The organism is Sphingorhabdus sp., from assembly GCF_040079335.1.
Taxonomy (GTDB): Bacteria; Pseudomonadota; Alphaproteobacteria; order Sphingomonadales; family Sphingomonadaceae; genus Sphingorhabdus_B.
Genome location: NZ_JBEBKL010000027.1, coordinates 1 through 40,523, shown reverse-complemented (window position 1 = coordinate 40,523; position 40,523 = coordinate 1). Strand labels below are relative to the sequence as shown.

At 57.5% G+C, this 40,523-nt stretch carries 49 protein-coding genes and 1 other RNA gene; 31 read left to right on the top strand and 19 right to left on the bottom strand.

What is annotated here, in order from left to right; all coding sequences use genetic code 11:
• The first annotated feature begins 319 nt into the window (after positions 1-319).
• The 13 genes from ABL922_RS09105 (at position 320) to ABL922_RS09045 (ending at position 11,596) form a co-directional block, all read left to right on the top strand.
• Positions 320-1,594 (top strand): acyl-CoA dehydrogenase family protein, encoded by a 1,275-nt coding sequence (locus ABL922_RS09105; protein ID WP_349023901.1) that lies wholly within the window; start codon positions 320-322, stop codon positions 1,592-1,594.
• Positions 1,594-2,379 carry a TIGR03084 family metal-binding protein gene (locus ABL922_RS09100; protein WP_349023900.1) on the top strand — a complete coding sequence of 262 codons (786 nt, stop codon included), beginning with the start codon at positions 1,594-1,596 and terminating at the stop codon, positions 2,377-2,379. The genes ABL922_RS09105 and ABL922_RS09100 overlap by 1 nt, the downstream gene beginning before the upstream one ends.
• Positions 2,380-2,443: 64 nt before the next feature.
• The gene (locus ABL922_RS09095) at positions 2,444-4,954 is read left to right on the top strand and encodes a transglycosylase domain-containing protein (RefSeq protein WP_349023899.1); all 2,511 of its coding nucleotides are present in this window, start codon (positions 2,444-2,446) and stop codon (positions 4,952-4,954) included.
• 116 nt (positions 4,955-5,070) lie between these two features.
• The gene (locus tag ABL922_RS09090) at positions 5,071-5,607 is read left to right on the top strand and encodes a hypothetical protein (RefSeq protein WP_349023898.1); all 537 of its coding nucleotides are present in this window, start codon (positions 5,071-5,073) and stop codon (positions 5,605-5,607) included.
• Positions 5,608-5,830: 223 nt separating this feature from the next.
• Entirely contained in the window at positions 5,831-6,577 is a 747-nt protein-coding gene (locus tag ABL922_RS09085; protein ID WP_349023897.1) for a hypothetical protein, read from the top strand.
• Between the two features lie 113 nt (positions 6,578-6,690).
• Positions 6,691-7,212 carry a hypothetical protein gene (locus tag ABL922_RS09080; RefSeq protein WP_349023896.1) on the top strand — a complete coding sequence of 174 codons (522 nt, stop codon included), beginning with the start codon at positions 6,691-6,693 and terminating at the stop codon, positions 7,210-7,212.
• Positions 7,213-7,287: 75 nt separating this feature from the next.
• Positions 7,288-7,644, top strand: a complete 357-nt coding sequence (locus ABL922_RS09075; protein WP_349023895.1) for a CrcB family protein — start codon at positions 7,288-7,290, stop codon at positions 7,642-7,644.
• The gene (locus ABL922_RS09070; RefSeq protein WP_349023894.1) at positions 7,641-8,795 is read left to right on the top strand and encodes an RluA family pseudouridine synthase; all 1,155 of its coding nucleotides are present in this window, start codon (positions 7,641-7,643) and stop codon (positions 8,793-8,795) included. The genes ABL922_RS09075 and ABL922_RS09070 overlap by 4 nt, the downstream gene beginning before the upstream one ends.
• The gene (locus ABL922_RS09065) at positions 8,795-9,412 is read left to right on the top strand and encodes an FMN-binding negative transcriptional regulator (protein ID WP_349023893.1); all 618 of its coding nucleotides are present in this window, start codon (positions 8,795-8,797) and stop codon (positions 9,410-9,412) included. Before ABL922_RS09070 ends, ABL922_RS09065 begins: the two co-directional genes overlap by 1 nt.
• Positions 9,400-10,074: an HAD-IA family hydrolase gene (locus ABL922_RS09060; protein ID WP_349023892.1), complete on the top strand. Its 675-nt coding sequence runs from the start codon at positions 9,400-9,402 to the stop codon at positions 10,072-10,074. The genes ABL922_RS09065 and ABL922_RS09060 overlap by 13 nt, the downstream gene beginning before the upstream one ends.
• The gene (locus ABL922_RS09055; RefSeq protein ID WP_349023891.1) at positions 10,071-10,307 is read left to right on the top strand and encodes a hypothetical protein; all 237 of its coding nucleotides are present in this window, start codon (positions 10,071-10,073) and stop codon (positions 10,305-10,307) included. The genes ABL922_RS09060 and ABL922_RS09055 overlap by 4 nt, the downstream gene beginning before the upstream one ends.
• 2 nt (positions 10,308-10,309) lie before the next feature.
• Positions 10,310-11,005, top strand: coding sequence for an ATP12 family protein (locus tag ABL922_RS09050; protein WP_349023890.1), 696 nt, complete (start codon positions 10,310-10,312; stop codon positions 11,003-11,005).
• A 54-nt stretch (positions 11,006-11,059) separates the two neighbouring features.
• The gene (locus ABL922_RS09045; protein ID WP_349023889.1) at positions 11,060-11,596 is read left to right on the top strand and encodes a hypothetical protein; all 537 of its coding nucleotides are present in this window, start codon (positions 11,060-11,062) and stop codon (positions 11,594-11,596) included.
• Here ABL922_RS09045 and gmk read toward each other — a convergent pair.
• Complete coding sequence (gene gmk / locus ABL922_RS09040) at positions 11,593-12,234, bottom strand: guanylate kinase (RefSeq protein WP_349023888.1); 642 nt, start codon at positions 12,232-12,234, stop codon at positions 11,593-11,595. The two genes, ABL922_RS09045 and gmk, sit on opposite strands and share 4 nt — an antisense overlap.
• 56 nt (positions 12,235-12,290) lie before the next feature.
• Here gmk and ABL922_RS09035 point away from each other — a divergent pair, with 56 nt between their 5' ends.
• Both ABL922_RS09035 and ABL922_RS09030 read left to right on the top strand, forming a co-directional pair.
• Positions 12,291-12,911 (top strand): DUF2585 domain-containing protein, encoded by a 621-nt coding sequence (locus ABL922_RS09035; protein WP_349023887.1) that lies wholly within the window; start codon positions 12,291-12,293, stop codon positions 12,909-12,911.
• A gap of 1 nt (position 12,912) precedes the next feature.
• Positions 12,913-13,113 (top strand): KOW motif-containing protein, encoded by a 201-nt coding sequence (locus ABL922_RS09030; RefSeq protein ID WP_349023886.1) that lies wholly within the window; start codon positions 12,913-12,915, stop codon positions 13,111-13,113.
• Here the strand turns inward: ABL922_RS09030 and ABL922_RS09025 are convergent.
• From ABL922_RS09025 to ABL922_RS09015, 3 genes are read right to left on the bottom strand one after another with little or no spacing between them, the layout of a single operon-like run.
• Complete coding sequence (locus ABL922_RS09025) at positions 13,110-13,307, bottom strand: hypothetical protein (protein WP_349023885.1); 198 nt, start codon at positions 13,305-13,307, stop codon at positions 13,110-13,112. The two genes, ABL922_RS09030 and ABL922_RS09025, sit on opposite strands and share 4 nt — an antisense overlap.
• 37 nt (positions 13,308-13,344) lie before the next feature.
• A complete protein-coding gene (gene fumC / locus ABL922_RS09020; protein WP_349023884.1) occupies positions 13,345-14,733 on the bottom strand; it encodes a class II fumarate hydratase in 1,389 nt (462 codons plus the stop codon).
• Entirely contained in the window at positions 14,730-15,203 is a 474-nt protein-coding gene (locus tag ABL922_RS09015; protein ID WP_349023883.1) for a ClpXP protease specificity-enhancing factor SspB, read from the bottom strand. The genes fumC and ABL922_RS09015 overlap by 4 nt, the downstream gene beginning before the upstream one ends.
• Before the next feature lie 103 nt (positions 15,204-15,306).
• On the opposite strand from ABL922_RS09015, the gene hisB reads away from it, so the two are divergent.
• From hisB to hisF, 4 genes are all read left to right on the top strand, one after another.
• Complete coding sequence (gene hisB / locus ABL922_RS09010) at positions 15,307-15,900, top strand: imidazoleglycerol-phosphate dehydratase HisB (RefSeq protein WP_349023882.1); 594 nt, start codon at positions 15,307-15,309, stop codon at positions 15,898-15,900.
• Positions 15,893-16,510 carry an imidazole glycerol phosphate synthase subunit HisH gene (gene hisH / locus ABL922_RS09005; protein WP_349023881.1) on the top strand — a complete coding sequence of 206 codons (618 nt, stop codon included), beginning with the start codon at positions 15,893-15,895 and terminating at the stop codon, positions 16,508-16,510. Before hisB ends, hisH begins: the two co-directional genes overlap by 8 nt.
• The gene (gene hisA / locus ABL922_RS09000; RefSeq protein WP_349023880.1) at positions 16,507-17,235 is read left to right on the top strand and encodes a 1-(5-phosphoribosyl)-5-[(5-phosphoribosylamino)methylideneamino]imidazole-4-carboxamide isomerase; all 729 of its coding nucleotides are present in this window, start codon (positions 16,507-16,509) and stop codon (positions 17,233-17,235) included. The genes hisH and hisA overlap by 4 nt, the downstream gene beginning before the upstream one ends.
• A 217-nt stretch (positions 17,236-17,452) precedes the next feature.
• Positions 17,453-18,220, top strand: a complete 768-nt coding sequence (gene hisF / locus ABL922_RS08995) for an imidazole glycerol phosphate synthase subunit HisF (protein WP_349023879.1) — start codon at positions 17,453-17,455, stop codon at positions 18,218-18,220.
• Here hisF and ABL922_RS08990 read toward each other — a convergent pair whose 3' ends face one another.
• From ABL922_RS08990 to ABL922_RS08965, 6 genes are read right to left on the bottom strand one after another with little or no spacing between them, the layout of a single operon-like run.
• The gene (locus ABL922_RS08990; RefSeq protein ID WP_349023878.1) at positions 18,221-18,856 is read right to left on the bottom strand and encodes a DUF1109 domain-containing protein; all 636 of its coding nucleotides are present in this window, start codon (positions 18,854-18,856) and stop codon (positions 18,221-18,223) included.
• A gap of 4 nt (positions 18,857-18,860) precedes the next feature.
• Entirely contained in the window at positions 18,861-19,349 is a 489-nt protein-coding gene (locus ABL922_RS08985; protein WP_349023877.1) for a sigma-70 family RNA polymerase sigma factor, read from the bottom strand.
• Positions 19,350-19,384: 35 nt separating this feature from the next.
• Positions 19,385-19,849, bottom strand: a complete 465-nt coding sequence (locus tag ABL922_RS08980; protein WP_349023876.1) for a DoxX family protein — start codon at positions 19,847-19,849, stop codon at positions 19,385-19,387.
• 3 nt (positions 19,850-19,852) lie between these two features.
• Positions 19,853-20,602: a putative DNA-binding domain-containing protein gene (locus ABL922_RS08975; protein WP_349023875.1), complete on the bottom strand. Its 750-nt coding sequence runs from the start codon at positions 20,600-20,602 to the stop codon at positions 19,853-19,855.
• Positions 20,586-21,467 carry a DUF692 domain-containing protein gene (locus tag ABL922_RS08970; RefSeq protein ID WP_349023874.1) on the bottom strand — a complete coding sequence of 294 codons (882 nt, stop codon included), beginning with the start codon at positions 21,465-21,467 and terminating at the stop codon, positions 20,586-20,588. Before ABL922_RS08970 ends, ABL922_RS08975 begins: the two co-directional genes overlap by 17 nt.
• Positions 21,468-21,488: 21 nt before the next feature.
• Positions 21,489-21,779 (bottom strand): DUF2282 domain-containing protein, encoded by a 291-nt coding sequence (locus ABL922_RS08965; protein WP_349023873.1) that lies wholly within the window; start codon positions 21,777-21,779, stop codon positions 21,489-21,491.
• Positions 21,780-22,052: 273 nt separating this feature from the next.
• Here ABL922_RS08965 and groES point away from each other — a divergent pair, with 273 nt between their 5' ends.
• The 4 genes from groES to ABL922_RS08945 all read left to right on the top strand — a co-directional run bounded on the left by groES (position 22,053) and on the right by ABL922_RS08945 (position 25,329).
• On the top strand, positions 22,053-22,340 hold the full coding sequence (gene groES, locus ABL922_RS08960; protein WP_115549222.1) for a co-chaperone GroES: 288 nt from the start codon (positions 22,053-22,055) through the stop codon (positions 22,338-22,340).
• A 101-nt stretch (positions 22,341-22,441) separates the two neighbouring features.
• On the top strand, positions 22,442-24,091 hold the full coding sequence (gene groL, locus ABL922_RS08955; protein ID WP_349023872.1) for a chaperonin GroEL: 1,650 nt from the start codon (positions 22,442-22,444) through the stop codon (positions 24,089-24,091).
• A gap of 100 nt (positions 24,092-24,191) precedes the next feature.
• On the top strand, positions 24,192-24,776 hold the full coding sequence (locus ABL922_RS08950) for a rhomboid family intramembrane serine protease (RefSeq protein WP_349023871.1): 585 nt from the start codon (positions 24,192-24,194) through the stop codon (positions 24,774-24,776).
• A 4-nt stretch (positions 24,777-24,780) separates the two neighbouring features.
• Complete coding sequence (locus ABL922_RS08945; protein WP_349023870.1) at positions 24,781-25,329, top strand: rRNA large subunit pseudouridine synthase E; 549 nt, start codon at positions 24,781-24,783, stop codon at positions 25,327-25,329.
• A gap of 3 nt (positions 25,330-25,332) precedes the next feature.
• Here the strand turns inward: ABL922_RS08945 and phoB are convergent, their stop codons facing one another.
• The 7 genes from phoB to ABL922_RS08910 all read right to left on the bottom strand — a co-directional run bounded on the left by phoB (position 25,333) and on the right by ABL922_RS08910 (position 31,872).
• Positions 25,333-26,016 carry a phosphate regulon transcriptional regulator PhoB gene (gene phoB, locus ABL922_RS08940; protein WP_349023869.1) on the bottom strand — a complete coding sequence of 228 codons (684 nt, stop codon included), beginning with the start codon at positions 26,014-26,016 and terminating at the stop codon, positions 25,333-25,335.
• Positions 26,013-26,708 carry a phosphate signaling complex protein PhoU gene (gene phoU, locus ABL922_RS08935; RefSeq protein WP_349023868.1) on the bottom strand — a complete coding sequence of 232 codons (696 nt, stop codon included), beginning with the start codon at positions 26,706-26,708 and terminating at the stop codon, positions 26,013-26,015. Before phoU ends, phoB begins: the two co-directional genes overlap by 4 nt.
• Positions 26,709-26,717: 9 nt before the next feature.
• Complete coding sequence (pstB, locus tag ABL922_RS08930) at positions 26,718-27,488, bottom strand: phosphate ABC transporter ATP-binding protein PstB (protein ID WP_349023867.1); 771 nt, start codon at positions 27,486-27,488, stop codon at positions 26,718-26,720.
• Positions 27,489-27,492: 4 nt separating this feature from the next.
• The gene (pstA, locus tag ABL922_RS08925) at positions 27,493-28,374 is read right to left on the bottom strand and encodes a phosphate ABC transporter permease PstA (RefSeq protein WP_349023866.1); all 882 of its coding nucleotides are present in this window, start codon (positions 28,372-28,374) and stop codon (positions 27,493-27,495) included.
• Positions 28,367-29,749, bottom strand: coding sequence for a phosphate ABC transporter permease subunit PstC (gene pstC, locus ABL922_RS08920; RefSeq protein WP_349023865.1), 1,383 nt, complete (start codon positions 29,747-29,749; stop codon positions 28,367-28,369). The genes pstA and pstC overlap by 8 nt, the downstream gene beginning before the upstream one ends.
• 18 nt (positions 29,750-29,767) lie before the next feature.
• On the bottom strand, positions 29,768-30,817 hold the full coding sequence (locus ABL922_RS08915; protein WP_349023864.1) for a substrate-binding domain-containing protein: 1,050 nt from the start codon (positions 30,815-30,817) through the stop codon (positions 29,768-29,770).
• A 65-nt stretch (positions 30,818-30,882) separates the two neighbouring features.
• The gene (locus ABL922_RS08910) at positions 30,883-31,872 is read right to left on the bottom strand and encodes an ATP-binding protein (RefSeq protein WP_349023863.1); all 990 of its coding nucleotides are present in this window, start codon (positions 31,870-31,872) and stop codon (positions 30,883-30,885) included.
• A 194-nt stretch (positions 31,873-32,066) separates the two neighbouring features.
• Here ABL922_RS08910 and ABL922_RS08905 point away from each other — a divergent pair, with 194 nt between their 5' ends.
• On the top strand, positions 32,067-32,711 hold the full coding sequence (locus ABL922_RS08905) for a DUF47 family protein (RefSeq protein ID WP_349023862.1): 645 nt from the start codon (positions 32,067-32,069) through the stop codon (positions 32,709-32,711).
• A gap of 14 nt (positions 32,712-32,725) precedes the next feature.
• The gene (locus ABL922_RS08900; RefSeq protein WP_349023861.1) at positions 32,726-33,736 is read left to right on the top strand and encodes an inorganic phosphate transporter; all 1,011 of its coding nucleotides are present in this window, start codon (positions 32,726-32,728) and stop codon (positions 33,734-33,736) included.
• Between the two features lie 6 nt (positions 33,737-33,742).
• On the opposite strand, the gene ABL922_RS08895 is transcribed toward ABL922_RS08900, so the two are convergent.
• Positions 33,743-34,087, bottom strand: coding sequence for a PilZ domain-containing protein (locus tag ABL922_RS08895; RefSeq protein WP_349023860.1), 345 nt, complete (start codon positions 34,085-34,087; stop codon positions 33,743-33,745).
• Positions 34,088-34,251: 164 nt separating this feature from the next.
• Between ABL922_RS08895 and ffs the strand changes: the two genes are divergently transcribed.
• An RNA gene (gene ffs, locus ABL922_RS08890) (signal recognition particle sRNA small type) lies at positions 34,252-34,346 on the top strand.
• 6 nt (positions 34,347-34,352) lie between these two features.
• On the opposite strand, the gene ABL922_RS08885 is transcribed toward ffs, so the two are convergent.
• Complete coding sequence (locus ABL922_RS08885) at positions 34,353-35,786, bottom strand: carotenoid oxygenase family protein (RefSeq protein ID WP_349023859.1); 1,434 nt, start codon at positions 35,784-35,786, stop codon at positions 34,353-34,355.
• Between the two features lie 52 nt (positions 35,787-35,838).
• On the opposite strand from ABL922_RS08885, the gene ABL922_RS08880 reads away from it, so the two are divergent.
• The 5 genes from ABL922_RS08880 to ABL922_RS08860 all read left to right on the top strand — a co-directional run bounded on the left by ABL922_RS08880 (position 35,839) and on the right by ABL922_RS08860 (position 40,399).
• Positions 35,839-36,453 (top strand): TetR/AcrR family transcriptional regulator, encoded by a 615-nt coding sequence (locus ABL922_RS08880; protein WP_349023858.1) that lies wholly within the window; start codon positions 35,839-35,841, stop codon positions 36,451-36,453.
• 90 nt (positions 36,454-36,543) lie between these two features.
• Complete coding sequence (gene ribB, locus ABL922_RS08875) at positions 36,544-37,809, top strand: 3,4-dihydroxy-2-butanone-4-phosphate synthase (protein WP_349023857.1); 1,266 nt, start codon at positions 36,544-36,546, stop codon at positions 37,807-37,809.
• 25 nt (positions 37,810-37,834) lie between these two features.
• Positions 37,835-38,332, top strand: a complete 498-nt coding sequence (locus ABL922_RS08870) for a hypothetical protein (protein ID WP_349023856.1) — start codon at positions 37,835-37,837, stop codon at positions 38,330-38,332.
• A gap of 2 nt (positions 38,333-38,334) precedes the next feature.
• Positions 38,335-38,754: a 6,7-dimethyl-8-ribityllumazine synthase gene (ribH, locus tag ABL922_RS08865; RefSeq protein ID WP_349023855.1), complete on the top strand. Its 420-nt coding sequence runs from the start codon at positions 38,335-38,337 to the stop codon at positions 38,752-38,754.
• 46 nt (positions 38,755-38,800) lie between these two features.
• On the top strand, positions 38,801-40,399 hold the full coding sequence (locus ABL922_RS08860; protein ID WP_349023854.1) for a carboxyl transferase domain-containing protein: 1,599 nt from the start codon (positions 38,801-38,803) through the stop codon (positions 40,397-40,399).
• Positions 40,400-40,523 lie beyond the last annotated feature (124 nt).

The following is a 40,523-nucleotide window of genomic DNA, read 5'->3' as shown; positions in this document are numbered from 1 at the left end:
GAACCCGGTATGGACTCGACCATCAATCCGTTGGAAACGCTCGTAAAAAATTCCTCCAATTCGTTCGTTTCAGTCTTGACCCCTGCCTTCGGAGGGCAGCGCTCTATCCAGCTGAGCTATGGGTGCTTTAACGAACCGCGCGGTTAGCAGGAGCATCGCGCAGTCGCCACCCTTTTTTTGCAACATCGGCGCGTGGCGCGGCGTTGATGCTGTCATTGCGGCAAATCAAAACAGACAAAATTTAATCGCACGATTAAATTGCGCTTGACTCGCCGCCCAGCCCTGTCAACTTTCCCCCAAAGCGAGTGGAGAGCCTATCATGACATTGTTCGAAATCCCCAAGGAAATTACTGACTATTTGGCCGAGCTGGACAACTTTATCGAGCGTGAGATCGTTCCGCTTCAGAAGCAGGACGATAATGAGCGCTTTTTCGATCATCGCCGCGAATGGGCGCGCACCGATTGGGACAATGACGGGCTGCCGCGCAAGGAGTGGGAGCAGTTGCTGGTCGAGATGCGCCGCCGCGCCGACAAGGCCGGGCACTATCGCTTTAACCTTCCCGTCGAATATGGCGGCAAGAATGGCAGCCACCTGGCGATGGCGTGCATCCGCGAGCACCTCGCTCAAAAGGGGCTGGGCCTGCACAACGACTTGCAGAATGAAAGTTCGATCGTCGGTAACTTAGTCCAGCCGCTTATGGTCCGCGACTTCGGAACGCCCGAGCAGAAAGCAGAATATATACCTGCGATGCTCGAAGGGCGGATGCGTTGCACTTTTGGCCTGACCGAGGAACATCATGGTTCGGACGCGACCTGGATGGATACCCGCGCGGTTCCAGAAAAGCGCGACGGCGTCGATGGCTGGCTGATCAACGGTAACAAGATGTGGACCACAGGCGCGCACCATCATTCGCATTGCATGGTCTTTGCCCGCCACAGCGGCAATGATGGCGATGCAAAGGGTATCGGCTGCTTCCTCGTCCCCGCCGACACGCCCGGTTTCGAGGTGGGCGAATATATGTGGACGTTCAACATGCCGACCGACCACCCCAAGGTTGCGCTCAAGGATGTTTGGATTCCCGGGAATATGGTGCTTGGCGATCTCGACTATGGCCTCGCGCTGGCGCAGCATTTCGTTCACGAAAACCGCATCAGGCAGGCTGCCAGCTCGTTGGGTGCGGCGCAATATTGCATCAATGAAAGCGTCAAATATGCCCGCGAACGCAAGCCTTTCGGCAAGCCGCTCGCGGTCAATCAGGCGATCCAGTTCCCGCTCGTTGAACTGCACACCGAAGCGGCCATGCTGCGCCAGCTGATCTATGCGACCAGCGCCAAGATGGACACAATGCCCAAGCCGGAAGTGGCGAAGCGCCTGTCCGATGTGATCTCGATGTGCAACTACCGCGCCAACCGTCTTGTCTGCGACGCCGCTGACCGGGCGATGCAGGTGCATGGCGGCATCGGTTATTCGCGGCACAAGCCGTTCGAACATATCTATCGCCACCACCGCCGCTATCGCATCACCGAAGGTGCGGAAGAAATTCAGATTCGCAAGGTTGCAGGCCACCTGTTCGGCTTCATGAGCAAGGGCTGATGCAGCAGGCACTGGATTTTCAGGACGAGAGTGAGGCGATCCACGCCTTGCTCTCTCCGCTTACTGACGATGACTATACGAAGCCGACCCTGTTCAAGGGCTGGACGATCGACGAAGTTCTGCGCCATTTGCATGTCTGGAATATTGCAGCCGATCTTGCCATGAGCGATGCGGAGGCTTTCAGCGCCTTTCTCGGCCATATGGCGGCGGGCATTCGCGGCGGGCGGCTGCCTGATTTCGAGAAGGTCTATCTTGAGGATCTATCGGGCATAGCTCTACGCGATGTCTGGATTGCACAGGTTCGCGCGATGACGCCGTGCTTTGCCGCCGCTGATCCAAAAGCACGGGTGCCATGGGTCGGGCCGGAGATGAGTGTGATCAGTTCGATCACTGCGCGGCTGATGGAAACATGGGCACACGCGCAGGCGGTCTATGATGCGTTGGGGGTCGAACGTGTGGATACCGACCGGATTGGCAATATCGTGCGCCTGGGCGTCAACACCTATGGCTGGACCTTCAAGAACCGCAAGGAAGACCCGCCGGGGTCGATGCCAAGGCTTCGGCTGACCGCGCCTTCGGGTGTGATCTGGGAATATGGAGAAGGCGACGACCTGATCGAAGGCAGTGCCAGCGAGTTCTGTCAGGTCGTCACCCAATGCCGAAATATCGGGGACACGTCGTTGTCGGTGCAAGGGCCCGTCGCGACGCGCTGGATGGCGATTGCGCAATGCTTTGCCGGCCCTCCACAAGATCCGCCTCCGCCCGGTGCCCGCCACCGGTCGTAAATTCACAAGGCTTCCATCGACAAGGTTCTGGACGCTTGGCACGAATTCGCTAGAGAAGCGAACGATGGACGATGAAGCGCCGACCAATTTGAGTTACAAGCTATCCCGAAGCGCCGGTGGCCTTTGGGAAAAGCTGCAGGTCTATTGGGAAAAGAAATGGGTCCGTTGGAGCAGCTATGCCCTGGGCGGCATGCTTGTGGGCTATCTGCTGCTCTGGGCAGTTTTGCTGCGCAATTTGCCTGACGCCGAGGCGCTGGTTGAATATCAGTCGCCATTGCCGACCGTCGTCCGCGATATTGATGGCGAGCCCTTTCACAGCTACGCCCGAGAACGGCGTGTTCAGCTGGAATATGCCGATTTTTCGCCAATGCTGATCCGTGCCTATCTGTCTGCCGAGGATAAGAATTTCTTCAGCCATGGCGGGATTGACTATATCGGTATCGCGGTAGCCATTTTTGACAATTTGACCAGCGGCGGCCGGTCGCGCGGTGCGTCGACGATCACACAGCAGGTGGCGAAGAACCTGCTGCTCACCAACGAATATAGCTATACCCGCAAGATCAAGGAGGCGATCCTCGCCTATCGCATCGAAAATGCGCTGAACAAGCAGCAGATCCTGTCGCTGTACATGAACGAGATCGCGCTGGGTCGTCAGGCTTTTGGTGTTGAAGCTGCCGCGCAGGCGTATTTCGGCAAGAGTGCCGACGCCCTCGAACTGCATGAAATGGCGTTTCTCGCAGCCTTGCCCAAGGCGCCTGAGCGTTACAGCCGTGCCGAACATGAGCAGGCCGCGATTGGTCGCCGCAACTGGATCCTTGGCGAGATGGTTGCGAATGGCTGGGTTTCTCGGGAAAAGGCCGAAGCTGCGAAAGCCATGCCGCTGGGGCTGATTCCCCGCCAAGGGCAGCAATATAAGAATGATGGCGGCTATTTTGCCGAAGAAGTCCGCCGCCAGTTGATCGAACAATTTGGCGAAACCGCAGATAAAGGGCCATTCAGTGTCTATGCGGGCGGGCTGTGGGTCCGGTCGTCGATGAACCCCGAATATCAGGAGCTAACCTCCAAAGCGCTGCGAGACGGGCTGTTGCGCTATCATGGCGGTCGCGGATGGACCAAGCCGATTGCGACCATCCCGATGAATGACGGCAAATGGCAGTCGCGGTTGGCCAGCTCGAACATCGGCATCGGTTACAGCAACTGGCGCATTGCAGTCGCCATCCGAAAACGCAGCGGCGGTGCGGAGATCGGATTTGCCGATGGCGACACGGGCCTATTGAATGCGACACCCGAAGCCTTGAAAGCAGGCGATATCATCGCTGTCGCACCTGTCAGTGGGCGCAATTACCAGTTGCGGACTGTACCGGAAGTTGGTGGCGGTATGGTCGTGCAGAACCCGGTCAATGGCCGTGTGCTGGCGATGCAAGGTGGCTTTGACTCACGCATTTCGAGTTTCAACCGGGCGACACAGGCGCAGCGCCAGCCGGGTTCGACAATCAAGCCGTTCGTATATGCGACCGCGCTGGAAAGCGGCATGACGCCTGCGTCGATCATAGTAGATGGACCCTATTGCGTCTGGCAGGGCGCTTCGCTCGGCCAGAAATGCTTCCGCAACTTTAGCGGAGGAGGGGCAGGGCCGCAAACGATGCGTTGGGGCCTCGAACAATCGCGCAACCTGATGACGGTCCGCGCGGCGAACGACTCCGGCATGGAGAATGTCGTCAATACCTTCAGGGCGGCGAATATCGGTGATTATCCACCGTACCTCTCTTATGCGCTGGGTGCTGGCGATACGACCGTCCTGAAAATGACCAATGCCTATTCGATGCTCGTCAACCACGGGCGCGAACTGAAGCCGACGGTTATAGATTTCGTTCAATCGCGCACGGGCAAGGTGATCTGGCCCAAAGACTGGAAGGCCTGTACGGGCTGCAACAGGAAAGATTGGGATGGCAAGGCCATGCCCCGCTTTAAGCCCGGCGGAAAGCCGGTAATCGACCCTGTGACCGCCTATCAGGTCGTGCATATGCTCGAAGGCGTTGTCCAGCGCGGAACGGCCACTATCCTGCGCGATCTGGACCGACCGCTGTTCGGCAAGACCGGGACTACCAATGGCCCGACCAATGTCTGGTTTGTCGGTGGCTCGCCCAACCTGGTTGCGGGCGTCTATCTGGGCTTTGACCAGCCACGCAATATGGGTGGCTATGCGCAGGGTGGCTCGATAGCTGCGCCGATATTCAAACAATTCGCGCGACAGGCCTATGTCGGTTTGCCCAGACTACCCTTCATAGCGCCCAATGGCGTGCGGCTGGTGCGGATTGACCGGAAAACCGGAAAACGCGTCTATGGGGCATGGCCTGATGATGATCCCAAAGGTGCCGTTATCTGGGAGGCGTTTGCCGCCGAAACCGAACCCAAAAGGTCGATCCGTCAGGATGAACTCGAAAAACGCGGCGACAAACCGAAGAAGAAGGTTGAAGCCAAAGCGGCTGAAGGCGGGGATAGTGGCGCTGGCAGTGCACAAAGCAGCGCTCAACGCGATCAGGAGTTCATGACCAAAGAGGGCGGAATCTACTGACCTGCGCCTGTCGAAGTGCGATGATTTGAGCGTTCGGTTTACCAGTCGTTAAGCATTTTTCTTCAATATTTCCCTGCAAGAAAAGGGGGTCGCACCCTGAATTGGGAATGAAAGTAATGAGCATCAAATTGAGCTATGCAAAAATGCTGGCGCTGGCCATTGCTGGGTTCGCGACGATGGCGACTTCGCCCTCATTCGCTGCGTCCGTTGCTGTGCTGGCCTTTACAAATTCGGTCATCTTGACAAGCGAAGCGATGATCGAACGCACCGAAGTCGATGCCGGTGGCAGGGAAAGCACTGCACTCAAGCAACCTAAAGATGTAATCGTTGTGCCCGGTGATCGGGTCATTTTCACGCTGCGCTATGTCAACAAAGGCGCTGAACCGGCAACCGGTTTCCGCGCCACAAATCCGATGCCCGGCCCGGTTCAATTTGTTTCAGTGACCGAAGACTGGGCGGAAGTTTCTGTCGATGGCGGTGCAACCTGGGGCAAGCTGGCCAACCTGAAAGTGGCTGTCAAAGGCGCAGAAGGTGCTGCGGATACGCTTCGCCCGGCGGCAGCAGAAGATGTTACCCATGTTCGCTGGATATTCACTTCAGCGATTCCACCGGGTGCCGAAGGCTCGGTTTCCTATCGTGGTCTGATCAAATAGCGTTATCTACTGGCGTCCGTTAAACTTTGGTTGCGGGGTGTCTCGCGCTGGCACAGCCGGGGGCTTGTTGTGCGAAAACAACAACATTAATGCTCTAGGATTGTACGTTAACCCTCTTTGAGGCTGGATTTACGCCAACATGCGGCGCAGCCTAGGCGGTAACAGGATATCCGGAGCATGAAACATGCAGTTCAGGGCTAATAAATTTCGGTCGCAGCTGGTTATGGCAGCATTGGGCACTTCGGTGCTTTTGCTCTCTGGTTGCGGCGGTAGTGATGCAGGCGGTGATGATGTCGCTGCACTTGACGAAAAGCTGGTCGGCAAAGGTTCAGACCCGGCAATGACCGGTGCTCTGCAGGACAAGATCCTCGTCGACCCTGACCTTACAGGCAAATCCAATGGCAATATGGTCCGCTCCGGCGATCGTCCGCTAGACGGCAAGACGCCATCTGACGCAGGCTATGAAGGCTCGACGGCTTCGGCCGAAGAACTGAATGGTGCAAAGCTGATGCGTGCGCCCAAACCCAAAGTTGTTGGCACTGAGGATTGCAATGATTGCGCCGCCAATCGCGGTGAAACGCTGGAAGCGCGCGCCGCCGCTCAGGGCGTGAAGCGCGGCAAGGGCACATGTGAAGCCAAGCTGCAATATGGTGCAGGCTGGGCGGCACGTATGCCGACCGAATTCCCCGTCTATCCCAAAGGTCGTGTCAAAGAGGCGGCTGGCGTTGAGGGCGGCATTTGCGATATTCGTGTTGTCAGCTTTACGACTTCGGCAGGTCGTCAGTCGGTTGTCGACTATTACTACACCCGCGCCAAACGGTCGGGCTTCTCTACCGATTATGAAATTCGCGATGGCGAACATATGCTGGGCGGCGTGCGCGACAATGATGGCGGCGCCTATGTCATCACGCTTACCGCGCTCAAGGGCGGTGGCACGGCAGTGGATATTGTGGCCAACAACGGTCGCTAGAATTTAATCTGGTCTCTGATTCCGAAACGACTTGGGGGGCTTCGGTTCCCCAATTTCTTTTCTAGGAACATTGCATCGTCCGCCATATAGTCGTTTCGAACAGGAGCGGAGATTTGGTGATGCGTATTGCGGCGATGATTGTGCCTATGGCCTTGTTGATGGCGACCTCGGTGCAGGCAGAAGATGAAGCGCCGCCCAAAACCTATGTCGACCTTTTGGCATGCCGTTCCATCGAAGACGCCAACGCGCGCCTCGCTTGTTTTGACAAGTCGAGCGCCGATCTGGAAAAAGCGCGAGAAGCCAAAGAAGTTGTCCTTCTCGACCGTGCCGATGTGCGGAAGACACGTCGATCACTTTTCGGTTTTACGCTTCCGAATCTGCCCTTCTTCGATGGCGACGACAGCGCCGACGAAGAAGAGATCAAGGAAATCAAGACCACGTTTGAAACGGTTCGCGACCTAGGCCTTGGCAAGTGGCAATTTACCGTCCCCGAAGGTGGAACATGGCAAACCACCGAAGCACTGACCACCTATCCCAAAGAAGGCCAAGCGATCACGATCAAAAAGGGCATTGCGGGCGGCTATATGCTCAAGATCGGCAATGGCCCGCTGCGCCGTGTTAAACGGGTCAACTGATCGTTCCTGCCAACGGGGCTGGTTTTACCGGATTCAGCCGCTAATGCAGTTTTCATGCAGGCCTATATTTTAGTCATGACTGGCGGTGCCATTGGTGCGGCTGCGCGCTTTGGATTGGCGCGAGCGATACCGAGCGCGCACGTGGGGTGGCCCTGGCCGACCTTTATCGCCAATGTGCTGGGTGGGCTGCTGATGGGACTCCTCGCCGCTTATGTGTTGCGCAGCGGAGCGGTGAGCGAAAATGCCCGGCTGTTTGCGGGTGTTGGTGTGCTTGGAGGTTTTACCACGTTCAGCGCCTTCAGTCTTGAAATGGCGCAGATGATCGAGCGTGGGGAACTGGCATGGGCAGGCGGTTATGCGCTAGCCTCAGTCCTGCTGGCGCTGCTGGCGTTGTTTGCAGGGCTCTTAGTCGGTAGGGCGGTGTTTGTATGAGCAAGGACAGCCTGACCATTCGCCGTTTCGTCGTCGATCCCGAAGATGATGGCATCCGCCTTGACCGCTGGTTCAAGCGGCACCTGCCCGATGCCAGCTTCAACATCGTTTCGCGTTGGGCGCGCACGGGGCAACTCCGTGTCGATGGCAAACGTGCGGCCCCCGGCGACCGGATCGAAGCAGGGCAGGAAATCCGCGTCCCGCCCGCCGAACCTGTCGCTGACGCACGCCCCAAAAAGGCGCGCCCGCAGGTCAGCGAGGAAATGGCCGAATTCGCTCGCAGCCTTGTGATCCACAAAGACAAGGCCGCGCTGGTGATCAACAAGCCAGCGGGGTTGGCGACGCAGGGCGGCACCAAGACCGAAAGCCATGTCGATGGCCTGCTTGATGCATTGTGTTTCGAACTGGAGGGGCGACCCAAGCTGGTCCACCGGCTCGACAAGGATACCAGCGGCGCCTTGCTGCTTGCGCGTACGCCGCGCGCTGCCGGACATTTCTCCAAAGCATTTTCGTCGCGCACAGCGCGCAAAGTCTATTGGGCGCTGGTGATGGGTGTGCCCGAAATCTACGACGGCTTTATCGATCTGCCACTCGCCAAGCAGCCCGGCACAGGTGGCGAGAAAATGCATGTCGATGAAAAGGAAGGCCAGACAGCACGGACCCGGTATCGTGTCGTGGAGCGGGCGGGCAATCGCTGCTGCTGGGTCGAGTTGCAACCATATACTGGCCGCACCCACCAGTTGCGCGTGCATATGGCAGCAATCGGCCACCCGATTGTGGGCGACGGTAAATATGGCGGCAAGGATGCTTTCCTGACCGGCACGATCAGCCGCAAGATGCACCTGCATGCGCGGCGCATCCGCATCGATCATCCTGAGGGCGGGCATATTGACGTGCGCGCCGACCTGCCGCCGCATATGGCGGAAAGCTTCGCCGATCTGGGGCTCGACATCGAACTGGGCGATGCGCTGGTGCTTGATGAGCCTAAGAAATCCGAAACGCCCGAGGGCAAGCGCCGCGCCGCCGCCGCGCGGGCCAAGGACGTGCGCAAGGAACGCAAGGGCGAACGGCGCAGTCGGGGTGAGGTGAAGGTACCGCCAAAGACGACACGCGCAAAGCCCGCTGCCAAGCCCAAGGGGCGCAAGAAATAATGCATCCCAATTCGACGTTTCGTCTTAAAGGCAGTGATGCCGAACAGCGCGCGACGATGGAAGCGCTGGTTCAGGAAATCGGCTTTGGAATGGTATTCGCGCAAACTCCTGATGGCCCGCGTGTGGCACAATCGGCGCTGTTTTCAACCGGCGATGGCGCGGTGCAATTTCACCTTTCGAATGGCAACGCGTTGACCAAATATCTGCATGGCAGCGACGCGCTGGTCGTGATTAACGGTCCCGACGCCTATATCAGCCCAGATTGGTATGAAGGGGCCAATCAGGTGCCGACCTGGAACTATCTGAGCATCGAGTTAGAAGGGCCGGTGCGCAAGATGGATGACGATGGTCTGGTTGCGTTGCTCGATGATCTGAGTGCTGTCAACGAAGCGCGGCTCGCGCCGAAAGCGCCTTGGACGCGCGACAAGATGGACAGCACCTTGTTTGACAAAATGACCCGCGCGATCACCGGCTTTGAAATGGAAATCCGCGGCTGGCGACCAACCTTCAAACTGTCGCAGAACAAGCCCGATGCGGACCGGATGCGTGCCGCCGAGGAACTGGAAAAGCAGGGCAAAAGGGCATTGGCGCATCTGATGCGGGAATGGGTTCAGTGACATCACCTCGCCTCGCCATATTCGATTGCGACGGTACGCTGGTCGACAGTCAGGCGAATATCTGCATGGCGATGGAGTATGCGTTTGAAGAAGCAGGGATGGTTCCGCCACCCCGACCTGCGATCAGGCGAACCGTCGGTCTCAGCCTTGTAGAAATCATGCGGAACCTGCTTCCCGACGGCAGCGAAGAGCACCACCGGGACATGGCTGAGCGGTACCGGGCATCCTATCTGACCTTGCGCAGCAACGGGCTCGAGCTTGAGCCGCTCTATGACGGCATGGCGGCTGTGCTCAGCGAACTCGACGAAAATGGCTGGCTACTGGGTGTTGCGACAGGAAAGTCAGATCGAGGGCTGGAACGCTGTCTCGACCATCATGGTATCAAAGGGTTGTTTGTGACCCTGCAAACCGCCGACCGGCACCCGTCCAAGCCGCACCCGTCGATGGTGTGGCAGGCTTTGGCAGATGCCGGTGCCTACGCCGCCAATGCCGTGATGATTGGCGATACCGTCTATGACATTCATATGGGAAAGGCTGCCGGTTGCCGCACCATAGGTGTGAATTGGGGCTATCATCCGCTCGATGAATTGCGCGAAGCGGGGGCGGATCATCTCGTTGAATCTATGGAAGAATTGATGCACGCATTGGAGGGCAGGGCATGAATAGTGACGAACGCGAAGCACTGGCGAAGAAGCGCTTCTTCCTGCTCAGTGCGATGCGCTTTGCTTCGGTCATTTTTGTCATGATGGGAATTGCCAATGTCGGCGGACGCCTGTTTCCCGATGCAGCGCCTTATCTTGGCTATGGCTTTCTGCTCGTCGGTGCGCTCGACTTTTTCCTGATACCAGTGTTGCTCAAAAAAGCCTGGGCAAAGCAGGACGCGAATAAGGGCTGATCATGCGCCGCTTCTGGAAACAGGTCAGCCTAGAACAGGGCACTTATGGGCATGCGATAAGGCTCGACGTGCGCGCGCTCAAGACGCCGATGCGCAATGAGCTTTATCTGCCGACCAAGGCGCTGGCCGATGCGGTAGTGGCAGAATGGGAGGCTGTGGGTAAGGTCATCGATCCCGCCGCGATGCCGATGACGGGCTTTGCCAATGCTGCGATTGATCATGTCGCCCCCGACCGGGCCAAATTTGCTTTGGCCATCGCGGCCTATGCCGAAAGCGACACCTTTTGCTATCGCGCCGAACCGGATGAACCGCTGGCGCCAAAACAGGCCGAGATATGGGATCCCTGGCTAGATTGGGCACGGGGGCGTTATGATGTTTCGTTCCAGATCGTGCACGGCGTGTTGCATCAACCGCAGCCGGATGTGACGCTGGAAAAACTGCGCGCTGCGGTGATGGCACGGGGCACGTTCGAGTTGGCGGCGATGGCCAAACTGGCGCATCTGGCCGGGTCACTGGTCGCGGTTCTGGCGATCGTCGAGCAAGCGGGTGATGCGCAAAGCCTGTGGGATGCGACTTGCCTCGAAGAACTATGGCAGGAACAGAATTGGGGCGAGGATTATTGGGCGCTGAAAAACCGCGCTGACCGCGAGGCGGAATTTTTGGCAGCGGCGCATTTTCTGGAACTGTTGCGCGTTTAACCGAATTTTGGTCTTCTCGTCCCAAGCTGTCACGCTGTAGGGATGGAGGTTTGCATGCAGGATTATGTCACGCCATCGGGCCTGATCATGCTGGGCGCGGTTGCAACCTGCATAGTGCTGTTGATCGTGGCGATTGCCGCAACGACTGCGACTAATAAAGTCGGCTGGATGATGGTGCGCCCGGGCGGCATGCACTGGTTTTCTTTCTATGGCAGCGCCGCGTTGTTTGCGTTGATCGCGTGGGTTTGGATTTTTGTCGGATCGGCGCGCTCGGATGCTGCATTCCAGATGCGTATCGCCTTCTGGCTGGCTTTCACTTTCGGAATAGGCGCGGTCTATTCGGGCCTGTTAATCCGCAAGCTGCGCAAGACTGCGCTGCGCATGAGGGGCCGCCAGATCGCTTATGTTGACAGCGACGGGCGCGAAGCGATCCAGTCCGTCGATGATTTCACGGCATTCCGCCGCCGCTGGCGCGGGGACTATCAACTATTATTCAACGATGGCACGGTGATCGCGCTCGATCCTTATGCGAAGAACAGCGATGAATTTATGGGTCGGCTGTTTGATGAGCCTTTGCCGGAAGAGCGTTAACTTGCCACCAGATCGCGGACGAAGCCGATCAGCCCCTTTTGCCGACGCCGCTTGAGCCGTTCCGCGGTCAAAATCTGACGAACTTGTTCAAAGCAACCATCGACATCGTCGTTGATCAGGACATAGTCATAGCCATCCCAGTGGCCGATCTCGGATTTGGCGCGCGCCATGCGTTCACCGATCACGGCATCGCTATCCTGCGCGCGGGCGTGGAGGCGGCGTTCGAGTTCTTCGATTGAGGGCGGCAAGATGAAGACGCGGACGACATCCGGGCCCGCTTCCTGATACAGCTGCTGCGCGCCCTGCCAGTCGATATCGAACAACACATCGCGACCGGCCGCCAGCTCGGCCTCGACCGGTGCCTTTGGCGTGCCATAGCGATGCCCGAAGACATGCGCCCATTCGAGGAACTCTCCATTTGCCGCCATCGCTTTGAATGTCGGCACGTCGATGAAATGATAATGCACCCCGTCAATCTCACCGGGGCGCGGTGGGCGCGTGGTGTAGCTGACCGAAAGTGCGATTTGCGGATCAGCCTTAAGCAACATACGCGACAGCGTGGATTTGCCTGCGCCGGAAGGCGAGGAGAGCACGAACAGCAGTCCGCGGCGTTCGAGTTGGTTGTCGGAACCGGCCATAGCCGCTACTGCTCGAAGAGAGGGCAGGGCGTCAAGCCCTTAGGAGGGGATTTCGAATGAATTGGCCGCTTCGTATCAGCAAGTTCAGTGCACTTATCGCCTTTCTGCTCTTTGCCATTATCGGGGCCGTCCTATGGTCGATGGGCCGCCCGCCGATTTGTGCTTGTGGCGATGTGAAATTGCTCCATCTGGTCGTACAATCGAGCGAAAACAGCCAGCATCTGGCCGACTGGTACACGCCGAGCCACATCATCCATGGCTTCCTGTTTTATGGGGCCGGTTATTTGCTGCGCCGCAAATGGTCCGCGCTTTTTCCGCTGGGAGTTGCAGTCGCTCTGGCGATAATGGTCGAGGGCGCTTGGGAGATTTTAGAAAATTCACCTGTCATCATCGATCGCTACCGCGAGGTGACGATTTCCTATGGCTATGCTGGCGACAGCATCGTCAATTCACTGGCCGACATTGCCTGGATGATATTCGGCTTTTTCCTCGCCTCACGCCTGCCGTGGAAGGCGACGCTGGCTCTCGGTCTGGCAATGGAACTATTCGTTGGCTGGATGATCCGCGACAATCTCGCGCTCAACATATTGATGCTGACCGCACCGCTTGAAAGCGTGAAGGAATGGCAGGCGGGCGCAAGCGGATATTGGGTAACGGGGAAGGAAAGGAGCGATTGAGATGACCAACGGAGAAACCGAAGCGTTACAAATCGTCGATGGCGATTACTGCACCGTTATGGCAGGTGTGCACAAGGGGAAGGCAGGGATCGTCAGGGAAATCAACCGGAGCAAATCCGGTAATGTGACGATCACCGTGGTTCAGGATGATGGTGAACGATTCAAGACACTTGCGCGAAGTGTGTTGATCGGAAGCAACTAGCTGCTTCGCTTCTTCCGGCGGTCATAAACCGCTTTTGCAACCAGAGCTCCACCAACGAGCAACGCGCCGGGAATCGAGCGGGTAGCGATCCGCGTGGCAGCAATGCCTAGTCCTGCACCCAAAATGCCATGGCCACGCTTGCGTCCGACGACTTCTCCGACGACGGCGCCTGCAATAGTTTTCAACAGGGGCATGTGGATAACTCCTTTTTCCACAGGGTGGTGTGGATAATTACACCATGTCCTCTGCCCTGACATGGGTATCAAAGGTCGCCGCGTCAACCAGCCCGAGCGCCAGCGCGGATTGTTTGAGTGTCAGGCCGTTCTGGTGGGCGTGCTTGGCGATTTTGGCGGCATTGTCGTAGCCGATAATCGGGGCAAGCGCGGTGACCAGCATCAGCGAGCGGTCGACCAACTCGGCGATACGCTCGCGATTGGGCTCCAGCCCATCGACGCAGTTTTTCGCAAAAGTCTCCATGCCGATGCTGAGCAGCTCGATCGAGCGCAGCACATTCGCGCCAATCAGCGGCTTGAAGACGTTGAGTTCCAGATGCCCTTGCATCCCGCCCACTGTCACCGCCTGATGATTGCCAATGACTTGCGCCGCGACCATGGTCAGCATCTCGCACTGGGTGGGGTTGACCTTCCCCGGCATGATCGAGCTGCCGGGCTCGTTTTCAGGCAGGTTGAGTTCGCCAAGGCCTGAGCGCGGGCCGGAACCCAGCAGGCGGATATCGTTGGCGATTTTGGTGAGGCTGACAGCTAAGGTGTTCAGCCCGCCAGATAGCTGAACCAATGGGTCATTGGACGCCAAAGCCTCAAAATGATTCAGCGCAGGGATGAATTCGATACCGGTTAGGCCGCTAAGAGTCGCACAGAATTCTACATCAAATATCGACGGAGCATTCAAGCCTGTTCCGACCGCCGTACCGCCTTGCGCGACTGACTGTACATCTTCAACCACTGTTGATTGTATGCGTTCAAGGGAGCGATAAACTTGATGGGCGTATCCAGAAAACTCCTGACCTAATGTGATAGGAGTGGCATCCTGCAAATGTGTTCGACCGATTTTGACGATATCGTTCCACGCATTGCTCTTGTCAAAAAGGGCTTGGTGCAGCCGATTTGATGCCGGGATCAAAAGTGTTCGCACCGAATGTGTCGCCGCCACATGCAAAGCCGTCGGAAAGCTGTCATTCGACGATTGGCTCATATTCACATGATCATTGGGATGGACTGGCGATTTACCGCCGCGTACACCTGTCAGCATCTCGTTGGCACGTCCTGCGATCACCTCGTTGACGTTCATGTTCGATTGCGTGCCGCTGCCGGTTTGCCAGATGGTCAGCGGGAACTGATCGTCATGCTGGCCAGCGACGACTTCTGCTGCCGCAGCCTCAATTGCGTCTGCAAGTGTGGCATCAAGCCCATGCTTGCGATTCACCCGCGCGGCAGCCTGCTTCACCAGCGCTAGTGCACGGACGATTCCAAGCGGCATCCGCTCATGCAGAGGGAACGGAAAATTGCCAATGCTGCGCTGCGTCTGAGCGCCCCAATAGGCCTCCGCCGGGACGTCAATTGCGCCGAAGCTGTCGGTTTCGCTGCGGGTTGCCCCGGTCACTTCTTCCGTCCGAAGTCCACCGTCACGACGTTCGAGCCATCCTCCTGCTCGATGCTGGGCCCGTCATTTTCCGCCTGTTCGTGCGGTTCTGGGCCGGATTCGGCGTCGACGTGGAATTGCAGCGCGAAATCGACCGCCGGATCGACAAAGGCAGTGATCGCGGAGAAAGGGATGTGGAGGTGTGCAGGCACCTGGCTGAACGACAGGCCCACCTCGAAATAATCGTCGCCGACCTTCAGGTCCCAATATTTGTGCTGCATCACGATGGTCATTTCGTCGGGGAAACGCTCCATCAGATGCACCGGGATGGCAACGCCTGTCGCGCGGGTCTTGAAGGTGATGTAGAAATGATGGTCGCCGGGCAAGCCGCTGACCATGACTTCACCGAGCACACGACCAACTACCGCACGCAGGGCTTCTTGCACGATATCGTCGTAGGGAATCAGGCTGTCAGGGGCGTCGTCGCTCATGCGCGCCTTGGTGGACTGACCGCGATTTGAAATCAAGATGAACTTTAGCGAGGCATAGGTTCGCGCACTTGCACTGGCATATTATCGGCTTATAGCGGCGGCCATGCGTACCGCCTCTGTCAACCGGAACACCAAGGAAACCGAAATAGCGGTCGAGGTAAATCTCGACGGCAGCGGGCAATTTGATATTTCGACCGGGATCGGTTTTCTCGATCATATGATCGAGCAATTCTCGCGCCATTCGATGATCGACATCCAATGCCACATCAAGGGCGACCTGCATGTCGACCAGCACCACACCGCAGAGGACAGCGCCATCGCCATCGGGCAGGCGATCCTGCGGGCGCTGGGCGATAAGGGCGGGATCATGCGCTATGGCAGCGCCTATTCGCCGATGGATGAAACGTTGAGCCGCGTTGCGCTCGACATTTCGGGGCGGCCCTATTTCGTCTGGAAAGCAAGCTTCACGCAGGAGCGCCTTGGTGAGATGGATACCGAGCTGTTTGAACACTGGTTCCACTCAATTGCCGACACGGTCGGACTTACGCTGCATATCGAGTTGCTGTACGGGAAGAACAACCACCATATCGCCGAAAGCATCTACAAGGGCTTTGCCCGTGCGATGCGGCAGGCGGTCGAGATCGACCCGCGCAAGGGCGGCGCTATTCCGTCGACCAAGGGGATTTTAGGTGGCTGAGAGCATCGCGCTGATCGACTATGGCGCGGGCAATCTCCAATCGGTTCGAAACGCGCTGAAAGCAGCGGGGGCGGCGGATATCGCTGTGACTGCAGAACCGGAGGTCGTTGCCCGCGCCGAGCGCATCGTCCTCCCCGGCGTTGGCGCCTTTGCAAATTGCATGGAAGGTGTTTCGGGCATCGACGGGATGATCGCGGCGTTGGAGCAGCGCGTGCTGCGCGATGCCGCGCCTTTCCTTGGTATTTGCGTGGGCATGCAGTTGCTCGCCGATGTGGGCGTCGAGCATGGCAGTACCAAGGGCTTGGGCTGGATCGGTGGTACTGTGCGCGCGATCGAACCCGCCCCCGGCTTCAAAGTGCCGCATATGGGCTGGAACGATGTGACGGTTGAGGGTGCGCATCCGGTTGTGCAGACCGGGGTTGCCTATTTCCTGCACGGCTATCATTTCGACGCCGCCGATCCCTTGCATATTCTGGCGACGACCGACCATGGCGGCCCGCGTGTGGCGGCGGTGGCGAAGGACAATATCCTCGGGGTGCAATTCCATCCTGAAAAGAGCCAGAGCTATGGAATAGCAACCCTCGCACGCTTTCTGGAGTGGAACCCATGATCGTATTTCCAGCCATAGACCTGAAAGGCGGCCAGGTAGTGCGCCTTGCTGAAGGCGATATGGACCGGGCGACCGTCTATGCCGACGACCCCGCTGCGCAAGCGCTGCTCTTTGCAGAGTCAGGCGCGGAACATCTGCATGTTGTCGATCTCGACGGAGCTTTCGCGGGTAAACCGGAAAATGCCGAGGCGGTCGAATATATCATCGAGAATTTCCCCGGCTATGTGCAGCTGGGCGGCGGCATCCGTAATCGGACGACGGTCGAGCGCTGGTTCGATCTGGGCGTCGCGCGGCTGGTGATTGGCACCGCAGCACTCAAGGACCCGCAATTCGTCAAGGATATGGCGCGCGAATTTGAAGGCGGCATCGTCGTTGCGGTCGACGCGCGTGATGGCTTTGTCGCGACCGAAGGCTGGGCCGAGAAATCGGACATGCCGGTGATCGACCTCGCCCGGCGGTTTGAGGATGCAGGCGTCGCCAGCCTGCTCTTCACCGATGTCGGGCGCGACGGGATGCTGACCGGGTGCAATATCGACGCGACGGTCGATCTGGCGCGCTCGGTCGATATCCCGGTGATCGCCAGCGGCGGGGTGAAGGGCATCGACGAAATCCACATCCTCAGCCTGCATGCACAGGACGGGATTGAGGGCGTGATTACCGGTCGCGCGATTTATGACGGGCGGCTCGATCTGGCGACGGCGATCAGGATGGCGAATAGGGGATGAATTGGCATTTAGCTATTGTGCTGATGACTTCGGTGTCATCAGCGATATTCGTGGCTCACACTCTAATAAGCTTACGCAGGGGCTACGCCATTTGGGGGACTAAAAAATGGGAGCGCGACGTAAATCCTAGATTCTACTGGCTGCACATCATTGGGTTCGCGGCGTTGGCAGCTATGTCGATCAAAGTCTTGTTCGATTTTGTCGGTCAGATTTAACTATGACCGTCCGCATCCGCGTCATACCCTGTCTCGATGTCGCCAATGGCCGGGTGGTCAAGGGCGTCAATTTCGTTGACCTGAAGGATGCCGGTGATCCGGTCGAGCAGGCCAAGGCTTATGATGAAGCAGGTGCAGATGAGCTGTGCTTTCTCGACATCACCGCCAGCCATGAAGGGCGAGACACGATCCTCGATGTGGTGCGGCGCACGGCGGAAGTCTGCTTCATGCCGCTAACCGTTGGCGGCGGGGTGCGGAGTGCCGAGGATGCGCGGGCTTTGTTGCTCGCGGGGGCGGACAAGGTGGCGGTGAACAGTGCGGCGGTCGCGCGGCCCGAAGTGGTGGCGGATATCGCCGAGCGTTTCGGCAGCCAGTGTGTCGTCGCTTCGGTCGATGCCAAGCGCTGGTCCGACGGCCGCGACGGATGGGAAATCTTTACCCATGGCGGTCGCAAGCCGACGGGGATCGACGCGGTCGAACATGCGCTGAAACTCGCCGAACTGGGGGCGGGCGAATTGCTCGTTACCAGTATGGATCGCGACGGCACCAAGATCGGTTTCGACTTGGAGCTGACGCGCACCATCGCCGATGCGGTTGATGTACCGGTGATCGCCAGCGGTGGCGTGGGCACGCTCGACCATCTGGTTGAAGGCGTGAACAAGGGCCATGCCAGTGCCGTGCTCGCTGCCTCAATCTTTCACTTTGGCACCTACAGCATTGCCGAGGCACATGCGGCGCTCAGGGCAGCGGGGCTCCCCGCACGCGGCTGATCACCAGCGGATCAGGCGCGGTACAATCAGTCGTCCGAGCAACGCACACAGTCCGACCGCCAGAGAGTACCAAAATCCGGTATAGACTATGCTGTTGAACGGGCAGTGGAAGTTGTAGGCAAAGGCACCCAGCCCACCGGCAGCAAGCCCTGTCAGCCAACCCGCCTTGTCCGTCGCTACCGGTGCCCCACGGCGCAGCCACAGTACCATGGGAACAGCTGTAGCAAGGCCGCCGACCAGGCTGTAGGTCAGGCACTGGATACCCGATTGCATCGTACCCGAAGAACCAAATGGCTGTCCGGCAAATGCGAGAATGGTCGCGGCCAAGGGAAACAGTACAGCAGCGGCCAGCGCCGTTTTCCAGCCATGTCCCTGCCGTCCAACCCCCGGATTGGCCATTGCCAGCAAGGTCGCCGCACATACCAACCCAAGCAGCAACAGGGTTCCGGAGCGGAGCAAGAACATCGGATGCGGCGCGCCCGCCATCAAATCGGTCCGTATCCCGGCATGGGCTGCGATGACGGCGACGGCGGCGATAGTCAGGCCGACCGGCAGCATAAACGCGCGGCGTAAGCTCATCGGCCGCACCGGCTCCAGTTCGTCGATAAGCTGCGAAATGTCGAAAGGTTGTTTCATATTCTCAATCATTCTCGATCAGGGTCGCGAGTTTCTTCAGCCCGCGATGGATGTTCACTTTGACCAGTGCTTCGGATTGCCCTGTCTTGGCGCAGGCTTCGGAAATGCTCAGGCCGTCAATCTTGACCACACGGATCGCTTCGGCTTGTGGCGCGGGGATGAGGTCGAGCAACCGGTCGATACTAATACGCGCACCAACCACTTCTTCATGGCTCTCTTCGGCTGCGTCATGGTCATCCAACGCTTCGGTTTGCTGCCGATAGCTTTGCCGCAACCGATCCACCCAACGATAGCGCGCGATGGCGGCCAGCCAGGGCAGGAAGGGGCGGGAAGGGTCGTAACTCGCCCTTTTGCGGTGGAGCGAAATCAGTGTTTCCTGCACCAGATCATCGATCGCATCGGGGGCAATTTTCTGCCGGAAGTAACGGACAAGCCAGTTCCCGCATTGTTCGAGAAGGACGGCATAGGCCTGTTTGTCGCCAGTTTGCGACATTCGCATCAGCCTGCGCAGTCCTTCCTCGTTCGCAATCACGCGCGGCGGCCTGTAAGCAATGCGTCGACCGACAAACCGCCGCCCCCGCGCACAATGAGTATCAGCGCCAGCGCGATCCAAAGGCTGTGCACCTGCCACCATGCCTCGGGGAAGACAAATATCTGGATGACGATGGTCATGCCGAGCAAGGCAAGAGCGGAAAGCCGGGTAAACAGGCCGAGTACGAGCAGGATCGGTAAAGCATGTTCGGCATAAGTTGTCAGATACGCAGCAAACTCGCTCGGCAACAACGGCACCTCGTTGAAAGGATCGTCGCCGAACTGGTAGATCGTGTTTTCGCCGACGGTCAGCCAACTGCCTTCCTCAACCTTTGTCCGACCCGATCGCCAGAATATGCCAGCCAGCGTCACGCGGACAAACAGTAGCATGAGAGATTCGATAAATCCGCCGGAAATCAGGCTAATGAAACGGTCATAGGGTCGGGTCAGTGTCTGCAGCATCGTTCACTCTTTCGCGACCAGCGCGCCGGCGCCGATCAGGGTCAGGACCGGCCCGATGGGGTCGGCTTCGTCCCCTTGTTCGCTGGCGACCACGAGAAGGTTACCGATGGTGGAGTGCTGCAGGCAATTTTGTGCAGCTTGCAGCGTCCGTTCGTCGATGGCGAGCAGCCGCACCTCGGCATCGGGACGGACGACAAGGATCGCAGCAGACTCCATTTCCCCTGTCAGATGCGTGAGTGGCGCTGCCAACGGCGCGCGCAGTGGGCAAATTCGAACCGAAGGATGAAGCGTAACGGCCAAGCTGAGCAGATCCGCTTCGGCCAATTTGCTGATAGCTTCCAAAGTCAGCGGCGATGCATCTGCGGCATGATAGCTTTCCAGCCATGCCCATTCGATTTTGGCGAGGTCGCAGATCGACGCATTAAGCCTCTCCCCTGAAGAGGAGGGGAGGCTGTAGCTCAAGTACATCGCGAAGTGGCGGCCTATATGCGCAAGGTCGCACGCCTTTGCTTCTGCCGTTTCGTCATATCCACGGCTCAGCGCATTGAACTGCGTCTCGCCGATGACGGCGCGGGTCAGCGGGAAACTCTGCTCTAGGGCGACAAGGCGCGCATGGCTGATCGTATTGGCATGTGCCTTTAGGCCAAGGATGATGCGCTCCGGTGATCCGATGAACAGCGTGGCATCAAGCGCGTCGGGCCCCTCGTTGATGGTCGCGACGAAGATGCGCTGGGCTTCAGACAGCGACGGCATCGAGGATCGCCTGCGCCTTGTGCGCTTCGGCCATGTAAGTGGCATAATCGGGAGTATTCGTATCCCATTCGATCAGCGTCGGCTTTGCACCGTTGGTCGATATAAAATCGAAATAGTGCATCCAGGCGGCGTTACCTACCGGACTGCCATGATCGTCAATGTAGAGCGGTCCGCTGTCGTGCATTTCGGTCGCATGGCCAGCGAGATGGATTTCGCCGACCCATTCGGGATCAATTTGCGATAGCCATTCCCTTGGATCTCCGTCCAGATTGCCGGTTGTGACCACGATATTGTTGATGTCGAGAAGCAGCCCGCAACTTGTTCGCAGGATCAATTGAGCGAAGAAATCCGTTTCGGACATCTCGTTGTCGGCATAGGCCAGATAGCAGGAGGGATTCTCGATCAGAATCTGGCGACCCAGCCGCTGCTGGACGCGGTCGACCTGTGCCACGAAGTGATCGAGTGCTTCCTTGGTGTAAGGGATGGGCAGCAGATCGGCATAGCGATCATGCGCGTTGCCGCTGAAACTCAGATGGTCGGAAACTATTGCAGGTTTGTAGCGTTCACATAGCGCAGCCAGACGATCTAGCTGGTCTTCGATCAACCCGTCTGCGGTTCCCAGCGATAAACCAACCGAATGGAAACTGATGGGATATTGCTCTGCAACGGCGGTCAGCCAGCGGTGCGGCGGACCGCCGTCACAGAAATAGTTTTGCGGATGGACCTCGACCCAGGCGGGGCGACCCGGTTGGGCTGCTGCGTCGAGGGCGTCTCCATAATGTTGCGGCTTCAACCCGATCCCGGCTTTAGGGGGGAGGGTTCCGGAAAATCCGGGTTGCGCCGTAAGATTGGCCGCGATGTCCATCCGCAGACTTTAGCGCAGATTTCAGCTTTGCGGAACCGGCTTGGCGTTGCCTTGCTTGGCAGAGAGCGAGCCGCCCATCTTCACGCAGCTGCCCTTTGCCACATATTTCCAGGCATTGCCCTGATAGTCGACAGTAGAGGTGCCAGCGCAGCTCGTGCCCGGGCCTGCGGCGCAATCGTTCGTGGCTTTCAGGGAAATACCGTAACAACGCTCTTTGTCGGGCTTTGCAGCAGCTGCAGGCGATGTGGCGATGGCAGCAGCAGCAGAGAGGGCAGCAGCAGCGGCTGCAATCTTTAATACAGAAACGGTCATAGGATCCTCCAGAAAGGAATGTGTGTTTCGGCCAGGGGGATGGTCCGGAAGCGCGACGCTATGCCCGCTTCACAACGAGGTTCGCTGGCGATGGTGCAATAGTTACAGCCTGACGAATTTTTTCTGGTTCGCCGCTTGACGTAGGCCGGATAATCCCTATCTCGCCTCCGTTAGCACTCAACATGTGTGAGTGCTAATAGTGATTCAGGCGTATGGGGAGTGCGCATTTCTGCCTCTCTTCTGCGTCATCAACCCAAAAAAGGAAGGCATGGCATGAAATTTCGTCCGTTGCATGACCGCGTCCTCGTCCGTCGTGTCGAGGCAGAAGCAAAAACCGCTGGCGGGATCATCATCCCTGACAGCGCCCAAGAAAAGCCGCAAGAAGGCGAAATCGTCGCCGCTGGCGAAGGCGCATATAACGAAGATGGCGAGCGCATTAAGCTCGACGTCAAAGTTGGCGACAAAATTCTGTTCGGCAAATGGTCGGGCACCGAAGTCAAGATCGACGGTGAAGACCTACTGATCATGAAGGAATCGGACATTTTGGGGATTGTTGGCTGACGCCAACGGGCTCGGAATCGTTGGCTGAGCATCAGCCGCATAGGGGGTGGGCTTGCCCTCTACTTTCTGAAGAATCCGCCATTTTTTGAAGGAATATAGACATGGCTGCAAAAGACGTAAAATTCGGCCGCGACGCGCGTGAGCGCATCCTGCGCGGCGTTGATATCCTCGCCGACGCGGTGAAGGTAACTTTGGGCCCAAAGGGCCGTAACGTTGTCATCGACAAAAGCTTTGGCGCACCGCGCATCACCAAGGACGGCGTCACCGTCGCCAAGGAAATCGAACTGAAAGACAAGTTCGAAAATATGGGCGCGCAAATGATCCGCGAAGTTGCCTCAAAGGCAAATGACGCGGCAGGCGACGGCACCACCACTGCAACTGTATTGGCGCAAGCCATCGTTCGTGAAGGCATGACCTCGGTTGCTGCTGGAATGAACCCGATGGACCTGAAACGCGGTATCGATCTGGCGGTAAACGCCGTTATCGCTGATCTGCAAAAACGCTCAAAGCCTGTTGCTGACTCGTCTGAAATCGCACAGGTCGGCACCATCTCTGCCAATGGCGAAGTTGAAATCGGTGAAATGATTTCGAAAGCCATGGACAAGGTCGGCAAAGAAGGCGTTATCACCGTTGAGGAAGCGAAAGGCCGCGAAAGCGAGCTGGACGTTGTTGAAGGTATGCAGTTTGACCGCGGTTATCTGTCGCCTTACTTCATCACCAACACCGAAAAAATGTCGGTCGAGTTGGACAACCCGTATATCCTGATCCACGAGAAAAAGCTGTCTTCGCTGCAAGCGATGTTGCCGATTTTGGAAGCGGTTGTGCAATCGGGCCGTCCGCTGCTGATCATCGCAGAAGATATCGAAGGCGAAGCTTTGGCAACGCTGGTCGTTAACAAGCTGCGCGGTGGATTGAAGATTGCGGCTGTTAAGGCTCCTGGCTTTGGCGACCGTCGTAAAGCGATGCTCGAAGATATCGCGATCCTGACCGCTGGTGAAATGGTCAGCGAAGATCTGGGCATCAAGCTTGAAACCGTCACTTTGGGTATGCTCGGCCAAGCCAAGCGCGTTTCGATCGACAAAGACAACACCGTCATCGTTGATGGTGCCGGCGATGCCGCTGCGATCAAGGGCCGCGTCGAAGCGATCCGTTCGCAGATCGAAACAACCACATCCGATTATGACAAAGAAAAGCTGCAAGAACGTCTGGCGAAACTCGCTGGCGGTGTTGCCGTTATCAAAGTCGGTGGTTCGACCGAAGTTGAAGTGAAAGAACGCAAGGACCGCGTTGACGACGCACTGCACGCAACCCGCGCAGCTGTCGAAGAAGGCATCGTGCCCGGCGGCGGTACTGCGCTTCTTTATGCGACCAAGGCTTTGGAAGGCCTGAAGGGCATCAACGACGACCAGACCCGTGGTATCGACATCGTGCGCAAGGCGATCATGGCACCTATCCGTCAAATCGCTCAGAATGCCGGTTTTGACGGTGCCGTTGTTTCGGGCAATCTGCTGCGCGAAAATGACGAGACACAGGGTTTCAACGCATCGACCGATGTGTATGAAAATCTGGTTGCCGCTGGCGTTATCGATCCGACCAAGGTTGTCCGCACTGCATTGCAAGACGCGGCATCGGTTGCGGGTCTGCTGATCACCACTGAAGCAGCGATCTCTGACGCTCCGGAAGACAAGGCCGGTGGCGGCATGGGCGGAATGCCCGGCGGCATGGGCGGCATGGGCGGCATGGACTTTTAAGTCCTGCCGTTCAGTTCAGACCAAATTTAAGGTGGCCGGAGAGGAAGCTCTCCGGCCCTTTTTCTTGGAATTTCGAGTTTCAGCCCCTACATCGCGTGCGATGGCAAAACGCATCACAGTCTTGGCAACGATATGCGCAACAATGATTGCGGTGCATATCGTGAACCTCGGTATAGGTGGGGCGCTTCTGTCATTCGGCATTGATCCTCGTGATCTCGACAGCATATATACGATTTTCACCGCGCCGTGGCTGCATGCCGATTTCGCCCACCTCTTCGGCAATCTGGCTTCTTTTGTCGTGCTGGCGGCGATTTGCCTGCTCAACGGAATTCGTTATTTCCTGAAGGCAAGCATGCTGATCATACTGATCACAGGCGCGCTGGTTTGGGCGTTTGCGCGCGACAATATCCACATTGGCGCGAGCGGTTGGATATTCGGGTTATGGAGCCTTGTAATCGCGCTTGCCTGGTTCGACCGCAGCTGGCGGAACATAGCTATCAGCCTGGCTGTGACATTCTTCTACGGCAGCATGGCCTTTGGCGTGTTGCCGACCGATGGCTATATTTCCTTTGAATCGCATCTGTTCGGCGCGCTGTCGGGCGTGATTGCGGCTGCGATTTTGTCGAAAGAGCCGAGGCAGGTTGCTGTGCCTTCCAAGGCTGGCGAACTGAAATTCTGGTCCTGATTACATGTCCCGGCTGATCCTGTTCAACAAGCCCTACGGCGTGCTGTCGCAATTCACAGATCGTGGCAGCGAAGGTGCACGGGCGACATTGTCGGACCATATCAAGCTACCCGGCGTTTATCCGGCTGGCAGGCTTGATCGCGATAGCGAGGGGCTTTTGCTCCTGACCGATGACGGGCGACTGCAAGCGCAGATATCCGATCCCAAATTCAAACTGCCCAAAACCTATCTGGTGCAAGTCGAAGGCGAAATTGATGAGGGTGCCTTAAAGCGGCTGCGCCTAGGCGTGACTTTGAAAGATGGCCTAACCTTGCCGGCGGAGGCCAAACGTATCGACGAGCCGCAGTTGTGGCCGCGCGATCCGCCAGTCCGGTTCCGCAAATCCGTGCCCGATTGCTGGATCAGCCTTACAATTCGCGAAGGCCGCAATCGTCAGGTGCGGCGAATGACCGCAGCGGTCGGATTTCCGACGTTGCGCTTAGTTCGTTGGTCGATTGGCGACTGGTCAGTCGAGGGCTTGGCGCCCGGTGAGTGGCGCGAAATCGTCGTTTAGTTTTCAGCCGTCGAGCGCATAGCCGACCGAACGGATCGTGCGGATCGGATCTTCCATATTGGGCATCTCAATCGCGCTGCGAAGGCGACGGATATGGACGTCAACGGTGCGCAGTTCGATGTCGCTATCATGCCCCCAAACTGCATCGAGCAGCTGGCTGCGCGACTGCGCGCGACCTGGCCTTTCCATGAAATGGCGCAGCAGGCGAAATTCTGTGGGGCCAAGCGCGATTTGCGTGCCGCCGCGTCGCACGCGGACCGCTACGGGGTCAAGCTCCAGATCGCCGACCACCAAAGTGCTGCCGGTAACGGCGGGGCGAGTGCGCCGCAGCACGGCCTCTACCCGCGCGCGCAATTCACGCGGCGAGAAGGGTTTGGTGACATAGTCGTCGGCACCGGTTTCCAGCCCGCGAATGCGATCTTCTTCCTCACCACGTGCGGTGAGCATGATGATCGGAATGGCCGCTGTTTCCTTGCCCTTGCGCAATCGACGGCATACCTCGATGCCCGGCAACTGTTCGATCATCCAGTCAAGAATGATGATGTCGGGTACGAACTCCTGCGCAACCAGAAGGGCTTCTTCGCCATCTGCGGTTTGCTGCACCGAAAAGCCGGCACTTTCGAACGTCCATGACAGAAGTTCAGCAAGAGCTGGCTCATCCTCGACGATGAGGATCTTTGGGGTCATTCGTCATCCTCGACACGGACGGCACCGCTGCGATCGGTGAAATAGCGCCCGGTCGCTGCATAATAGACCATTTCGGCAACGTTAGTCGCATGGTCGCCAATGCGTTCCAGATTGCGTGCAATGAACAGCAGGTGGGCAGCGGTGCTGATCGTCGCTGGGTTTTCCATCATATGTGAAACTAGGTTGCGGAACAGGCTGTTATAGAAATTGTCGAGTTTCTCGTCGCGGGCGATAACTTCGACTGCGAGATGCGAATCGCGGGCGGCATAGGCGTTCAAAACATCGCGCACCATGCCCTGGGCGATATCTGCCATCGCCGGGATCAGCGTCAGCGGTTCGATTGAGCCTTTCACGGTGACATCCCCGACACGCTTGGCGATGTTCTTGGCATAGTCGCCGATGCGTTCGACCACGCCCGAAATCTTGAGCGCGGCGATCACGTCGCGCAAATCGTCGGCCATTGGAGCGCGGAGCGCGATGATGCGGATCGCGAGCTGGTCGACTTCGGCTTCAAGCGCGTCGAGCTTCGCGTCGGATGCAACGACCAGCTTTGCTTTTGCCTCATCGCGGTTGACGAGCGCGTCGATGGCGTCGGCAATGGCGACTTCAGCCAAGCCACCCATTTCGGCGATCAGGCCGCGCAACTTGCTGATGTCTTCGTCGAATGCTTTGACGGTATGGTTTTCTGCCATGTCGGGTCCTTATCCGTAACGACCGGTGATATAGTCTTTGGTGCGTTCTTCGCGCGGGTTGGTGAAGATGGTCGACGTTTCGCCATATTCGACCATCGAGCCTAGATGGAAAAAGGCGGTGCGTTGCGAAACGCGTGCGGCCTGTTGCATCGAATGGGTAACAATGACGATGGCGTAGCGGCCCTTCAGATCGTCGATCAGTTCTTCGATACGCGCGGTGGCAATCGGATCGAGCGCCGAGCAAGGCTCATCCATCAGGATCACTTCGGGGCTGACGGCGATGGCGCGCGCAATGCAAAGCCTTTGTTGCTGGCCGCCGGATAATGCCGTGCCCGCATCAGTCAGGCGATCTTTGACTTCGTCCCACAATCCTGCGCGACGCAGAGATTTTTCGACGATTGCGTCCATATCGGCTTTGGTGGCCGCGAGTCCGTGGATGCGCGGGCCGTAAGCGACATTCTCGTAGATCGACTTGGGGAAAGGATTGGGTTTCTGGAACACCATGCCGACGCGCGCGCGCAACTGCACGACGTCCATACCACTCGAATAGATATCCTCACCATCGAGCTTGATCTCGCCATCGATCCGGCATCCGGCGATAGTGTCATTCATGCGGTTGAGAGTCCGCAAAAAGGTCGATTTGCCACACCCAGACGGGCCAATAAAGGCCGTCACATGCTCGGTTGCGATATCGATCGAGACATTGTTGATTGCCTGCTTGTCGCCGTAAAATACATTCACGTCGCGCGCAGAAATTTTGAGGGTCGAATTTTCTGACATATGTTTACCAGCGGGTCTCGAACTTGTTGCGGAGATAGATGGCGACGCCGTTCATGGCGATCAGCACGAACAATAGCACAATAATCGCAGCCGACGTGTTTTGCACAAAGCCTTGATCGACTTCATCCGACCACAGGAAAATCTGCATCGGCAGTACCGAAGACGGATCGGAGACGCCGCCAGGTGGCGTCGACACAAACGCACGCATGCCGATCATAAGCAGCGGCGCGGTTTCTCCCAGAGCGCGCGCCATGCCGATGATGGTTCCGGTCAGGATACCGGGCAGCGCCAGAGGCAAGACATGGTGGAACACCGTCTGCACCTTGCTAGCCCCAACTGCGAGGGCTGCATCGCGGATCGACGGAGGCACGGCTTTAATGGCATTGCGCCCAGAAATAACGATGACCGGCATAGTCATCAGCGCCAAAGTCATCCCGCCGACAAGTGGTGAAGATCGCGGCAGGTGCAGGAACTGGATGAAGACGGCGAGGCCGAGCAAGCCGAATATGATCGAAGGGACCGCCGCCAGATTGTTGATCGAAACTTCGATCCAATCGACCCAGCGCGAGCGCGGCGCAAATTCCTCAAGATAAATAGCGGCAAGCACGCCCATCGGGAAAGCGAGCGCCAGCGTCACCAGCATCGTCAAAATCGATCCTTTGACCGCACTCCATACACCTGCAGTCGAAGGGTCAGTGGAATCCGATCCCGAAAGGAAGGACCAGTCGAGCCCGGATATGCCGTTTTTCAGCATCGTGAACAGCAACACTGCAAGGAACAGCATCGACAGGACGATAGCGGCGAGGCCGAGCAGTTTGAAACGGCGTTCGGCAGCGTAGCGCTTGTTGAGGCGTGCGGTTGCTTCGGGGGATTGCCAGTTACTCATAAGCCTCCCGGAAACGCTTCACGACGCGCAGCGCGATAATGTTAAGAATCAGCGTCACGATGAACAGAACGAGACCGAGCGCAAAGGCTGACAGCGTGGTCGGATGGTCGAAACTGCCTTCACCGGTCAGCAAAGCTGCGATCTGATAGGTCACTGTGGTCATGCGTTCGAATGGGTTGGCGGACAGATTGGCCGAGGCCCCAGCGGCCATATAGACGATCATGGTTTCGCCAATCGCACGACTGATTGCCAGCATGACGCCTGCGACGATGCCAGGTAGCGCAGCGGGGATCAGAACCTTTTTGATCGTTTCCGATGTGGTAGCACCCATAGCCAGCGAGCCGTCGCGCATTGCTTGCGGTACTGCAGCGATGCTGTCGTCGGCCATCGATGAAACAAATGGGATGATCATCACCCCCATCACGAGTCCGGCGGCGAGCGCACTTTCGGTCGATGCGTTGGTGATGCCGATGGCATTCGCTAGGTCGCGGATGATCGGTGCGGCGGTTAGCGCGGCAAAATAGCCGTAAACTACCGTCGGAATTCCAGCGAGGATTTCGAGCATAGGCTTCAATATTCTGCGGGCGCGTGGCGACGCATATTGCGTCAGATAAATCGCGCTCATAAGCCCAAAGGGGATAGCGACGATCATTGCGATGACAGCGCCGATGAAGAATGTGCCCCAGAACAGCGGGACGGCGCCCAGATCATTGCCCATGTCCGACGATGCCGACGCCATTGTGTCGGGGGTCCAGTTGGTTCCAAACAGGAAGTCGATAGGGTTGACCATTGAGAAGAAGCGCGCCGATTCAAAAATCAGCGATGCGATGATGCCGACTGTGGTGACGATCGCGACGAACGAGGCCAGAAGCAATGCGCCAAGCACGATGCGCTCAATGCGCGAGCGTGCGGGAAAGCCTGCCTTGATCCGCGTATAGCCAAAGGCGAGTCCTGACAGTGCCACGATCAACGTGATTGCCGCACCAATCCAGCCGAATTTGGCTTGGGCAGCTGCAATGGCCGGTGCGAGTTGCTGGGCAATCGTGTCAGAGGCAAATGCATTGGGATTATTTGCCAGCGCAAAAGCCTCGTTCAACACCGTGTTGCGTTCAAATTCGAAAGCCGGAAGCTGAGCTGCAGCTGGATCGGCGAGGATCGCGCCATGCACGAGGCCAGGCGAAATCAGCGACCATATCCATGCTGCCAGTAGTGCAGGAACTATGGTCCAAATCGCCGCGTACAGTCCATAATGTCCCGGCAAGGCGAGTTTCAGCTTACCAGCAACCGGCGCAAAGTGCGCTGAGCGCGCGCGTGAAATGGCCCAGGCGATTACGCCCAGGCCAAATACACAAATCAAAACAAAGGATATCGGCATTGCCCCCAGCTTTCCGGCTTATTTAAGGCCGCTGGCATCCATCAATGTCATTTTCGAGACAATGTCCGCATTTTTTGTGCGAACATCTTCAGGAGCTACAACCATGCCCTTGGTTTTCAGATAGCCGTCCATGCCCCATGCTTTGGCAAATTCGCTGAGGAATGGCGTGACCGACTTGATCGCTTTCACATGCGCCGCCTTGACATACAGGTAGAGCGGGCGAGCACCGGGATAGGAGAAATCGGCAACGCTTTCGTAGGTCGGCATCACGCCGGACATCGGGATACCCTTGATTTTCGTCATATTTTCTTCGAGAAAGGAGAAACCGAAAATGCCGATGGCTTTCGGGTTGGCGGCAATCTTCTGCACGATCAGATTGTCGTTTTCACCCTGTTCGACATAGGCACCATCGGTGCGCACTTTGGTGCACAGATCCTTATGCTTGTCCTTGTCGCTGTCCTTCAGCGCCTTCATCGCTGGATCGGTTTCACAGCCTTTGGTCAGGATCAACTCAGCAAGCGCATCGCGGGTCCCCGAGGTTGACGGCGGGCCGTAAACAACGATGGGGATCGCAGGAAGGGCTGGGTTAACGTCGCTCCAGTTCTTGGCAGCTTGGGGCCTGCCGAAAGGATTGGCAGCCAGTGCCTTGTAAACGTCTTCGGGAGTGAGCTTCATTTCAGGGCCCTTGTTGGCCTCCGCAAACGCGATGCCGTCAAGACCGACTTGGACTTCGATGATGTCCTTCACGCCGTTTTTGACGCAATCGTCAAATTCTGACTTCTTCATGCGGCGTGAAGCCATTTCAATATCGGGATGCTGGGCACCGACGCCGCCGCAGAACAGTTTCATGCCTGCGCCCGTACCGGTCGATTCGATGACCGGAGACTTCATGTCAGGATTGGCCTTCGCGGTTGCTTCCGAAACTGCGGTTGCGAACGGATAGACGGTCGAAGAGCCGACAACGCGCAGGAAGTCGCGGTTTTCGCCACCACCCGAGCCGCTTCCGCCGCATGCCGAAACTATAAGTGCAGTGGCCGATGCCAGTGCGATGAGACCCCATTTACGCATAATATAAACCCTTCAGTTTTATGACTGACCCGCCAAATGCGACAATCATGTTACGGTTTTGAGACTCAATCCGATTTATCCTGTGGAAGCATGATCGTTGCGGTAGTGCCTTCGCCTTGGCGACTGCTGACATCGAAACGGCCGCGATGCCGCTCGACCACATGCTTGACGATGGCAAGGCCCAATCCAGTGCCGCCTGCGGCGCGGCTGCGCCCTGTATCGGCTCGGTAAAATCGCTCGGTGAGGCGAGGCAGATGTTCGGGGGCTATGCCTTCGCCGTGATCGGTGATCGACAGAGTCAGCCAGCCCCGCTCGCTCGCTTCAAGTTGAACCTTGGTGCCCTTTTCCGATCCGCCATATTTTTCGGCGTTGTCGACAAGGTTGCGGAAGGCCTGCGCTAGTTGGGCGTGGTCGCCGGTAACATATGCCTGATCGGTATTAGAGATGAAGCTGACCTCGACGTCGCGGGGGCGTTCGCCAATGACCTCACGGCAAAGGCTAACCATGTCAACGCGGTCCGATGGGGCTTCGTGGCGGATTGCCTCAATGCGGGAAAGCGACATCAGGTCGGACACCAGCGATTGCATTCGCGTTGCCTCGCGCTTGATAATATCCAAGAATCTCTGACGGGTAGCTGGGTCTTCACCAGCTTTTACATCGGATAGAGTTTCAACGTAGCCCAAAATGGCCGTCAGCGGCGTTCGCAACTCATGGCTGGCGTTAGCCACGAAATCAGCGTGCGCGCGCGCGACACTGACCTGAACGGATTGGTCTTGCAGCGAAATGAGGCGACTATTGTCCGAAAGCGGACTGCACACTATTTCCCAAACGCTACCACGAACTGAAAGGCCCGTGATTTTGGCTCGTCCGCCATCGGGCGACTTGACCAGCTTGAGCGCCTCTGGATCACGTAGCGCAATTCGAATGTCCTGCCCCTCTATATGGCTGCCGAGCAACGCCTTGGCCGCTTCATTGGCAAAACTCACCCTGTCTCCATGAACCAGTAAGATCGGAATTTCGATCAGGGACAGCAGCTGTTTCGCATATTCGGCCATGGCAACACTTTAGCAAAAGGGGCAACTTCCTCAATCGGGAAGTGGCAACAAGGGGGACTGGATCGGTTGGGAGGGAAAACTGAACTTAATTATATGCATTTGATCGTTACGGTTTAACGACGAAATCGTTACAACAATATGACACCGCAAGAGGGCGATTCGCGCCCCGGAATTTTCAGCGTTCAGGGGGAAATATGTTCGCTTGGTTTCAAAAGCTATTGCCGCGCACCGGCAATTTTTTCGAACAGTTCGAAGCACATGGCAAAACGATTGTTGCCAGTTCGGAAGCGCTGGCCAAACTCGTCCGTGGCGGGCCCGAAATTGCAGTTCATATCAAGACCATCGAGGATGAAGAGCATAAGGCCGATGATATCATCCGCGATGTGCTGCAGGACGTCCGGCGTATATTCCTGACGCCCTTTGATCGCGGAGCTATTACTGCCCTGATCGGAGTCATGGATGACGCGGTTGACCAGATGCAGCAGACAGCTGGTGCTGTCGAACTATATGACGTAACCACTTTCACGCCCGAAATGGTCGGTATGGCAGATATCATCGTTGAGGCATCGGCAATCATTGATCAAGCACTCCCACTGTTGCGCGATGTAACGGCGAATGCCAAGCCGCTGCACGAAATGACCGCCCGTCTGGTCAGGTTGGAAGGCGATGCCGACAAGCTGAATTTTGCTGGGTTGCGCAAGGCTTTCATGGAGCATGGCAAAACCGACCCCACGCAATTCGTCGTGGTCAACGAAATTTACCGCCACCTCGAAAAGGTGTGTGACAAATTTGAAGATGTCGCAAACCAGATTGACGGCATCGTCATCGATCACGCCTGAGCCGGGAGGCCAAAATGGAAATCGCCTTTCCGCTACTCGTCGGCCTGGTCATACTCGCGCTACTGTTTGATTTTCTGAACGGACTGCACGACGCCGCCAATTCGATTGCGACGATTGTCTCGACAAAGCTTCTGAAGCCGTTTCATGCGGTGATGTTTGCGGCTTTCTTCAACTTCGCGGCTTATTTTCTGACCCTGTATTTTCCTTGGCTGCACAAGGTTGCTGATACGATCGGCAAGGGACTCATCGACAAAGATCTGGTCACGCCCGCCGTTGTTTTCGGCGCGCTGTGCGGCGCTATGTTCTGGAACATACTCACTTGGATCAAAGGCATTCCGTCCTCGTCATCGCATGCGCTAGTCGGCGGGCTGATAGGTTCGGGCGTCGCGGCAAATGGCTTTGGCGCGGTGCAATGGGCGGGCCTCAACAAAACCGTTATCTTCATTTTCCTGTCGCCGACTTTGGGCATGATATTGGCTATGCTGGTCATGCTCGTCAGTTCATGGGCACTGCGCAACGCAACCGCCAGCAAGGCCGAAGGCGGGATGAAGGTGATGCACATCATGTCGTCTGCGGCCTATTCGCTCAGCCACGGGTTGAACGATGCTCAAAAAACAATGGGTATCATAGCAGTGCTGCTGTATTCGACCGGCTACATGCAGGGCGAGTTTCATGTGCCGCACTGGGTGGCAATCAGTTGCTATATTGCGATCGGCCTCGGCACCGCCTGTGGCGGCTGGAAGATCATCGAGACAATGGGAACAAAGATCACCAAATTGTCGCAGCATCAGGGCTTCAGCGCCTCGCTGGGCGGTTCGATCATGCTGTTCGGTGCTTCGGCAATGGGCATTCCGGTATCGACAACGCATACTATCACCGGAGCCGTTATCGGTGCGGGTACGGCACGCAGGGCGTCGGCAGTGCGGTGGGGCGTTGCGAGCAACCTGCTGACAGCGTGGGTATTGACCGTGCCTGCGTCTGCGGCTGTTGGCGCGAGCTTCTATTGGCTCACGAGACTGTTCTGAGCCGAATCAGGCCAGCACAAAACGCCGGATAATTGAATCCATCACAGCCTGATTCATAAGGTTTACAAAGGCACAACCGACGGCGCGTCCGTTGTTCCAGATAAGTTGCGATTCAATCGGTGAAAGGCCGGGCAGTGCCAACCAGCAGCGTGCGCCTGCGGGCATCCCGGTCAACGCCTCGCACTGGAAGCCTGCAATCGAAAGATCGGTCACGACGACAGCAAATCCGGTATTTCCCGATTGCCGAAGCATGGCCGGGATGCGCAGTTTGATGCGTGGTGCACAGCGATCTTCCAGCGCTGCCTGGTCGTAGCGTAGCGAAGTCGGGTCTGCAGTTTCCGATATGCTCATGGCGTGATTCCTGCCTTTGGAAATGCCATGCTGCGCCTGTAAGGTTAATCTGTTGCCGCAAATCTTAGTTAAGATGCACTTAATCAAACATCGGCTTGAAATCGGGTAATTTTAATCGCCCCGCCGCCAGCTTGAAATTCCCCGCAACTGCTGCCATATGCGCCACGGGAGTCGGATGGGCGCTGTCGTCGCCAACTCGGTCAGATCCTGACGGAAGCAGCCGTAACGATTTTTCGGCGGGTCATCCGGCTCCTATTTCACACATTCACGCAGACACCCAGTTACCATGAAAGCCCGGCGGGATGCGGTGGGGTATGTGCACGATTGCTACAGGCGCGCCTTCAAAATCCTGCGCGTTCAGGACGACAAGGTCGGTCGTTTCCTCAGCTATGTTGACAACATAACCCATAAGCCAGCCATCATCCTCGGCAGCGCCACCCTTTCGCGGGACGAAGACGAATTCGCCCGGGATGTGGCCTGTGCCGAAATCGTGCACCTGTTTCCCCCCGGCCTCCAGATCATGCTTGAACAGTTTCGACTGGTTGGGAGAGGCTGCATCGAAACCGTCGGGCAGCGACATCGTATAGGCATAGCGATAGGGCTTGCCGATCCGGTTTTCGTTGGGCCGGGGGAATTCTTGTGATTCTTCATCGATGACCTGTCGCGCGACCTGTTTTGCGACGGGATCAATGGTCCAACGTTCGAAGGGGACGCGGGTGGAATCGGGGCCGGTTGCGTCGGGGCGGAACATTTGGTCGTGTGCGCAGACGTCGAGGATGACCTTGCCGTCGTCGGTTTCATAGCCGTTGCAAGGGTGGAAGACATAGCAGGGCTCGACATCGCACCAGATTGTGTCCTCGCCTTTGCCTTTCCGAGACAACAGACCTACGCGCGGTTTGTGATCGGGGTTCCAGCGATAGGGGAAGGGGTGGCCTGAAATCAGGGCTTTCATCGAGAATGTGCAGGGCAGATCGAGGATGATCACGTAATTTTTCGTTATCATACAATCATGTATCATCGGGCCCTGGGCTACGCTGATGGGTTCCTCACGGACAACTTTGCCACCGGCATCGACGACGACATGCCAGATCGTGTCGGCAACATCGCCCTTGTAGCAGATGGCGTGCATCTCACCGCTATCAGGGTCGAGATGCGGGTGGGCGGAGAAGGAATAATGCAGCGTGCCACCAAAGGGGTCGTGCGCGATCGTGTTGAGTTCCTCGTCAATGCGCACGGGGAAGCCGCCCGCCTCGACAATCGCCCATGTCTGGCCTGCGTGGCCGAGGACGTTGGTGTTGACGGTGTCGAAGCGTTCGGCGCGCGGGCCGGGGGCAGGGGGTTCACCCAAGGCCGAGCTGACGGCGTTCGATCGGATCCAGCGGTTACGATACCACAATGCCTTGCCACCTTGCAGCCTTACGCCATGCACCATGCCGTCACCCATGAACCAGTGATAGGCGGCGGGGTTGGGGTTGATCGGGTTAGGGCCAATGCGAATGTAGCGTCCGTCGAGTTCGGCAGGGATCGTACCGGTGACACGCAAATCATCGAGCGACAGTTCGGCGTCCATCGGCGCGTGAATGCCGGATAGATAAGGATGCGCCGCAGGTGCCTTGCGGTGTTCGCGATTAAATTCGGCGACCTTCATCACACCTTTGGTGACGGCTCCACGAATGAGGGTTTCGACTGCGCTGGCCATATCTGGTCTCCTCTGACTTGCCATTCGACTCGGCAATGTTTACAGCGATAACATGAGTGTCAATGATAACAGTGTCAACATCAAAAATGACAAGCGCGGCTACCATCATGGCGACCTGCGCGCGTCGCTGGTTGCGGAGGGCTTGAAACTTCTGGCAAAAAACGAAGCCGAACATCTCTCGCTGCGAGAGGTTGCCCGCAATGTCGGGGTTAGCGCGACGGCGGTGTATCGCCACTTTCCGGACAAGGCTGCATTATTGATGGCATTGTGTCTGGAGGGCGACCAGATGCTTGCCGAAGCGCAACGCACAGCGAAGGTAGAAGCGGGTGGAGGCCAAGCGGGATTTGATGCGACGGGTAAAGCCTATGTCCGTTTTGCGCTCGCTAATCCGTCGCTTTTCAGGCTGATGATGTCGCGGTTCCATGCGCTATATGGCTCCAATCTTGACGAAACTCCCAGCGATGGCCTGCAAATGCTGCTGGACAATGTCGCTGCCCTGCTTTTTGACGGCGCGACCAGCGAAGAAAAGCGCGTGCTGGCTGTGCGATCCTGGGCGATCGTTCATGGCCTGTCGATGATGATGCTTGACGGCATTTTGCCCCAAGATGATGCTTTGATCGACAAAGTGATTGCAGGTCCTGACCCTGCAGCAAAGACAATGCCATAATGTGATTAGATGTCTTGACGCTCACATCATGCTGTGATTTATAGCAGCAGCCAAGTGCTTTTCGAAGCGTGATTCTCACGGGAATGTGAAATGTCGACACAATTGATCGAAAAACTCCGCCACCTAGTCACCGAAGGTGGGCTGTCGCGCTCGGGCCTCGCCCGCGCCGCTGGCCTTCATGCCAATACACTGCGCGATCTTGATGCGCCGGATTGGAACCCGACGGCGGAGACGCTGCGCAAACTCGAAAGCTACCTCTTTTCCAATGACGACACGCCCGCATTGGTGCCGATCGAGGAAATCATCGAAGAAGCGCGCAATGGCCGCATGTATATCTTGGTCGATGATGAGGATCGCGAAAATGAAGGCGACCTGATCATCCCCGCGCAGATGGCGACGCCGGATGCGATCAATTTCATGGCGACGCATGGCCGCGGCCTGATCTGTCTGGCGATGACCAAGTCGCGCTGCAACCAGCTCGGCCTAGCGCCAATGGCGAGCGAGAACCGCGAAAGCATGGAAACCGCCTTTACCGTCTCGATCGAGGCGAAAGAGGGCGTTACCACCGGCATCAGTGCAGCTGACAGGGCGCGCACCATTTCGGTCGCGGTCGACGCTTCAAAGGGGCCTGCGGATATTGTGTCGCCGGGACATGTATTCCCGCTGACCGCGCGCGACGGCGGCGTGCTGGTGCGGGCTGGCCATACTGAGGCGGCGGTCGATATCAGCCGTCTGGCAGGACTCAATCCCTCCGGCGTCATTTGCGAGATCATGAAGGACGATGGCACCATGGCGCGCATGGACGATCTTGTCGCTTTCGCCCGCATGCACAAGCTGAAGATGGGCACGATCCGCGACCTGATCGAATATCGTATGCGCAATGACCATCTGGTCGAAAAAGCAAGCGAGAGCGCCTTCCAGTCCGACTATGGCGGCGACTGGCGCGCGATGACCTATCGCAACAAGATCGACGGCAGCACCAATGTCGTCCTGCAAAAAGGCAAGGTGCTGCCCGATGAACCGACGCTGGTGCGCATGCACGCCATTTCGATCTTCGATGATGTCCTTGGACGCTCGGGTCCGCGCAAGCGCACGCTGCAGCGCTGCATGACCGAAATCGGCAGGGAAGGGCGCGGGCTTATCGTCGTGCTGATGCCCAGCGGCCCGCAGAGCCTGCAGCACGAAGTTGGTGGAACCACAGACGGTAGCGAGCTGCGCGTCTATGGCATCGGCGCGCAAATCCTTGCCGATTTGGGCGTGCACGATATGACGCTGCTCACCAATTCGCACCGCACCGTTGTCGGCCTTGAAGGCTATGGCATCCACGTCGTCGGCGAACGCCCCATTCCGGAGTAAGGAAGAGGGCTTCGTGGAGAGTAATATGACTGAGGCGCGACCACCGAAATATACTCTCATCGAAAGGGAACGACGCTGGCTTGTTGATCAAAATCAGCGCCCGGATATTGGCGATCTTGATTATGTTCTGATTGAAGACCGTTATATCACAGGCACCAGGATACGCTTGCGCCGCATGACCGACAGCAAAACCGGCCAATCGACGCTTAAGCTGACCAAAAAATATGAGTGTTCCGATCCCTTGGCTCGACCGATTGTCACCGCCTATCTGACAGAGCAGGAATTTGAGGTATTTGCAAAACTGGACGCACGTTCACTCGCTAAAAAGCGCTACAGTATTGCAGGATTTAGCGTTGATCAATTCGATGGTGCGCTGGATGGACTTGAACTAGTAGAAATCGAACGGTCCGACGATCAGATATTGCGAGATTTACATCCACCCGTCTGGGCTGCAGCAGAAGTTAGCAACGACCTTCGCTATCAAGGCGGCACCCTTGTAATTCACGGCATTCCAAAGGACTAAAAATGGCAAAATTCCTGATTGTTGAAGCGCGTTTCTACGACCATTTGAACGACATGCTCGTTGCAGGTGCGAGCGCTGCGCTAAAAGCCGCGGGGCACGAGGTCGAGGTGATTACCGTTCCCGGTGCGCTCGAAATTCCCGGCGCCATCGCGCTTGCCGACCAGAGCGACTTGTATGACGGTTTCGTCGCCATCGGCGTCGTTATTCGCGGCGAGACCTATCATTTCGAAATCGTGGCGGGCGAAAGCGCGCGTGGCATCATGGCATTGACCATGGATGGTGTCGCCATTGGCAACGGCATCCTGACGGTTGAGAATGAAGAGCAGGCACTTGTCCGCGCTGATCCCGGCCAAAAGGACAAGGGCGGGGAGGCCGCGAAGGCGGCAATAGCCATGCTGGAATTGCGCAACCGCTTTGCGTAATAAAGTTGCGCATTCCCTTGGCTCAATTCGGCGTTATAACGCTTGAATGACAGCACCGGTTTTATCGACAACTTATAATCCCGAAGACCCAGCCACGCAGGCCCGCGCGGCGCATAATCGCGCCTTAGCGGACGAATTGCGCGCCAAGGTGGCGCAGGCCGCGCTGGGCGGGCCGGAGCAGCATCGCGAGCGCCATGTGGCGCGCGGTAAGCTGTTGCCGCGTGACCGCGTTGAACGGCTGCTTGATCCCGGCGCGCCTTTCCTTGAAATCGGCCAGCTGGTTGCCAATGGCATGTATGAAGGCGATGTGCATGGCGCGAGCCTGATTACCGGCATTGGCCGCGTTTCGGGCCGCGAATGCATGATCGTTTGCAATGATGCCACGGTGAAGGGCGGGACTTATTATCCGCTGACGGTGAAGAAGCATCTGCGCGCGCAGGAAATCGCGATGGAGAACCGGCTGCCGTGCATCTACCTCGTCGACAGCGGCGGGGCGAACTTGCCGCACCAGGCAGAGGTCTTTCCTGACCGCGAGCATTTCGGTCGCATCTTCTTCAACCAGGCGAACATGTCCGCCAAGGCGATCCCGCAAATCGCCTGTGTGATGGGTAGTTGCACCGCGGGTGGCGCCTATGTGCCTGCCATGTCGGACGAAACGGTGATCGTGAAGAAGCAGGGCACGATCTTCCTCGCTGGCCCGCCGTTGGTGAAGGCGGCAACGGGGGAAGAAATCAGCGCCGAGGATCTCGGCGGCGGAGACTTGCACGCCAAGAAATCGGGCGTGGTCGATCATCTGGCCGAGAATGACGAACATGCGCTGACTATCGTGCGCGATATCGTCAGCCATCTGGGCGCGAACGAAGGCTTCAAGGTCGAAAAACGCGAAGCGCGCCCACCCAAATATGATCCGCAGGAACTCTACGGCATCATCCCCGAAGACGTCCGCGCCCCCTATGACGTACATGAGGTGATCGCGCGGCTGGTCGACGGCAGCGAGTTTCACGAGTTCAAGGCGCTCTATGGCAGCACGCTTGTTTGCGGCTTTGCGCATATCTGGGGGATGCCGGTCGCGATCCTCGCCAATAACGGCGTGCTATTCAGCGAGAGCGCGCAAAAGGGTGCGCACTTCATCGAGTTGGCGCAGCAGCGCAAAATCCCGCTGCTGTTCCTGCAGAACATTTCCGGCTTCATGGTCGGCGGCAAATATGAGGCAGAAGGGATCGCCAAGCATGGCGCAAAGCTCGTCACCGCCGTCGCCACCGCGACCGTGCCCAAGATCACCGTGCTGATCGGCGGCAGCTTTGGCGCGGGCAATTATGGCATGTGCGGGCGTGCCTATTCGCCCCGCTTCCTCTTCAGCTGGCCCAATGCACGCATCAGCGTGATGGGCGGCGAACAGGCGGCATCGGTGCTGGCAACCGTGCACCGCGACGCCGCGAATTGGAGCCCCGAACAGGCCGAAGACTTCAAGGCCCCGATCCGCCAGAAATATGAGGATGAGGGGAATCCTTACTATGCCACCGCACGATTGTGGGACGACGGAATTGTTGACCCGGCGCAGACAAGGGATGTGCTGGGGCTGGCGCTGGCGGCGACGATGAATGCGCCGGTTGAGGAGCGGGGCTTTGGGGTGTTTCGGATGTGAGGGGGAACGATGAATTTGTTTATTAAACTGTTCGAAGACAGTAAGTTCCTTCGCGCTTTAGCGCGATTTATAGCAATTGTTGGAGCTGTTTGGGCTATTGCGGTTTTTATTGATAATATAAAGG

Bases quoted from the DNA above. Each gene is read 5' to 3' on its own strand.
- ABL922_RS09105 (WP_349023901.1), top strand. From the start codon at position 320: ATGACATTGTTCGAAATCCCCAAGGAAATTACTGACTATTTGGCCGAG.
- ABL922_RS09100 (WP_349023900.1), top strand. From the start codon at position 1,594: ATGCAGCAGGCACTGGATTTTCAGGACGAGAGTGAGGCGATCCACGCC.
- ABL922_RS09095 (WP_349023899.1), top strand. From the start codon at position 2,444: ATGGACGATGAAGCGCCGACCAATTTGAGTTACAAGCTATCCCGAAGC.
- ABL922_RS09090 (WP_349023898.1), top strand. From the start codon at position 5,071: ATGAGCATCAAATTGAGCTATGCAAAAATGCTGGCGCTGGCCATTGCT.
- ABL922_RS09085 (WP_349023897.1), top strand. From the start codon at position 5,831: ATGGCAGCATTGGGCACTTCGGTGCTTTTGCTCTCTGGTTGCGGCGGT.
- ABL922_RS09075 (WP_349023895.1), top strand. From the start codon at position 7,288: ATGACTGGCGGTGCCATTGGTGCGGCTGCGCGCTTTGGATTGGCGCGA.
- ABL922_RS09070 (WP_349023894.1), top strand. From the start codon at position 7,641: ATGAGCAAGGACAGCCTGACCATTCGCCGTTTCGTCGTCGATCCCGAA.
- ABL922_RS09065 (WP_349023893.1), top strand. From the start codon at position 8,795: ATGCATCCCAATTCGACGTTTCGTCTTAAAGGCAGTGATGCCGAACAG.
- ABL922_RS09060 (WP_349023892.1), top strand. From the start codon at position 9,400: ATGGGTTCAGTGACATCACCTCGCCTCGCCATATTCGATTGCGACGGT.
- ABL922_RS09055 (WP_349023891.1), top strand. From the start codon at position 10,071: ATGAATAGTGACGAACGCGAAGCACTGGCGAAGAAGCGCTTCTTCCTG.
- ABL922_RS09050 (WP_349023890.1), top strand. From the start codon at position 10,310: ATGCGCCGCTTCTGGAAACAGGTCAGCCTAGAACAGGGCACTTATGGG.
- ABL922_RS09045 (WP_349023889.1), top strand. From the start codon at position 11,060: ATGCAGGATTATGTCACGCCATCGGGCCTGATCATGCTGGGCGCGGTT.
- gmk (WP_349023888.1), bottom strand. From the start codon at position 12,234: ATGGCCGGTTCCGACAACCAACTCGAACGCCGCGGACTGCTGTTCGTG.
- ABL922_RS09035 (WP_349023887.1), top strand. From the start codon at position 12,291: ATGAATTGGCCGCTTCGTATCAGCAAGTTCAGTGCACTTATCGCCTTT.
- ABL922_RS09030 (WP_349023886.1), top strand. From the start codon at position 12,913: ATGACCAACGGAGAAACCGAAGCGTTACAAATCGTCGATGGCGATTAC.
- ABL922_RS09025 (WP_349023885.1), bottom strand. From the start codon at position 13,307: ATGCCCCTGTTGAAAACTATTGCAGGCGCCGTCGTCGGAGAAGTCGTC.
- ABL922_RS09015 (WP_349023883.1), bottom strand. From the start codon at position 15,203: ATGAGCGACGACGCCCCTGACAGCCTGATTCCCTACGACGATATCGTG.
- hisB (WP_349023882.1), top strand. From the start codon at position 15,307: ATGCGTACCGCCTCTGTCAACCGGAACACCAAGGAAACCGAAATAGCG.
- hisA (WP_349023880.1), top strand. From the start codon at position 16,507: ATGATCGTATTTCCAGCCATAGACCTGAAAGGCGGCCAGGTAGTGCGC.
- hisF (WP_349023879.1), top strand. From the start codon at position 17,453: ATGACCGTCCGCATCCGCGTCATACCCTGTCTCGATGTCGCCAATGGC.
- ABL922_RS08990 (WP_349023878.1), bottom strand. From the start codon at position 18,856: ATGAAACAACCTTTCGACATTTCGCAGCTTATCGACGAACTGGAGCCG.
- ABL922_RS08985 (WP_349023877.1), bottom strand. From the start codon at position 19,349: ATGTCGCAAACTGGCGACAAACAGGCCTATGCCGTCCTTCTCGAACAA.
- ABL922_RS08980 (WP_349023876.1), bottom strand. From the start codon at position 19,849: ATGCTGCAGACACTGACCCGACCCTATGACCGTTTCATTAGCCTGATT.
- ABL922_RS08975 (WP_349023875.1), bottom strand. From the start codon at position 20,602: ATGCCGTCGCTGTCTGAAGCCCAGCGCATCTTCGTCGCGACCATCAAC.
- ABL922_RS08970 (WP_349023874.1), bottom strand. From the start codon at position 21,467: ATGGACATCGCGGCCAATCTTACGGCGCAACCCGGATTTTCCGGAACC.
- ABL922_RS08965 (WP_349023873.1), bottom strand. From the start codon at position 21,779: ATGACCGTTTCTGTATTAAAGATTGCAGCCGCTGCTGCTGCCCTCTCT.
- groES (WP_115549222.1), top strand. From the start codon at position 22,053: ATGAAATTTCGTCCGTTGCATGACCGCGTCCTCGTCCGTCGTGTCGAG.
- groL (WP_349023872.1), top strand. From the start codon at position 22,442: ATGGCTGCAAAAGACGTAAAATTCGGCCGCGACGCGCGTGAGCGCATC.
- ABL922_RS08950 (WP_349023871.1), top strand. From the start codon at position 24,192: ATGGCAAAACGCATCACAGTCTTGGCAACGATATGCGCAACAATGATT.
- ABL922_RS08945 (WP_349023870.1), top strand. From the start codon at position 24,781: ATGTCCCGGCTGATCCTGTTCAACAAGCCCTACGGCGTGCTGTCGCAA.
- phoB (WP_349023869.1), bottom strand. From the start codon at position 26,016: ATGACCCCAAAGATCCTCATCGTCGAGGATGAGCCAGCTCTTGCTGAA.
- phoU (WP_349023868.1), bottom strand. From the start codon at position 26,708: ATGGCAGAAAACCATACCGTCAAAGCATTCGACGAAGACATCAGCAAG.
- pstB (WP_349023867.1), bottom strand. From the start codon at position 27,488: ATGTCAGAAAATTCGACCCTCAAAATTTCTGCGCGCGACGTGAATGTA.
- pstA (WP_349023866.1), bottom strand. From the start codon at position 28,374: ATGAGTAACTGGCAATCCCCCGAAGCAACCGCACGCCTCAACAAGCGC.
- pstC (WP_349023865.1), bottom strand. From the start codon at position 29,749: ATGCCGATATCCTTTGTTTTGATTTGTGTATTTGGCCTGGGCGTAATC.
- ABL922_RS08915 (WP_349023864.1), bottom strand. From the start codon at position 30,817: ATGCGTAAATGGGGTCTCATCGCACTGGCATCGGCCACTGCACTTATA.
- ABL922_RS08910 (WP_349023863.1), bottom strand. From the start codon at position 31,872: ATGGCCGAATATGCGAAACAGCTGCTGTCCCTGATCGAAATTCCGATC.
- ABL922_RS08905 (WP_349023862.1), top strand. From the start codon at position 32,067: ATGTTCGCTTGGTTTCAAAAGCTATTGCCGCGCACCGGCAATTTTTTC.
- ABL922_RS08900 (WP_349023861.1), top strand. From the start codon at position 32,726: ATGGAAATCGCCTTTCCGCTACTCGTCGGCCTGGTCATACTCGCGCTA.
- ABL922_RS08895 (WP_349023860.1), bottom strand. From the start codon at position 34,087: ATGAGCATATCGGAAACTGCAGACCCGACTTCGCTACGCTACGACCAG.
- ABL922_RS08885 (WP_349023859.1), bottom strand. From the start codon at position 35,786: ATGGCCAGCGCAGTCGAAACCCTCATTCGTGGAGCCGTCACCAAAGGT.
- ABL922_RS08880 (WP_349023858.1), top strand. From the start codon at position 35,839: ATGAGTGTCAATGATAACAGTGTCAACATCAAAAATGACAAGCGCGGC.
- ribB (WP_349023857.1), top strand. From the start codon at position 36,544: ATGTCGACACAATTGATCGAAAAACTCCGCCACCTAGTCACCGAAGGT.
- ABL922_RS08870 (WP_349023856.1), top strand. From the start codon at position 37,835: ATGACTGAGGCGCGACCACCGAAATATACTCTCATCGAAAGGGAACGA.
- ribH (WP_349023855.1), top strand. From the start codon at position 38,335: ATGGCAAAATTCCTGATTGTTGAAGCGCGTTTCTACGACCATTTGAAC.
- ABL922_RS08860 (WP_349023854.1), top strand. From the start codon at position 38,801: ATGACAGCACCGGTTTTATCGACAACTTATAATCCCGAAGACCCAGCC.